The sequence below is a fragment of the Fictibacillus iocasae genome, from assembly GCF_042665465.1.
Lineage (GTDB): Bacteria > Bacillota > Bacilli > Bacillales > Fictibacillaceae > Fictibacillus > Fictibacillus iocasae.
Genome location: NZ_JBHTCP010000010.1, coordinates 1 through 55,878, shown reverse-complemented (window position 1 = coordinate 55,878; position 55,878 = coordinate 1). Strand labels below are relative to the sequence as shown.

Genomic DNA, 55,878 nt, shown 5'->3' with positions numbered 1-55,878 from the left:
TTCTTTCGTTCTGGTTGTTCTCTTTTATTCGTTTATGAAGCTTCAACGTAATGTCCATGTCCTCGCCGATCGTTTTCCGAAAGCCGCCGATCTGAAACAGGACCTCACGGCGGAAAGCGCCAAACGCACCGGCAATCACGGTAATCGCTCCAAGTGCCGCTTGCGCACGCTTATGCAGGTAAAAGGCGGTTAAATATTGAAGAAACTGAAACCGAATCACTCCGTTAATGTTAAAGGTTGGCCGCAGTTCACGCAGACTGCCGCCGCTGAAGCCTTGGGTAATCAGGACATTACCGCCGCAGGCAATCACCTTCTCATCCTGAAAGTTTTCGTTCATCTCCATTAACGAATCGGGTGCTAAAATGCTGTCCGCATCGAGTGTGACGACGAGATCATGCTGGCTGAAATTGATGCCGGCGTTTAACGAGTCTGCTTTCCCGCCATTATATTTATCGATCACGTATACGTTTGAAAATTTGGAGGACCTGTAATAGCCGCGGATGATTTCATGAGGAAGCTTCTGGCTGAAAGGCTGCGACACAGCCTCAAGATCGAGCAAGACGCGTAAATAGTCCATCGTGTTGTCCGTAGACCCATCATTGATGATGATTAGCTCGGCATGTTCGTAATTCAGCTGCCGGAAGCCAAATACGCAATGACCGATGACTTTTTCCTCATTATAAGCGGGCACAAGCACGGAAAAGCGGTGCTTCACAGCGGACGGCAGTCTGTTCTTCTTCTCGTTCTTAAACAGAGGAATCAAGATATACAACGTCTGAAAACCGACAAACGCGAGAAAGATGAATAAGCTGATATATAGGAATAACATCGTCCACTCCCCTTGCTGTTATTTTTGGTAGATTCTCACGTAATCGATCAGCATCTCTTTTGGATACGCATCTTTCGGATTGGGATCTCCGGGCCAATTGCCGCCGATGGCTGTGTTCATGTATAAAAACAGTGGCTGTGATGGACTGAACTTGGTCGTTTCAAACACCTTCTGGTCGTCCACCGTCCACGTGATTTTGTCCTTTTCCCAGATGAGGCCAAACCTGTGGAAGTCTTCGGAATAGTCGGTTTCGCTTGTATACTTCGAATAATCCCTTTGCTGCCGGCCATTCTTGTCGATCCAATGGACGACCTGATGCACGACGTTCGGCTCGTGGCCGAGGTTTTCCATCATATCGATCTCGGGCAACCACTTCTTTTTCTGTTCGGTGACCAGCCAGAACGCCGGAAACACCCCCTGCCCTTTTGGCAGCTTGGCACGGATCTCCACTTTTCCGTACTGAAAGGAGAATATATGCTGTGTAGTAACCGCACCGGATGTGTACGTTCTGCCTTTAAGCCGTTCTCGTTTGCTGGTGATCTTCAGGAATCCATCACTGACCGTCACATTCTCAGGTGAATAATACTGCCATTCATTGTTCTTATCAGATGCCCAATCCTGGATGTTCCAATTGTTTAACGAACCCGACTGCCTGAACTCATCGTTCCAGACAAGGTGATACCCATCACTCGTTTTCGTGTGGACCGCCACAGGAGTGCTGTAGCCCATTGCCGGAATGATGGAATGCAAACCAAGAACAATCCAGAGCCACCGCATCTGTTGTCTCCTCCTTTCATCTGGCTTGTTCTTTCGTTCTTTAAAAAGAACGCACAGGCGCAAAAAAACCAAACGCAGAAATCGTTCTTTAATAAGAACATACCCGTTTGAACCGTATTGTAACACGTTTGATATATATATTGTAATAAAATGTAGAAATGTATTTATTTACAACTATATTCTCGTTATAATTTAGAAGAAGTTGGAAAAAGGAGGAATATAATGGTAAAGTTTTTGAAGTTCCCTTTCGCGTTGGTGATACTTTTCGCTCTCTGCTTCTCGTTGGTAACTGGGCAGTCTGAAGTGATCGCAGCTGCTGCCTCAAAACCTGCGGTAACATTAGAAAAAATTAATGTCCGCAGCGGTCCGGGAACGAATTACAAGATTATCGGCAGCATGGCTAAGGGACAAAAGGTCACGGTGTACAGCCAAACGAAAAGCGGCTGGTCAGAGATTCTGTACAACAAGAAAAAAGCCTATCTGTCTACGAAGTACCTCAAGTTCACGCCTGTTGGTGTTCAGGTGAAAAAGCATTATTACAATAACATCAAGGAGCTTTCGTACCCTCAGGTAAAAGGGTTGGCGAACAAAGAAGCGGAAAAGAAAATCAACGCCAGTCTGCTGACTGAAGCGGTATTGTCCTATAAAGCGTACGTTCAGACAATGGAAAATGAAAAGGACATGCAAGATGATGAGCTATGCACAGATTTAGGATTTGCGTGCGATTTTGACTATGAAGCGCACTACACCATTAATTACAACGACGGCAAAACGCTTAGTTTGTTGATCTATAACTATATGTATGAAGGCGGTGCGCATGGCATGGGCGGCGTCACTGGCAAGAACTTCAGAGTCGCGACGGGCCAGGAAATCAAGCTCACTCATATTCTGAACACATCTGCCAAAATCAGCAAAGTTCAGCAATACGCCTTCAACTATATGAAGAAGCACCCTGAAACCTTTTATGTGACAAAGGCATCTCATGTTCCTATTAACAAGAACACGACCTTTTACTACGGCCATGACGGGATTTATTTAAAGTTTCAATCCTATGAAGTCGGTCCTTACTCATCCGGCTATCCGGTTGTCAAAATACCGAGTTCGGTTTATCGATAAATGGGAGGTTTTATGGAACCAGTCATTGGATGGCTTGACCCAGAAGGGACTTTTTATGAGTGTAAATATGGGGATCATAAAATTTTGGCGCAAGAATTAACAACTAACAAAGTTGCGTCTTCTCCACAAGATGATTTGTGGGAAAGGTCGTTTATCAATATTACCACTGATGTAATTGGTTGGAACTGCCAGAATAAACCAACAGACCAACAAATAGCTTGGCTATTATCACATGAGCAAAACTTTGATTCCGGACAGCTCGAAGATCTTGCAGAATGTCGAGATTTCTACAAGTTTTAAGTTATTTAAAAACCCGCAAGATGTCCATCTGGAATGGACTTCTTGCGGGTTTTGTCTTTTTGGCGTACCGGACCCCGAACGTACCGGACCCCGAACTTAATGAAAGTTACTCTGCCCAGTTGCCGTCTACGAATAGCGGGATGCGGCGGCCGTCTGCGTACTCGGCTTCGATCTGCAAATCGGCTGATCCAATCATGAAGTCGGTATGGCCGCGGCTTTGGTTGACTTCTTTCGCCTCAAGCTCATCCTTGCTGAGCGAGCCGGCGCCTTCTACTGTCATCGTGATGGCCATTCCGATCGCGAGGTGGCATGATGCGTTTTCGTCATACAGCGTGTTGTTGAACACGATGCCTGAGTTTGAAATCGGTGAGTCATGTGGAACGAGCGCCACTTCACCAAGATACAGCATGCCTTCATCGATGCTGAGCAGCTGCTTGAGTGTGTCCTCGCCTTTTTCCGCTTTGTATTCGACGACTTTTCCGTCTTTAAACGTTAAGCTGAAGTTCTCGATCATGTTCCCCATCGCCGATAATGGCTTTGTGCTGGAAACTGTTCCGTTCACGCCCGTCTTGAGCGGAGTCGTGAATACTTCCTCTGTCGGAAGGTTCGGGATGTAGTACGTGCCAAACGTCGAGTGATGGCCTCCCCCTACCCAAACGTGATCCGGGTGAAGGTCGATGCTTAGCTCTGTCCCTTCTGATTTATAATGAAGCGTTTTGAACTTTTGCTCATTCAAATAATTCATTTTCTCAGTCAGGTTGCCAACATGCTCTTCCCAAGCGGCAACTGGATTTTCCGTGTCGATGCGCACTGTTTTGAAAATTGCTTCCCAAAGAGCATCCAGTGCTTCTTTTTCATTTTTATCCGGAAAAACAGACTGTGCCCATTCCTTCGTCGCCGCACCTGCGATCGCCCAATGAATATCGCCGCGAAGCTGTGAGGCTGAGAAATCATGCAGCTTCTCGCCGCGGTTTTTCTGAGCAAGCATCATGCGCTGCGGCGGAATGCCTTTAAAACCGTTCGGGTCAGATCCTGTTACCATCAGCAACGCATCATGGTTTTCAGCCAAGCTGTTGTATTTATCGATCTCCCACTGCGGCAGATCATCGGCGAGGACATCCTCTGATGCTCCGAGCAAATGATAACGCTTCGTTTCAATGTCTCCCCAGTCCACGAACACCTGCTTGCAGCCTGCTTCATACGCATGCTTCACCACAAGGCGAGTGAATTCAACCGTATCAATGGATGTATTAATCTGTAAGCGCTGTCCTTTTTGAATATTAAGACCGACCTTGACCACAAGCTCAGCATACTGATCCAGCTTTTCCTCAAACGTCTTCATGTGCTTAGCCCCCCTTTAATATGTATCTAAATACAGTATACAATCACTTCCCATAAAAAAGAAATAATAAATAGACTGATTAGTTTTTTTTTTCTTTATTTTTTTAGTGGGTTTTGTATGAAACTCATTTTTGGGGTCCGGTAACGCCCTTTAAGATTTGCTTTGTGGCGCAGTCTCCCCCTCTTGGGGGTACGGTACCCGCCTCCCATACTATGGAACGTTAATTCACGGAGTGCAGGCTCTCCAAATCATACACGATTGTTGTTTTGCCGTTTTTGAACGTTAGCTCCCGCACGACAGCCGTACCGGCTTCGCCGCTTTTTTCATTTTTGCGCACATTGACCGGCACATCGAGCAGGAACAGCTGATAGCCTTCGAGATTTAGTTCAAACAAATTTCCTCCGAGACGCTTCTCTTTTCCGTTCGTCACAATCGTCCCTTGCAGTGTTAATGGCATAGGCATTAATCAACACTCCTTCGCTTATATAGATTACTAGTAGAATACCATCTCACGCACGAAGAATACACATTTACCGCCCGTTGCGGTGCGTAATCCGCACGCATAGCTGTTGTGACTAACTAGCAAACTCGTTTATTACCAAACTCTTAAAGTGGCTTTCATTCTTTATTTTAAGAACACGGCAGAACTCGTGAAGGATTTCATGCTGTGCTTCTTCGGTAAAGAGATTGTATCTGCTGCAATACGAAACGATCGTTTTCGTATCAGGGTAGCCTTTTTTAAAGGTTTATTCGTTGTCATCGTTCCCGTTGTTTCCTTCTGCATACATCAGGGTTAAACTGTTTTCCACCTCGTCAGGAGTCAGATTTGCCAATTTTCGGCCTTCGATGTTCGCTCTTAGCTCGGACAAGAGAATCAGGGCGGATGCTTTTTTATTGCCGCAGAAGCTTAATAGATTCTGCTTCGCCCGATTCCATCCGGTTTCCCGATAATGGATATGAATCAGCTCATGCGCGATTACGAAGGTGATCGCTGCCGGTGGAAGTGTCTCGTTCTGTAGCAAGCCGCTTCGTAAATAGATCGTATTCCCCGACGCACGAGCGCCTGGAACACGGTTTTTTTCTGTTTTGAGCTTCACCTGCTGCGTCATTTGAAGCTTTTCTGCCATATGACACATTTGGTTTATATACTGTGGATTTATTCTCAAGCTGCTGCCCCCCTCACTAACGCACACTATTAGGGGTCCGGTACACCATGTCATACAATGCTGATGTATTCACGTTGTTATCTCTTTCGTACCGGACCCCAGACGGTGTTGGACCCTCAACGTCCCCGGCCCCAGACGGTGTTCAAAGGCTATCCGTTTCCACCAGTTCAATTAGGGTTCTTTCTTTTTCGCCTTTTGCCTGGCTTGTCGTTTTGATCATGCCAACCTCTTTGGCATAGTAGGTCTTCTTCTTTAACCCCGTTTTTTTATCCACCGAAACCACGAGAACACACTCTTCAAATGTGCCTGCTTTTACTTTTACTGTCTCGTTTGTGCTGACCACATAATGGCTCCAGCCCTTTGATTTCCACTTTGTTTTGTTCATGAGCAGAATCTCGCCATCTTCTGTTTCCAGCGATGTTTTGGTTACCGTGTATTTGACAATTTGCCGCTTCACGTCATTACTGTTGGAGGCTTTGTCAACATTCATTTTCTGCACGAGGCGTTCCGTGGGAGAGGTGCTCTTCGCAGCTGATGTGGTCATTAACGTCGTCTTGTTCATGCCCTCCTCAAACGGCGAAACGTATTCATTAACACTTTCAGTCTTCTGAAAAAATGCAGTGACGTCCATATCCACTTTTGACGCCTTGGACGACTCTAACGACTTGATATCCGTTTTGTTGTCATCTGAGCATCCCGCGAGCAGGACAGCCACCACGAGCAATCCTAGTAAAATTCGTCGTTTCAACATGATAGATCTCCTTATCGTGTATTGTTAAACCTTAACAAAAGCAGCGAATGTCCACCTTGGATGGAATTTCGCTGCTTTTTGTCTTTTTGGCGTACCGGACCCCTTTACTTCCCTGCCAGCACGTCCACGAAAGCTCTCATGTAGTCGGGGAGATCGGGTGGGCGGCGGCTTGATACGAGGTGTCCGTCAACGACGACGGCCTCGTCCAGCCACTCGGCTCCGGCGTTCTCCATGTCATCGCGGATGCCTGGTGTGCTTGTCACTTTCTTTCCTTCCAGCACTTTAGCCGAAATGAGCACCCAGCCGGCATGGCAGATCTGCCCGATCGGCTTCTTCTCTGCTTCCATATGACGCACCATCTCCAGCACCTCAGGGAAACGGCGCAGCTTGTCCGGTGCCCAGCCGCCAGGTACCAGAATAGCATCGTAATCCTCTGCTTTCACGTCGCCGAACGCGTAGTCGCTCTCCGCTGGCACGCCGTACTTGCCGATGTACGTCTCTCCTGCCTTCTCACCGACTAGATCGACCACCGCACCTTCTTCACGCAGTCTCAGAACCGGATACCAAAGCTCCAGATCCTCGCAATCGTGATGCACTAGGCTTAAGACTTTCTTGCCTTTCAATAACATATACACCAGCCTCCATTATTATGGTTTCCTCCCTATCGTACCATGTGTTCTGCTCAAAATAATAGAATAAGCAGCAAATGTCCATATGTGATGGACGTTTGCTGCTTATTGTCTTTTTGGAGTACCGGACCCCGACTACTTGGGGTCCGGTACTATTTATCTAACGGAGTGAACTTAACCTTTAAATTATTGTTCAGTTCGATGACGTCGCCTTCTTCTAGGTGTAGGTTTTTAAACGCTGGGTTGTAGAAGCCTCCGCTCGTTCCAAACATTTCGTTCACTTTTAGATCGTAATCACTTGTGACAATAAAGTTTCCGTCACCGCTTACGGCTAAGGTGTCGTACATGCCCGGCTCAATGTCACGTCCGACAACATACTGTCCGGCTGAGAACGTTTTGGTTCGCGCGGCAAGAGCTGCTTTTGCTTTTTCCTCTTCCGCTTTCTTTTCAACCGCTGCTTTTTCTGCGGCTTCCTTCGCTTTAGCTTCTTCTTGCTTCTTTTCTTTTTCCGCTAATTCGGCTTCCTTTAAATCGGCTTCTTTTTGTCGGCTCGCTTGCTCAGCTGCCGTCAGCTCGAACCAAGGCTTGGCTTCCTCTACTTTTGCGGAGAGCTCTTTCACCTTTGTTTCTAATGCCTCAACTGTTTCTGTCGCTGTTTCTTTTTCTTTCTTCCACGCGCTCTGCTTTTCTTTTAGTTCCTCTTTTAACTCGGCTTTTTCAGATACTGCCTGATCCAACGACTCTTGTGAAGGGCCAACTGATAACCCGATCACTAATGCTGCTGCACCAGCCAATACGTAACCACCGAATTTCTTCCCCATCATCATCCAACGTTCCATCTGATCATCCCTTTTTTCTGTTCTTAAAAAATTATATGGAAAAGGACGGACTAATAGACTATTCCTTCTGACAGATGACAAGCCGCGCCTGAATACACTTGAACGGAAAGGGAGGGAATGTATGAAAAAGCTAGGTATTTTGCTGTTATCGGCAGTGCTCATCTTATTCGTGTCTGGCTGCAGCGACCCGGTCGCGGATGAGCTGTTATCGTATGTGAACGATACAATGCCGAGCTTGAGCGAGAAGGAAACCGAAGTGATCGAGCTCTATGCAAGTGTGACAGGTCCAAATTACAGTGATGACGAAACGATGTATGTCACGCTGACAGAGGAAGTGATCCCGCAGTATAGCGAGTTTCTAGCAGATCTGGAAAAGGTTCAGCTTGAAAATGAGGAGATTCAAAAACTGCATGAAGACTACATTGAAGGCGTTCAGCTGCAGCACAGCGGCATGCTGCTCGCAGTCGCCGCACTCGAAGAACAAAGCTTTGAAAAGATGGACGAAGCGAATCAGAAGCTGAGCGAGGGGCGAAAAAAAATCCGCGACTACCAGCAAGCGATGAAAAAACTCGCGAAAGAGCATAATGTGAAGCTGGAGACGAAGGAATAATCTATTCGGGGTCCGGTACGCCACCACTAAAGTTGCTGTTTTGTCAGCAACTTTTCGTGGTTGTACCGGACCCCGGTTGTTGGTTCCGGTTGTTGGTTCCAGTTGTTGGTTCCGGTTTACTTTTCCCCTAGCTCCCATTCATGAGGATTCAGCTGGTCAAGAAAGAAAAACATGGGCGTACCATCATTCATAAACTCAATAATCAACAGCTTTCCTCTTGCGTCTTCAGGACAAGCTGAAGCTGGTTCATAGGTGGACTCCGCGCTCACAACTGTATACGTTCCATCATCAAACTTAAAAGAGCTGCCTGTATAGCGAATGCTGTCCCCGGCAGAAACCGTTGAAAGATCCATGCTTGAAACCTCCTCATTATTAGGTTCGGGGTCCGGTACTCCCTATTAAAATAGGCTGATTTATTAAGGATTATCTTAAATAGTACCGGACCCCGAACTTTCCCAAACTTTCACTTTCTATTCAGCCATCATCGATCGCACGAGCGACGCGCATGTTTCCAAGCGCTCTTGCCCGATGCCGCCTGCTTCTACATACGTGTATTGAAACTCTTCCAGCGTCTGCTTGAACAGCTCATACATCTCATCCCGCCTGTCGCGGTAGGTGCGCTGCTCTTCCTCTTCCCACGGTATGTCTGGCTTGAGCAGGATCACGAAATCGTACCGGCCGTTGTCCAAATAGTCCTTTGCCCTCACTCGCCCGGCTTCCTCCGCATCCAGCATGGTACGCGAGTAGATGTATGTTTCGAGTGCTGATGTATCGCTGAACGTGACTTTGTTCGCGTTGCGCCACGCGTAGTTTTCCTGCTCATAATGTCGCTCGCAGAACACGTTCATATGATGCGCGTTCAAGTTGGCCATATCATTGTTCATCTCGTCTTCAATGTACTCTCGGGCGTATTCGGGCGTCCAATTCGTGTGAAACATCGCGGCAAGTTCTCGTGATATCGTCGTTTTACCGCACGACTCTGGACCAGTGATCAGCACTCGTTTTGTGTAATAAGGCTTCACCACGTCCGGAATGAAGTCCCAATTCTCGTACGGCTTACTTCTAACGGCCGTACCTGAAACCCTCACATTTTCTCGCGCTTTGTCTACGATCCATGGCTCAGCGTTGCCCGCTTCTTTTGCCAGCCGCACGACATAGTCCTCGGACCCAAACACCCGATGAACACGCTCTGGGTGATATTTTTTAACAATACCTCGCCAAATTCTCCAGAACTCTTCATCATGCTCATCCCGCGGCTCCTGCGGCAGCTCTTCGTTGCACCAAATCACACGCGCATGCGGATATTCGTGCTTCACCCACTCGTACCGCAGCTTGCCGGGAATCGGCTCTGACTGAATCGAGCATACGAGAATCGTCAGCATATCGCAGTTTGCGCTCGCCACGTCCAGCATATGCTTATGGCCGTTATGCAGCGGCATAAATTTTCCTAGCACAAACCCTCGAATCACGAGACCGCCTCCTCTCTTATGCCGCTTCCGTCTGCTCGGCTTTCTCTTTTTTCATCACATGGCGCCAAGCGAGATACCCGTAAACGGCGTTCGCTAGGAAAAAAATGTATAGAACCGCGGTAATGGTCAGTCCTCGTGAAAAATAAAGCGGCACGGCCACCAGGTCTACGGCAATCCACAGAAACCACGTCTGAATCACTTTTTTTGATAAAAACCACTGTGCGAGAATGCTGGCAACGAGAATGAACGAGTCGACAAACGGCAGCACCGCATCGCTTCCGAACACGGCGGCAGAGTATTCATGATACAGCCAGCCTGCCGCAGGCGTAAGTAGGACCAAAACGAGAGCACTTACGACGATTTCACGCGTTGTCATACTGCGCGTTTTCCTGACAGCCTTCACATTTTTCGATCCTGTCAGCCAGACGTACCAGCCGTAAACGGTCAACACAAGAAAGATCACCTGAAGCGTCACATCGGGAAACAGCTGCACTTGGTAGAACATCACCATGAACAGCACGACATTAATGATGCCGACCGGATAGCTCCAAATGTTTTCCCGCGCCGCCAAAAAGACGCACGCGAGTCCTGTGACGGCGGCCCAAAGCTCAATATTGCTCAATACATTCATCTAACTTCCCCTTTTCCATCCTGCTTTTCTTCACGTTTCCATCATACTCAAATGAAGTAGCGCTTACTAGAACAACTTATTTTTACAAATTTTGATATAAACGTACAAAAATAGGGTATTGGTTGCTGAATGACTAACTAAAAAGGGAGAGTTGAGATGAAATGAAAAAGGTTTGGTTAGGGATGATGGCAGCTGGACTGCTCGTGTTAGCAGGTTGCTTGAGCGACCCGGTCGCAGAGGAAATGGTCACGTACGTCAATAAGACGATGAAGCCGCTCAGCGAACAAGAAGAGGAAGTGAAGGAACTGTATGAAGGTGTGACAGGCAACAACTATACAGATGATCAAACACTGTACACGGCGTTAACCGAGGAGATCATCCCAAAGTACAACGAATTTCTAAAAGATGTGGAAAGTATTGAGCTGGAAACGGAGGAAATGCAGGAGCTTCATGAAAAATACATTGAGGCCGTTCAAATCCAGCAAAACGGCATGCTGTCGCTCGTGACGGCGTTGGAGGAACAAAGCTTTGAGAAGGTGAATGAGGCGAACGGAAAGCTGAACGAAGCGAGAAAGATGATGCGCGACTACCAAAAGGACATCAAAAAGCTGGCTGACGAGCATGAAGTCACGTTCGAAAAGGAAAAGTAAAACCGCGAGTAAATCTCTGTAAAAATACTTTATGATTATTGTAAAACTGCTATAAATGACAACCTTTTTTAGTATGATGAATCATTATGTCACTAAAAGAGGTCATAATCATGAAATCATTCAAAAAACACAGTATAGAAATCGGCATTTTCCTAAGCTTTATCCTTCCTCCAGCGGGCATCGCGCTCTTGCTTTTGTGCGGCATCCAGACATTGAACAGTCTATGGAAACGCGGAGAAAAGATAAAGTTTTCGCCAGGATTGTTCCTTTTATCCTGTCTGTTTCTTTCTAGCATCGGATCGGCGTTCGCCATGCATGATTTCTCTTATTTCTTAGTGTCAGCGCTGATTCTTGCGTATATCGGGCTTTATGTCAAAATCATTTCACAAGGCGCACAGCGGACCTTTACCGCTTTAAAATGGATGACCGTTTGCGCTGGACTTTACTTTTATATGCTGTATCCATTTCAGGAAAAACTGCTCGGCAAATCCGTAACGAGTGTCCTGACCGGCACCGCCCTGTTCGGACCGGGCACGCCTGTCCACTATGAACGGCTTATTGGAGCGGCGTACAATCCTAACTTTTCGGCTGCCATCCTGCTGCTCGGCTTTTCCTTTTTGCTTGCCGAGTGTCTCGCTTGCGTTCGAAGCAGCAAATGGCCGCTGACCGCGTTCTGGTCCGCCATCGCGTGCCTGTTTGCACACGCCATTATCCTGACCGGCTCTAAGTCCGGTTTTGCCGTCATGCTTATTTTGCTTGCACTCTTTGCCTTCCGACTGAACAAAATGATGGCCATCCTGCTCGTCGGTATTCTAGCGTTGAACACACAGGTGATTCTGAGCTGGATGCCGAGAAGTGCGGACCTTACAGCTTCCGCTCAAGTGAGAAAAGAAATATGGAGAAATGCCCTCACACTCTGGCAGGAGCATTCTCTATTCGGATTAACGCCGATCGGCTTTCACAAGGAATACGTTCTTCAATTCCACGAAGCCGTTCCGCACGCCCATAACTTAGTGATCGGCATGTTCACCGAATACGGCGCACTCGGCGGCACGGCCTTCTTGCTTGTTGTGTTGATCAATTTATGCAAGCTGTTCATGCTGAACTTCGCGAGCCTGCAAAACAAAAAGCAGCTCGACGTCTTCTTAATCGGCCTTCCCGTCATCCTTCTGACTGGAATGTTCGATTATGTGATCTACTCCCCGCAGGTTGCGGTCGTATCCATTATTCTGCTTGCTTTGTGGGATAAATACACATCCAAGATCACCTGGCTGAGCCCGCGCGTGCGAGAACACGCCCGCTCCATCTGGTGGAGCCTCGGCTTCAAAACCGCCGCCAAGAGTAAGAACACCCACTCTTAAATCCGGGGTAAATTCGGGGTCCGGTACTTTTTTAAATTAAAACCGGGGTCCGGTACGCGGCAAGCAAAAGCGGCGATAACGCCGCTTTACTTGCATGGCGTACCGGACCCCCACATATAATCGCCTGTTAAAGGAGCAATGGCATGTTAATCATTTTCACCTCCATCATTATAGCGGTCTATCTCGTTGTTAGCGCTCCAAAATATAACAAGAATCCTTGGCTTTGGGGCATACTCGGCTTATTCTTCAACTGCCTGGCGCTTGGCATCTTTCTATTGAAAACAAATCGCAACATTCTTGGCTGGATCTTCGTAGTGATCGCCGCTCTCTTTATCACGTTAATGATCGTCGGCGTCTTCAGTTATGCGTCTAGCACAAAATAGGGAAGTCTATTTGCAACAATTAAGGGGTCCGGTACGTGGCAAGAAAAGCGGCGATATAGCCGCTTTTCTTGCCATTAGTACCGGACCCTCAACGTACCGGACCCCTACTAACTACTAAGTTCTCTTCACCCGGTTTCTACGCCGCTCCGCGACCAGATTTCCCACTAGAATGACAACTCCCAGCACGGCGTAAATCGCGATAAGCCACTCGTTCAGTCCCACAGTAAACGCAAGCGCCATTAAAATAAAGGCGAACAGAAACCAAAATCGGCCTGCCCACTTCATTCTTTTCACCGGACTCTCGCTGCGTTTCAGCTGCTCTAAATAAGCCACCTGAATGCCGATCTGCTCAGGGTAACCCATCTGCAGGAACACGGCTTCTGCCTCGAAAATTCGGCAATACTCAGCAATCGTATGCCAGTTCATCGGCACACAGCGGTATTCGGTATGTATGCCATTCCCTTCTCTCTCATCGAGATAAGCTGGAAGAAACACACCGCCGTCCGGCACAGGAATAAAGAGCGGTTCTCCTTGTGGCCTCATAGGAACATACGCGCCTCCCCGCCGCTTTAAGACGTTCATCGCATACTCACGCATCAATAGCTTCATGTCATTCTTGTGCAGCACTAGCATAGACTCATGATTCGGGTTGAACAAGATCATCTCATGATGATCGCGAAGCGCTTGCTGCACAAACGCTAACGCATCCTTCTCTTTGACCTTCACTTCTTTTTCAAACAAAACAGCCGTTTCCAAGCTCGTGAACACGACAAGCCCTTCGCCGGATTCTGTTCGAATTCGAAGCTCCTGCTCAGGAACGAACAACACAGAAACATGCTCGGCCAGCTGCGGAAAAGCTTCCCTCGGCATGATCCTACCTTCCTTCAGCTCGCGTAACAGACTCGCTGCTTCCATCGACATCACCTCTTTTTCCTTTCATTTTAAACAGTTGTTTAAAAGAACCCAACCTTTTCCCCCTCACTTTTGGCAAAATTCCTCCGTCCCCCTCTTCATGAATGTCATCCTCATTCCGATAGTAAGGAGTAGACAGGTAAACGATGAGGTGAAGAAATATGAAAAAAGCGGTTCTTCCAGCTTTGCTGGTTATGACTGTTCTGCTGTTTGGCGTTGTGCTGGCGTATGTGCTGTATCAAGTGATGCCGCCGAAACAAGCCAAGCCTGCGGAAACAAAGGTCAAGACCGAGATCGTGACAAAAGAAGTCAAGGTTCCCACAGCAGCTTCAGCTGATACAGAGCATGATTTAAAGGACATTATAAAAGCGACACAAAGCAAGGTCGTGCAGATTGAAACGTCCAGTGCGCAAGGGTCGGGTTTTCTCTACAACGAGAAAGGTGATGTGATTACGAACGCACACGTTGTCGGCTATGAACGGAACGTAGTGGTGCGAACGAGCAGTGACCAGACGTTTGAAGGGACCGTGATTGGACGGAGTGAGACGAGAGATATCGCCCTGATTCGAGTGCCTGGTTTGGCCGGTACCGCTCCTTTAAAAATGAAAGAAAAACCGAGCGAGCTTGGCGATGATGTGGTCGCGCTCGGCAGTCCGCTTGGCTTGCAAAACACGGTCACGGTCGGCATTATCAGCGGGTTGGACCGGTCATTTTCTCTAGATCCATTTATGTACGAAAACATGTATCAAATTACCGCCCCGATCTCTCCAGGCAACAGCGGAGGCCCGATTGTCAGTGCAAAAGACGGCGCTGTGCTGGGAATCAACTCGGTCAAGCACACAACCGAGCACATCGGATTCAGCATCCCGATCTACACCGTTCTTGCAGAAATTAAGGGCTGGTCGAGTCATCCGATGACGTTCGCACATTTTGAAGAAGAGTACGAGTTTGAAGTACCCGAGTATGATGGCGATATAACAGAAGATTATCGAGGCGACGATTATGGCGAGGAATATTCTGAAGAGTATTCAGATGAATATACCGATGATTACGGAGATGAGGGGTATCCGGAAGAGACAGATGGAGATGACCACTATCTCACTTCCTATGATGCGGAAAATGCGGTGTATGCCTTTTATGACGCTGTGAACAGAGGAAGTTATCCGGAGGCCTACGAGATAATCGGCGGCGGCTGGAAAGCGACGTCCCCTTCTCTTGAGGATTTTGCAGCCGGCTATGAAAATACGTTAAGCACCCAGATCACCTCTTCCTCCGTTTCTGACAATGGCGACGGCACATTCACCGTATCTATTTCATTAACAGCGGAAGAATATGTGGACGATACCGATAAAACCTCTTATTATGAGATGACGTATCTTGTCGGACTTGAAGACGGGTATGTGAAACTGCTTGGCGGAGAGATGATTTCGAAAGAGTAAGCAAAATTAAACTAGTTGCAGAGCTAACAATATTCCACTAAAAAAGCTTGGAAGCCTTCCAAGCTTTTTTCAGATCCCCCCAAAAACCGAACAAAAAAAAACTTATACTATAATTCGGGGTTCAATCTCTGTATCATGATTGGCTATAACCTGGATACAATCTTCTCTATTGGAAAATTCTTTTATCCATTTTAAAGATTCTTTTGCATAGACTTTATTAGTCGTAACACCAGGCAAAATCATATCCTCCCATGATTTCTTGGAATAACCAACATCGCTTGCTAATAGCAACCATCCCTCGCTCATCTTTACTAATATAGAAAACATGCCATCACTATGGCCTGGAGTATGAACCAAAAATAACGTACCATCACCAAATAAATCCAAACCTCTCTTATAAGGCCCATATGGAATTTCACTAAATTCAAACGTTTCTATTGGAACTCCATCCCACATTGATTTTATGTAACCGATTTTTTTATTTGCTGCTTTCCATTCTAGCTCACTTGTAAGAATTTTTTTCGCATCTTTAACGTGTTTTAACCCACTTACGTGATCAGAATGCAGATGTGTTAATAAGACGTAATCTATGTCATGACTTTTGATACCGTAGTTCGTTAACTTTTCTAAAACTGACTCACCTTTATTCAGTTTTCCTTGAAACATTGAGTAAGCCAACCGCCCCAAATGTTTCTTTTGATTCGTTCTGATTTCTTCATGCCACCCTGTATCTACCAGAATTCTACCTTTAGGATGTTCGATAAAGTATGAAGATACCGGAACCCAGCGTTTTTTACTTTTCCCCCTTAACCAACCTGAATAAGGAAGCGGATGTAATGAGTTTTCTTGAAAAGCTAATGCTTGGTCAATATAAACACTTCCTGTATGCCATACATGAACTTTCATATTAGTCTCCTCCAACATTATAATCCATATAATCCTATTAAAAAGTTTACGATGGAAGCATTAAAACGTTTCAATGCACTTTCAGTAATCCTCATTCACTGGATGATAACGTGGATTTTCAAGAGGGTAAGATAGTATGTTCCTCTTTAAAAACGAATTACTATTATCTTAAGAATACTTGATTAGATTTCAATAACCCCGCCGCCCTCCAGCAACCCAGAAAGCTGTTTGAAGTCGGCGAACGGGCTGGTGGATACGATGGTGCTGAGGCTGTTCAGTCCCATGCTGACGAGTTCTTTGTTTCCGTCGGCGAGTCCTTTATCGATGATGGCGAATGTTTTCCCGACCGCAATCCGTCTCTCCTCAAAGATCTGGTCAAAGACTTTGTGATACAGCTCGTATTTCTTCGCCATTTCGGTCATGAGGATATCTCTTGTTGCTTCGATTCTTGCCAGTTCCCGTTCGGTCATTTTGTGTTCTTTATATGCTTCTGCTAGTTTTTCGACGAACGAAAGCACATCGGCTGCTGGAATAATGGCAGAAACTTTGTTTAATTTCGAGATGGCACCCGCTTTTTTCGTATCCAATAGCTCAAACATGAAAAGCCCCCCTTATTCCTCGAACACTTTTGTATCAATTAACGTTGCAAGGCTGCCCGCCAAGCCGCCAATATAGGCGATGGCTTTGAGATCTTGCTCGGAAAAGTAGTTCTTCCTGAAAATATTTTTGCGAATCCATTTTACGGTTTTTGAATAATACGCAACAGGATAGATCTCCAGATAGGTTTTGGCAAATTCCTGATCGTACGCCGATATAGCCTTTTCCAAACTCACGGCCAGTTCTCCGGATCTCTCCTCTATCAGTTCCAGTTTTAATAGATTTCCCTTCACCTGGTCCATGGCCTTCACGATTTTCGTCATCTGCTTTTCTATTTCACCGATCTTCTTATTCGCCTGAATGTGGCTGAACACGCCAGCCAGTGCGAGTGCAGGAAGGGCGATGACTCCGCCGAGCATGGCGGTTCCAGCGGCCATTCCTCCGCCGCCAGCTGCAAGCGCGCCCCCTCCGAACCAAGCCAGTGTCGCGTTCGTTGCGGCAGCCCCGGTCAAGCCGGCGATCGCCGTTCCGGTCGACGCTGCACCATAGGTAGACACGAGTGCCCAAGCGCCAAGTGCGGTGCCGACACCAGCTGACATGCCTTTTGAAGCGTTAATGGCAAGCTCTCCGGCTGAGATCGTCGTCTCAATCGCAGAAAAGTTAACCTCGCCTTGGCTGAAGCTGACTTGCTGACGCATCATCTCTCGGTCCTTGGCCTTAAGATTCACTGAAATACTGCTAATCTTTTTGAGTGACGCCACACCCTGCACCTTCACTTCAATGACCCGCTCCAATGCATCGTTAACCTCTGCGCGCTTGAATTCCATGCGCTCATGCAGCCTCTGATAGTCATATTGCAGATCTTCCAGTTCCTCTATTTTGCTTTCAATCCGTCCGGAAGCGCCGAACGATAGAACATTCTTCATAAATCCCATATTCAGCTGTCCCTCCGCCATTATGTATTCTTATGAATAATATCGGCATTGAAAGGTTTTATTTTAATAGAATTCTCTTGCTTTTCTTACTGAATTTAAGAAAAAAGCTGTCACAGAAGGGAGTTTCCACAGCCTTCGAGACAGCTTTCATTTGTTCTCTTGTTAAGCTCTTAATGCTCTTTCTCTCATAACTTCTTCCTCGTAGCTAGTACGAATCATCGATTTCAAGCGGAACAGGTCAATCCAGCAGATGATAGATAGTGTAAAAATAGCTGCCAGCCAGTACCAAAGGATGACCGATGCTTTTTCCTGAACGTATATACGGTGTCCGCCAAAGCCTCCAAAGAAAAACCAAATAATTAATGCCAACCCAAAACTTTTTCTTTCTGTCATGCCTTCTTCCCCCTAATAAGAAATAAATACCATTCTTTTATATCGGCACAAATACTTATTAATGAAGATAAATCCCCAAATACTGGGTTATTCCTTTCTTCATAACTAGTCCTTTTTTCACAAAAGCATGTCAAATCGTGTCTACCATCCCCTGCTTTACGGGTATATATTACGTGGCAGGAAAAAGAGAAGCACAGTAAACTAGTAGAAGCGGTTATTCAATACTTTGTGTAAGGAGAAAAAACATGGAAATAACGTTTGGATTTGTGGTCAATGCCATTATAGCGGCCTACTTGTTTGTGAGCGCGCCTAAATACGGGAAAAACAAGTGGCTGTGGGCCGTGCTAGGCTTTCTGTTCAGCTATATCACGCTTGCTATCTTTCTTATTACTACCGGCAGAAAAGGGCTTGGCTGGACACTTCTCATCCTCGGTATCATCGCCACCATCTTTCTTGTCCTCCTTGTCCTCGCGATGTTCGCGATCCTTTTCAGAGGGCTGCCTTATTAAACATGAAAGTTCGGGGTCCGGTACCTAGGTACCGGACCCCGAACTTTCATGTAATCTTCATCAGCCGAATTTCCCCATCACGTAATCCTCGGTTGTCTGGTTCTTTGGTGCTGAGAACAGTGCTCCGGTCGGTGCGAGCTCGACTAGTTCGCCGTTGAGCATGAACGCTGTATCGTCGGAGGCTCGTGCGGCTTGCTGCATGTTATGCGTCACAATGACGATCGAATACTTCTTTTTCAACTCCTGCAGCAGCTCTTCAATCTTTAATGTGGCGATCGGATCCAACGCGGATGTTGGCTCGTCCATCAATAAAATGTTCGGCTCCACAGCGAGACAGCGCGCGATGCAGAGTCGCTGCTGCTGTCCGCCAGACAGGCCGATTGCTGATTTATCGAGCCTGTCCTTTACCTCATCCCATAGCGCGACCTGCTTCAAGCATCGTTCCACCCGTTCGTCGAGGTCACTTTTCTTGTTTTCCCCATGAATGCGCGCTCCGAACGCTACATTTTCGTAGATAGACTTCAAGAATGGTGCCGGTTTTTGAAAGACCATGCCAATCTTCGTTCGCAGCTCTTCTAAATCTACTGTTTCTCCGTAGATGTTTTTATCCTCATAGATCACCTCACCGCTCACCTTCGTATGAGGTATGAGGCTTACCATGTGGTTCAATGTTTTTAGCAAAGTGGATTTTCCGCAGCCGGATGGGCCGATGATGGCGGTGACCCGGTTTTTTCTCATGTTCATGGATAAATTTTTGACCGTCTGGTTGTCTCCATACCACACATTTAAGTTCTTGATCTGAAAAGCGTATTCTTGATCGACAGCTATCACGGTTTGTACCACCCTTTATCTTCTATTTAACTTTCGATGATGCAGCCAGGCAGGAACTCGGATGATTAAATTGATGAGCAGCACCATGAGCAACAGAACAGCCGCCGACTTTTCTGCAATCGCACTCGCATCCTCCACTATGGCTTCTGATTGGACGTACCATAAGTGAACAGCGAGCGTCTCCCCTGGTGCGAACAGGCTGAAATCCCACATGACGCCTGACGTGCTTGTGCCTGCCGCCAAAATGATGACCGCTGATTCGCCATACGCTCTGCCCGCGACAAGACTGATGCCCGTCATGATGCCGGTCAATGCGCTCGGAATGACGACGCGCATGATCGTCTGAAACTTCGTCGCTCCAAGCGCGATCGCCGAGCTTCTCACGTCCTCCGGTACCGCGCGAACCGCCTCTTCTGTCACTCGGGTGAGGACGGGAAGGTTTAATAGTCCGAGGCTGACTGCTCCCCCAAGGATCGTTAGGCCGATCTCAAAGTACTCGACAAAAATAGCGAGACCGAACAAGCCGAATACAATAGAAGGAACTGATGCCAGGCCTTCCACACAAACGCGGATCATTGCGGTTAATTTATTGTCTGGCGCGTATTCGGCAAGGTAGATGCCCGATCCAATTCCGATCGGTATCGAAAAGATGAGCGAGAGAATGAGCATATAAAAGGAGTTAAAAAGCACCGTAGAAATTCCGCCGCCTTTATCGAGCTCTTCCGGCATTTTATAGAAAAAGTCGAGCGACAGCTGACTGAGGCCTTTTCCGACAACCATAAATAATAAAGAAATAATAAGCAGAATGGCGCTTAGGCAAAGAGCCCACAGAAAGCCTGTCTGAATTTTATCCGATATCTTAGAGATCTTAAGCTGCTTTCGGTACACACTCATTTAACAAAACTCCTTTTCGCCTGAAGCACACGAATGCCGATGATCATCACTAATGAAATGAACAGTAAGATGAATGCCATCATATAAAGAGCGTTGCTCCATGCTGATCCAAATTCGACGTTCGTGATCTGCATGACGATATTGCTCGTCAGCACCGAAGTTGGCGTGAACAGATCCTTCGCCAGCTCTGCTGTGTTGCCGATGACCATGACGACCGCCATCGTTTCACCAATCGCACGTGCCATACCTAGTATCACAGCGGAAACGATTCCTTGCTTTGCTGCGGGAAGGATGATGCGCGTGATCATCTGGCTTCTTGTTGAGCCCATCGCATACGCGGCCTCACGGAATTGCTGCGGAACGAACGTGATGGCATCATCACTGACTCGCGTGATCGTAGGCAGCACCATAAGCGTCAGCACAAGAGCGGCTGCAAGCAGTCCATCACCGACCTGAACACCCGCTGCGTCTCGCAAAAACGGGATCAAGATGGTCATTCCTAAATAGCCGTAGACAATGGAAGGAATTCCGACAAGCAGATCAAGCATCGGCCTGATGATTCTTTTCAGCCATTCTGGTGCGACTTCTGATATGAAAATAGCCATTCCGATGGATAGGGGAACTGCAATGACTAGAGTTAGCGCGGTTAGTGAAAAGGTTCCGAGAATAAATAAGGCTGCTCCATACTTCCCTTCTTCCGGTAGCCAGGAAAGGGAGAGAAAATATTCTGAGACCGAGACTTCCTTAAAGGTCATCAAGCCTGTTTTGCCCATAAAGCCAATAATTGAGAGCAAGGTCATGCAAAGTAAAATAACACTAATCCAGCAAAAATATCGAAACGCAACATCGGACATTTTTCTTCTATTGAATTGAAAGGTCTTTCGAGGTACTGCCGCCTGCTGAACCGGAGCCGTTTGCTGCGCCGCTTTTTCCAAAGCTCGTTCCATTCCTATTCCTCCATTATGTGCAATATAAAAACCAGCCCCTTTTGGGGGAAGGGGCTGGTCTCAGCTTGCATGTTATCTCATTGCTGAAATCGGGATAAACTTCATTTTCTTCAATGTACCGTTTTGAAACTTAGCGCTTTGTACATATTTGATAAATTCTTTTGTCGCACCAGTTGGCTGGCCTTTTGTCATGTAGTAGCCTGTACCGTAAACCGGGTATTTACCGCTGATCACGTTAGACGTTGTGGGAGAAACTCCATTGAACTTCAATGCCTTCAATCCAGACTTTACGTATACAAGGTCGATATAGCCGATTGAACCTGGTGTTGATTTAACCTTTGTTGCCATGTCTCCACTGCTTTTTACTTCTACGTAGTTTTTCGTTTTCTTAAAAGAAGCGTTGCCTAGCGCTTTTTCCTGGTAGTTCACGCGAGTTCCTGAACCGAATGCACGGTTAACAACAGTGATTTCAAGGTCTTTTCCGCCCACTTGCTTCCAGTTCGTGTATTTTCCAGAGAAAATCCCTTGAAGCTGAGACTTCGTCAGGCTGTCGACACTCACGCCAGGGTGTACGATCGTGGCAAACGGAATGATCGCTACTTTATGAGCAACAAGTCCGCTAAAGCCAGAGAATCCGCCCTTAGATTTCGTTGCATCCCAGTCACAAGCACCGATCTGAGCGATTCCTTTACGAACCGATTGAGGCCCAGCGATAGAGCTTGATCCTGAAGCCGTGATTGAAACCTTTGGATTCTTCTTTTTGAACTCGATCGCCGCTTGCTTGGATAAAGGAAGCAAAGCAGATGAACCCATGATTGAAATTTTCCCAGAAACCGCTGCTTCTGCTTTTTGAGCAGGTGCAAATGAAACCGAACCTAATACCATTGCTGAAGTAAGGGTAACGAGTGATAGCTTTTTAAACCAATTCATGATAATCTCTCCTGTTCATTTTTTATTTTGTAAGGAATGTCCACTTCTTTTTGTACGCTACAACGACTTTTTCACCGTGTGCTGTGCTGATTGTTAAGGAAACGTTGTCTCCATATGGGCCGTAGTACATGCTTTCTGTTGCACGGTCGACGTATGAGATTTTTTTCGTTTCTGCTTTCTTACCTGTGATACTCACTTGGTAGATGGCTTTATTGCCTTTTTCATCTTCTGCCAGAACGCGGATCAAGCCGTTATCACGGATGGCCATTTGAATAATAGAAAGCTGGTTGACCGCCGTGAAGCTTGTCTTTCCTTCTGGATCAAGCACTTTTAGCTCAGGGTTTTTCTGCGTGTTTTCCATATCGACACTCATGTAAGCGATTCTGCCATCCTTCAGGAAAACAGCATTTTCTTTTTCTTCTGTCCCTGTTGTCAATTGCGTTGGTTTGCCCTCTGAAAACAAGAAGAGCTGTGGCTCTGTACCTGTAAGATCCACCTCAACGACGTCACCATCTGTGTTCGGATTGTCTTCTGTCGGAGGCTGGCCTTCTGTTACTTTCCCTGTGTTTCGAACCGAATACAGATACTTCTTTCCGTCTGCTGAAATCTGAAGCTCTGATTTGTAGCTCACTTTGTCGTCTAGGATCGTTGTGATGACACCATCTGCCACGTTCATCGCGGCGATCACACCTGATTTCTCACCAGCCACGTAGAACAATTTTGTTCCATCGTGTGAAAACTGCAGCTCCGTCTTGATCTCAGCATCTTCGCTGATTTTTTTAGACGTTTTCGTTTTCAGGTTCATGATGTAAACGTGCCCTTCCTCATTAAGGAAAGCGGCGTGTTTTCCGTCATGGCTGACGACCATCTCAGACGCATCCGCTGGTTTGCCTTTAATCAGCTCGTATTTCTTTGTCGGAACATTGAGGATGTACTCTTGCATGCCATTGTCTGTAACTTTGGTTACCATGACGTGCGACTCATCGATCCATCTCGGAGACGTTACGTTTCCTTCTAACAGCTTAACAACCGGTGGGGCTGGCTTCTTTGGTGCCGGTTTTTTAGGTGCAGCCTTCATGATGCTGTGTGAGACTTCTTTTTGTGTGTTGGTCGTAGAGGCATGAACACTTTCAGATGGTCCCGCTGCTATAGCAGCAGCCATCGTTGATGCAGTAAGCAAACTAGCAATCATCTTTTTCAATTTTCGCTCCTCCATTTGTTTACAATCTTTTGACATCCTTCACCACAAATTTTTGCTTTTCACCATCACCTCAACAACTGAATTCCTAACACTTCCAAAGTATATTTGAACGATGTTAAGGAAATATTTTCAAATTATTTAGAAATTATTAAGAAAAAAGTAACATTTTATTAGAATTATTTGATAATTTAATAGAACTATTTTCCTATAAAAATAACCGGAAACAATTCACTGTTTAATAAGGGGAATGTACTAGAATGCATAAATTTCAGAATAAAGTTTCAAACACACCTCTACTAAACTAAAATAATGACAAGAGAGGCTGTTTTTCATGAAAATAGGTTAGGGGGTCCGGTACTCTCGGTACCTGACCCCCTAACCTTGGTTTTCAATCTCTCTGGAAAAGCTTATTGGTAAACGTAGAATAATAGAGTCCATTTAAATTTTGAAAAGTTTATTCTGAGTTCTTTAAAACGAAATGAGGTGACATCATGCCAGACTTTCCAAATGAAATCGATCTTCTCTCTTTATTCCAATGCGAACCAACACTGTTAGAGGAAGCAAAGGACTATCCCTTTTATTATAACGAAGCAACATACCGATTTTCTAACGGTGAAGAAGACTTTATTGTTCACCTTTCTCCCTCCTATGGAGAAGTGAAAATTCAAGTGATGAAACGGGATTCCAACCGGCTAGTGTCATTGTTAGATTTAAAACGCGTTGAAAAAATGGAAATCACAGCAGATAAGAAGGACCACTCCAGCATCCTGCTAACCGTCATAAATGAAGACACACAACAGATGATCGAAATGGATTTCAAGCCTTATTTTAAACAACTGTTTAACGAGCATTTGACGAGATAAGGGCATAGAGCTCAATGAGGAGGATGTTCCCTTACTTACGGGACATCTTTTTTAATTAGGTTCATCAAGCACAACTATATTGGGTTATACATAGTAAAAAAAGGAATGTTAGCCGAATAGAGGCGTTAGTCGCCCACGAATATAATTCTGCAGCCGCGCGACGTTAAATTTCGCCCGTTCTTCACCAAAAGTTAGCCGTACTTTTGTCGAATGCGCCCGTGGAACCTCCTAAATACAATAAAGCCGTCTTTACTACCTTTTGAAAGGTTGAAAGGGGTCCGGTACTCTCGGTACCGGACCCCGAAATGGACCCGAAATGGCATTAGATATAGTAAAAAGCTCACAGCAGCGTGCTTCAGGCACGTTGTTTTTTTACTTTTTATGGGTATATATTAGGTGGCATACAAGAAAATGTAACTTTACAATAATATAGGACGTAATACAGTGATAGTGACAATGATAGTGATAGGAAACGATCAAGGAGGGTTCATACATATGCTTAACAAAAAACACTTAGGAATGATGGCAGGTACTCTTCTTGGCATGATGCTGCTCGGAGGCTGTATGAAGGGAGAAACGGAGAACGTGGAAAAGGAGTCAAACGCATATGTAAGTGTGCAGGATTACACGGGGCAAGGCTACAGGCTGCCGAATGGTGATAAGAATGACAAGATTGCTGAAGCCAACAAGGATGAAGTGGTTCAGTCAATGGAAGAGTTCTTTCTTAATAACTATCAAACGAAAGTGAAAGTACATAACATTATCGGCAACAAAGACGGTGCTACCGTTTATGTGGAATCGTTAGGCGCCGTTAAATTCTCTACATTTGCGATCATTCCTATCGATAATCAAGGAAAGCTGCGGCCTGAAGGCATTTGGACCGAGCCTGGCCAGGTTGAATACGCCATCCAAAGCGGGATCTACGCAATGGTGTACGAAGATCAGTTAGCCACTCTGGATGCCTACCTCACAAAGTTCGCGGGAGAACATCCAGTGGTCGGTTTAACAGATGAGGCTCTTAAGAAGACCTTTGCTGGTGGCTTTTCAACACCTTATTACTACATTACGATGCCTGGTGAAAGCTTTGATGCGCTATCTAAACAATATTTAGAGAAACCGGAAACGACAAAAGAAGAGTATCAAGCGGCCGTGAAATCATTGAAACGTGATCCTGAGGAATACAACGTGGTGATCCGTTTATTTATGAAGGAAAAGAACCAGAAACCAGACAAACAAATTTTTGACCAACTCGTTTCTGATATCGAAGCGATGGAAAATCTTCCATTAGGTGCGTACAGCATCTTTCTTCATGACAATGAAATTTTAAAAGGTGATGGACAAAATTCTAAAGATAACACGTTAGCCCAGGACTTTCCAAATGAAATTTATAAAAAATAAGTGGGAGGGCAATCCATGACTACGTTAAAACAAGGGACTTTAACGAAACGTTCTGGTACAGTTCCTGATACTGATTTAGTTGAAATTTCTGGTTATCACGCTTATAAAAACTACAGTCCCAAAGAAAAAGTAAATGTTAATGGAAATATATATAGGGTGTTAGAAAAACATACGGATACGGCCAACGGATTAAACGCCATTACCTTTCAATCCGTTGAAACAAAAGAAATTCTCATTGCCTATACAGGTACCGACACGAAAGACAAAAAGGATCTCCTTACAGATGCACAATTGTTAAGTGATATGGTGCCCGAACAAGTTCAGGCTGCGCAAGATTATTTTGATGAAACGGAGAAAAAATTCGGAACCGTTTCCTACGTCTGCGGCAACTCACTCGGCGGCGGGAACGCGAACGCGGTCGGCGTGGCAAACCCGCACGTAAAAACGGTCACCCTTAACCCTGCCCTATTGCCTGATGGTGTGGTCGATTCTAACAAAGAGTATAAGAATATCACCAACTATTTTGGCCGTTATGATGTGCTGACGAGTACGATAACCGGCTTGTTCCTCGGACACCGCATTCCGGGCGAACAGGTTGAGATCAATCACGGCATTCCCTCTTTTGAGTATTTATCAACGAATCATACTGGCTATATCGGCAAAAATGAAGCAGGACAGCAGATGTATGTCATTGGAGAACTGGGGCAGCCTGGCTATGGTGCGATTTATATTGATGCGGACGCTGGAGTCGTCTCCAGCATTTGGACTGGACAGTCTCTTCATTCCGGCAGTTCCGAACGAATTGACCTGAATACTGATCATTTATTTGACCTCTCAAAATCAATGGAGTCACACGTCAGCAGCCGGATGGCTCTTGTATATGCGTATTTGCAAAACTCAGCTGATATCGTTGAACACGAAGGCAGCCGCTATTACGAGCGTCTTCACACGCTGCAGGAATCGTTCCGTGAAATGTTTGAGGATGCGGCGCAAAATCCGCTCTTTAACGGAATTACGAGTACGGGCAATATTATTAAAACGGAAATCTATCATTTGATTTCTTTGCTGGACAGCGCTGAATCGAAGGCGCAGTCACTGAACTATTTTCTGAATTCCCCGCCGGCTGAGCTGATGGAATTTGTGATGAACAAAGACATCAACGTAGAGTCTTTGTTTGCAGACGCACGAAATTTTCTTTACAATCTTCGTTCAAGTGTAGAAGAACTGACTGATTTTCTGCCAAATCTCGTAAATAACAAAATACCAGAGCTGTTCGAAGGCGGTACCGATCGCTTTACGGACGCTGTAGTTGGCGAGTTCATGGCCCACTTTAAGATCCTTGCAAAAAACAACGTGACAGTGAAAGAGCATATGAAATCTTACGGCCAGGATGTCTCGGCAACCGCTGAACATTTCAAAGAAAGAGACAGTCTCCTCGCTGGCGGCATTTCCACCGGGATCCCGCCATCTCTTGCTTTGCCAGACATCAGTGCACCAGGAGATCACACGTTACTGGATTCACCTTACTTAAAGATGGGCATGAAGCTGCTGGACATCCAGCTTGAAATGGCCATTCTAGCGTTTACAGATGTTACCCATAAGCTGCTGCTGCCCCTTTTAGTTGGTCTTGAATCGATTGCGGTTTTATTAGAAGGCGTGCTGGAAGGCATTTCAGATGCGATTAATGGTGCCGTCTATGTCATTTTGAACGGCAGCCTTCCGGTCAAGCTTGCCGGCATGTTCACCGACTTTGATGACAAGATTCGGGCAATGGTCCAGGACGCCCTTGAGCCGATCGATGAGCTTGCGGACACCGTTGAAGGCGTCAGGAAAGGCCTTGGCAATCTTATCGTGTTTTACCCTGTGCTTGTCCAAAAGTTCAAGCCGTATCTCGAATCCGCTCTGTTCAGCCAGACGAGCTATTACAACATCCACCTTTACAACAGTGCCGCCACAGGCATTTTGGAGGAGATGGATCTGCTGTTCAAGGACATCGTTTTCCAGATGTCCCACAATAAAGGACTCGCCATCGACGCACTGTGCGACGTTTCGGAAAAAGTGAAATATAATCTCGTCATGATGCACGAACAGGTCGATCGAGGAACGATTGGATAAGACATCACACCCTTGTATGAGGGTGTTTTTTAGTAGGTGTATTTAAACAATTGTTTAAAATGTGATGGACGAAACACAGAGAATACTAGCTTAATGCCGCATGCCAGCTTTCCACGTCTCTCCTTTTAAGGCTTCTTCAATACCAAACGCTGCAATGCTTCTACCACGGGAAGAAAATAGCGCTCACTGTTGCGCATCGAGAATCCCGGGTGATACGTGCGATAGGTGTGAAGCGGCAAATCTTCGTGAACCAGTCTGGAGACATGGCGCTTCTTAAACTCCTCCACCCGATCAAACTCTATTTCGTTGAACGTTTGCTGAATCCTTTTATCGTAATGTGGTCCTGTAAAGAACACCACCACGTCTGGCTTTAGAAGGGCAATCTCCTCTTTCAGCACCGAAAAATGCTTGCAGATGAGCTCTTCCATTTGTGCCACTGGCCTCCTGTTTCTGGAAGGCTTTTTGTCTTGATCCATTTTAATGAGGTTCGTTGTTATAAAGGAAGAATCCGTACAGTCAGGATTTAAAGCGCGATGGATGGAAGCAGCACCCTTCCAAAAGGGTGTGTGCGCCATCTTTTGTTCTTGGCGGAACGATCGATATTTTTGCTGAAGCGATTCAATCGCCTCATCACGGTCGATTTCCAGCAAATCAGCATACCTTCCCCATCCGTTCGCTTCCTTCCCCACAATCAGTACCTTGACAGACGATGCCTCGTACCCCGGAACGAGATCAACCAGCCATGGCTTGGAAAGCTTAGTTAAATCGGTTCCACTGTTCAGCAACTCTTCGCGTAAAGCTTGCCAATGCTTGCTGTAAAGCTCGGAAAGTCCTGTTATCTGTTTCGTAGACATGCGTCTCCTCCTATATGTTACTCTTCTTCTGCCTGAACACGTACAGCATATCCACAGTGATTGGAGCATGCTTGCACCATAAACGCATCAATGACTACACTTTCGTCAGGCTCGAACGTGATCATTTCCGCTCCGTCCTCTACCAAACTAGCTCCGCATTCGGGACACTCTTTCATAAAATCACCCAGCCTTCAATAAAATACGGATGGAACCGTGGATTAATCGTCCAGTCCCATCCGTCCGATTTAAAAGTAGATTACAGCTTAAACTGCTCTGTCTGCTCCTGCAGTCGATGAACCGATTCCGCGATCTCTTCAATCTCGCCTGAGAACTGGCTCATGTTGCCGTCAACCTGCTGAATTGTCGCCGTGACCTGTTCGGTTGCCGCAGCAGTTTCCTCGCACACCGCCGTCACCGACATCATATCGTCCTGAATCGACGCCTGCTTTTCCGTCATGCTGCTAAACATTGTGTGAATCTGCTCGATCGATTGGTTCGTTTTCGACAATAGATCAGACAAATCCAGTACATTATGCTTCACCGTATCCAGCTCGCCGCTTTGCTCGACGAACGTTTGCAGCGTGTGGTCCGTCTTATCCTTCGTTTCGCTGATCTGTGACTGAATGTGCTGAATCGTCTCCTGAATCATTTTCGTCGCCTCGCCGCTCTGGTTCGCGAGCTTTCCTACCTCATTCGCCACGACCGCAAACCCTTTGCCGTGCTCACCTGCTCTTGCCGCCTCGATCGATGCGTTCAACGACAGCAGGTTCGTCTGATCGGAAATGCCTTTGATTTCTTTTACGATTTTTTCAATTTGCCCTGAGAACTCGTGAAGCTGGCTGATCGAGCTCGACACTTCGTTAAACGTCGCCTGCGTCGCTTCATGAACAGTAACGAGCGCCTGCAGCGACTGCAAGCTTTTTTCCTGTGAGCTCGCGACTTCCTCATTCATGCTCTGCACCACAGCGACCTCATCATACACCCTCACAAGCGTGTGCTGGAATTGATGGTTCAGTTCTGCCGTGTTCTCCATCGACGTTGAAACCGTTTCGTTCCCCGCCGCAATCTCCTCGCTCGCGATCACGATCGACGACGTCTGCTCTTTAATGCTCTTCATTTCTTCGTTGACGTTATAAAATTTTGATATCGTGTCATCCGCTGTTTCCTTCACACTGGAAATCAGCTCGTGCAAATTCTCTCTCATGTGCGAGAACGATTGGAAGATTCGTCCGATCTCATCATTTTTGCTGTATAAAATAGTCGTGCTGCTCAGGTTTCCTTTTGCCACCTCATCCGCCAGCTGCTCAAGCTGCTTCAGCGGCAAAAGCGTTTTTCTCGTATAGATGGCGATTCCAAATAACGCCACGAGGAGAACGGCCATGTTAATTGCGAACAGCAGGAAGCCCTGCTCTTCCACGATCGTTCCGCTGATCGACGCCGCCGTTTCGGCATTAATATCGATGCCCAGTACGCCAATGATCTCGCCCTGACTGTTCTTGATCGGTGCGAACGCAGATAAATAGTCACCATATTCCGGATCATGCACGATCGGCGTGCTCGACACCTCGCCTTTTGTCAGCACATTTTCTACATCCTCATATTTCGTAGACGATGTTTCCTGACCAATCGATGACGCATTCTTGTCGCCCTTAGGCATCCCATCCACAAGAATGCGAAGCTTCTTATCGCTCGTCGCCTCCATCGTATACACGTAAAAAGAACCCGTTTCTTTTCGGTATTGATTCAGATCCTTCCTAAGCTCCCAATACGTTTTCGACTCGCTCTTATCCTGCAAAAACGTTTCGTATTGTGTCGCATCCATTTCCTTTGCGAAATTGGATGCCAAAATCGTCCCAAACTCTCTCAGCGTATGGTCCGTTGAATTGGAAATGGACTTGTACAAGATAATCCCGTTCACCAAAATCAGCACCAGCATCATAACCGCCGTAAACACAATAATCGGCCGCCGAACCGAAGACTCCCTTTTCCCGTTGCCCCAAATGCCCCATTTACCCTTCATCTGCAAAGTCTCCCTTTTTCGTGAATTATCATTAATATCGGCAGACAGCGAATAATTTTAAAAAGAAAGTATTTCCAAATATGATGGCGTGACGACATAGGAAAATTGTGGTTGATTTGACCAGGCCCGCGCACATTTTCAGCGATCCTTACCGTAAAATTAGCTCTTTCAGCTAATTTCTGCATTCTAGAACGGCAAATGACCTGGTTTATGGGTTGTGAATTTACCTTGTCACAACAACTTCTCAATAAGTTAAAACAAATTATGAAAAAGTCACAGCAATTCCCGGAAAAGTCGCATCAAGTTAAAGAAAAGTTAACGCATTTCAGCTAATTGTTACGACATTTGCATGTTTGCAGCGATTAAGGTACCGGACCCCGCCCACAGTTTTCAGGATCTTCACCAATAAAGCGGCTCTTCCAGCTAAATTCCGCATCATAGAGGAGCTGAATGAAGATATTTTATGCGGACTAATGGTATTTTAGGTTATTCACTTATCAGATGACCTGGTTAATGGGGTGTGAATTTGCGACATCACAACAACTTCTCAATAAGTTAAAACAAATTATGAAAAAGTCACAGCAATTCCTGGAAAAGTCGAATCAAGTCAAAGAAAAGTTAAAGCATTTCAGCTAATTGTTACGACAATGGCCTTCATCCATCCTGGGCAAAAGGTACCGGACCCCGACTGGGAACTTACGGCCTACGCTTTCGACAAACTCCTTACCGAGGCGGCCGCCCTTTTTCCTAATCCTTCGACATTCGCGCACAAAAAATTTCAATATACTTTTTAATATGCTAATTTGGTGAATAATACCATACATACACTCAGGAGGAAGTATATGAAAAAAGTATTTCGTTCCACTTCTGTCGCCTTAACTCTTGCACTTTCTGCCGGCCTTTTTGCACCAGGGGCTGCTATTAGCGAGAAGACGGCTCATGCGGCTGAGCAGGAATTTGTTCCTTATTACGGCACAGGGCCAAGCTACATACAGCCTGAAAATATTGCGCATCTTTTTCCGAAACCTCATGTAACGTTTGACACGCCGGCCTTTCAGCAAGGGCGCCTCGCCTTTACGAGCCAGGAAGAGATGATGGATGTGCTGAAACAGATCGACCGCAAAAACCGCTATGCGACGCTTCAAATTCTTGGCCAGTCAGCGGAAGGACGCGACATTCCTCTTCTGATGTTCAGCAAGGACGCTTCTCATAAAAAAGGGTACGCACATAAGAAAAAACCGCTGATTTGGGTGCAAAGCCAGATTCATGGCAACGAGCCGGCAGCAGGTGAGTCAGCGCTCGTGCTTGCGAAAATGCTCGCTGAAGGCAAGCTCGGTCCAGTGCTCGATAAGGTCGACATTGCCATCATTCCGCGGGTTAACCCGGACGGTTCCTACTATTTTAAAAGGACGGTCGCAAACAACAATGATGCGAACCGTGATTATATGAAGGCCGAATATGTGGAGGTTCAAACGGTCCACAAGGCGGTCAACGCGTATCAGCCCGATGTGGTGCTGGATGCGCATGAATACACGGTCAACTCTTCACAGCTCAAGAATGTGGGTGAAAAAGGGGCTCTTCCGTCTTATGACTTGCTCATCTCATCCGCTAAAAACTTGAACATTCCGGCAGAGCTGCGCAAAACGTCTGACAGCCTGCTGCTTGAAAAAGTGAATAAAACGCTCGATAAAGCGAAGCTCAGCCACAATGATTATTACACGCTTGATGTGGAGGACGGCCAGCTTGTAGCGACAGAGGGCAGCACCGAAACGAGAATCGGACGGAACGCGCTCGGTTTGAAGAACACCCTCACGTACTTGATTGAAACGCGCGGCATTAACATCGGACGAGCTGACTTTGAACGCAGAGTGTATGCCCAGGTCGTCGCGCAGGCATCGTTTATCCAAAACACAGCGGCACATGCCGAAAAGGTGAAATCTGTGGTGGAAAAAGCGCGCAAAGAAGTAATCGTAAAAGGATCAAAGGCGAATGACAACGACAAGGTTGTTGTCACGAGCGAGAACAAGCGTATGTTAAACCGAACACTCGAGGTTGTTGATCTCGCGAAGGCGGAAAAAGTGAAGACCCCGATTATTTGGGAAGACTCGACGGAAGCGTATCCTACACTCGTGCGTGACCGTCCAACGGCGTATATCCTGCCGCCTGGAGCGGGAAGCGATGTCGCCGCGAAAAAGCTGCAAATTCTCGGTGTGAAGGTTGCGAAATTGAGTACTGCTGCCACCCTTCCTGTGGAAACCTATAATGTGACGAGCAGCACAATTTCGACCACACCGGAAAGTGGGCATTATACGAATAAAGTCACGACCGATGTGGTGAAAAAGAAGCACGCCTTCCCTGCCGGAAGCTATGTACTAGAGATGAGCCAGAGCAACGCCAACTTTATCGCCCTCGCCCTTGAGCCTGAATCCATCGACAGCTATGTTACCTTTAACTTTATTACAGCGAAAAAAGGGGAAGAGATTCCGGTTTATCGGTATATGAAGAGCAAGAAGCTAAAAACAAAATAAAAACACATCACAAGTTCGGGGTCCGGTACATATGTACCGGACCCCGAACTTGAACTTGGTTACACTGCCTTCTTCACGCCAGCGACGGCATTCCCGTCTGTTTTTTTGCTAGAACTGAGGAAGAACCCTGTGTATATGAGCACGGCGCCTGTGAACACGGTGATTCCTACGTACACGCTCATCATGGTTGGGATGAGGAACGCGCCGATGATGATGCTGGAGCGGGCGATGAGGTCGGCTCCGCTAAAGGATAGGTTGCTGAAAGCGGAATAGGAACCGCGTTTGTCGTCTGGAATCATGTTCGCTTTGGCGGTTTCCTTAATCGGCGAATAGATCAGCTCGCCGAGTGTTGCAATCACATTAAATAGTATGAGGACATACCAGATGTTAGCGGATGTGACGACTGCATATCCTGAGCCGTACATGATCAGCCCGACAATCAGCATTTTTCTTTTATCAAAGCGGTCGGTGATTCGGTTCACGAGAAACGTGAAGCACACGACAAACAGCATGTTCTGTACTTTGATCAAACTGAGCATGTGAACGCCGGTGAACTCGAACCCGTTAACATCTAGCGTCTCGAACGATTCGGCGAGACGGATGCCGATGTAGCTGCTTAATGTAAATTCTGCCGAGAAGATGAGCCCCGAGCCAATGACGACCTTTACGAAGGCACTGTCCCGAAACGCGATGCGATAATTCTGCACCATGTCCATCACCACATTTTGATACTTCTTTTTCAGCACGTGATGGTTCTCGTCTTTCAGCCAAAGGTAGTACGCCACACATATCAATGATGACGTGATGGTGAGCATCATGAATAGCTCCACCTTGTGACTGATGTAGAGCAGGCCGCCAAGTGTCGTACCAATAGCGAGTGACAGGTTGATCAGCCAATAATCGAGCGTATAGACAGCCTTTCTGTTCTCAGGCGTTGTCGAGTCGATGATAAGAGCGTGCATGGCTGGACGGCCAAGACTTCCAGTTATCGTGAATAAGATGTACGCGAGTGCGAACAGCCCAATCATTTTATCCTCTGGCAGCAAGCTGATGGTCATCATTAAGAACATGAGCGATGTCAGGACCGAAGTGATCATGAGCACCTTTTTCCGCGGAAAGCGGTCGGAAATATAGCCGCCGATCAGGTTTACGATAAATCCGACAACGACTGTCGAGATTAGGAATATTCCGGCCCATATTTTACTCATTTCCTCTGCGAAAAATAGTGCCATGAACGGCATGACAGCAGAAGCGACGGCTCGGTTAAAGAACGATGTGATAAGGCGAACTTTAATGTTTTGCGGGTATTCTTTCCATGTCATTTACACCACTCCCTTTTTCTTCCTCTTATGTTAAACTAGACGAAGATACGTAAAAATAGACAATTCTAATTAATATGTCCACTTATTAGGAGAGATGGAAGCATGGAGAAAAACTTACTGATGCTATGGCGCCATTTTCCGTCTGGCAATTTAAAAATTCAGGATGCGGCAGACCGGCTTGAGTTGAGCACAAAACAGACGACACGCCATTTGCAGCGCTGGGCAGAGGAAGGGTGGCTGACGTTCACGAGCGGCCGCGGCCGCGGAAACGCGTCGTCTCTCGAATGGCAGACGAATGTAGAGGAACGTTATGAAGAAACGATGCTGAAAATGCTGGATGAGGAGCCGGTTGAACACGCGAGCAAATACTTGATCTATGACTGGTCAGACGCGTGCCGGCTTCGGCTCATGAACACATTTCATACAAAGTTTGGGTACATACAGCAATCCGATGACCGGCTGATCGTGCCGCGCCGCTATCCTTTTTTGACCACTCATCCGCTCGAGGCGGCTGACGCACACAGTGCACGCCTTGTGGCGAACGTCTATAACCGGATCGTCACGCTCACCGAAAAGGATAGCGTCGAGCCTGAACTCGCGCACAGCTGGGAGTTCACCCCTTCACGATTGCGACTTTATTTGAAAAAAGGCATCACGTTCCACGATGGCTCACTTCTTACTGCGCAAGATGTGGCAGAGTGTTTGGATAAACTGCGCCAGCACGAGTTTTATCAGCACATCTGGTCACGTGTTGAGAGCATTTCAGCACCAGCACCACTTGTTGTGGATCTCCATTTTCCGCTCGGGTGCAGCTACGCTTTGCACATGCTCGGCTCGTTAAACTGCAGCATATATAAAGAAAGCAACGGTCAGCTGCTCGGGACAGGTGCCTTTTACATCAGTGAAAACAACGATAAAAAGACGACCCTCTCCGCGTTCAGCGACTATTTTCAGGAACGCCCTCTGCTGGATGCGGTTGAATTCGTGCAGGTGCCTGCTGATTTTGACAACAGCTATCACTCCGCACTTGAACAAGAGCAGCACACAACCTATCAGGTGGAAAGCAGCTCCGGCTTTGGTGTGGTGATCATGAACAAGTACCGCGATTCAGATATTCAGCGCAAGGAGGTGCGGGATTACCTGCATTGGATTATTGCAAGTAACCGGCACTCGATCAGCTCGTTCAATTCCCGTGCACAGTCAAGCGACTATGTTTGCCAGTCTAGCCTGCCGTTCCAAATCGCTGAGGTGTCTCGTCCCGTTTTTACGAAACCGCTCGTTATTCGGACAACCGAGCATACGCTGAACACGACCAACTGGCTGCTGAGCTGTCTTGAAAAAGGAGGGGTGCCTGTGGAAACGATGCATCTTCCGTTTCGGGATACGTGGACACGCCGTGAAATGAGCCAGCAGGTCGATTTGTTCGTGCATGGCGAGATCTTTGAATTGAACGAAGAGTTTTCTTTCTATAACTTTATGAAAAACGGCTACTCCCCGCTCGAGATGATTGTACAAACGGAATACGAGATTGAACGTCGATTAAACCGCTATCACACTACACCATTTAAGGAGTGGCCGCTATTGAATGCAGAACTCGAAAGCTATTTGGCGAAGGAATCGATCATGATACCCATCTATTCAGAAAAACGGAATATCCCTTTCTCATCAGAGCTGATGAACGTCCAGATCAAGCACTTCGGATATGTGGACTTCTCGAAGCTTTGGGTGCGACCGGTGATGAACTAAAATAAGGGTCCGGTACTTTTCCAAACCGCCCGGGTGTTCACACCGGAAGGACGGAAAAGTACCGGACCCCCTATTAAATTCCCATCGTAATCATTAATCGATCATTCACAATCTGGACATCTCGGATTTGACCGACAGGTACTTTTCTAACCGCGTCTATCGCATTAAGGTCCACAGATAGTACATTTTTGGAGTACGTCATGTATTTATTGTTCATTACATAATCGTTAATGATATCCAGGTTAAACGGCTTTATGGAATCAATATCAAATAAAACCATTCTTCCTTCGCTGGACTTCGGCTTCAGCCTGATCTGAAAAGAAATATCCTTCTTAATAAAAAGTTTCTCTACCGTATACGTGCCTGTGAGAATCAACACTTGATCAATGCTTACCTTTGCGTTGGAGATTCCTTCAACTTTAGGCTTTATGAACGAAAGCATTTCATTCGAGACAGGAATCGTAACCTCTTTTGTTAACAGTGCATTTTTCCATTTGTTCAGCATGGTTTATCCTCCCGATAACGTATTTCAAAGCATACCGACAAAAGCACCCACCCATTCCCGTTCCATTATATACCTATTGGTGAGGATAAGTTATCTCTCCAAATACCCATGCGAACACCCGGACGGTTTGGAAAAGTACCGGACCCCTAAAACACCGGAAGGACGGAAAAGCACAGAGCTCAAGTGCTTATAAAAAAACAGCCTTGCCACTCTCTAGGCAAGGCTTAAGATTTATTAGATTTATTTTATGGATTCAGCAACGTTTAATAACGTTTTCACATCACTCTTTTGTCCTTCTAGCTTAATGAATACTTCTACTTCGGTGTCTTCTTCAATCCATGCAAGCTGAGTAGAATTGTAATAGTAATTTGTTCCTGGCACACGATTCTTCCGCTGCCAAATCGCATCTGAAGACCAGCTTGCTTTATCGGTTGCAAGGACGGAGAGATGCTTGTCATCATTTTTATAGTGGTAATGGACCTGGCTGCAATTACGTCCACACGTAACGATTGTGGCATATTGGTCGGTGACTTTAAATGGAATGTACGTTGCGTGATAATCCTTATACTCAAATTTTTTCGGCACCCATACCGGATAGTGAATTAGCGGAACATTGAGCACTAAAATGCTTAAAATAGCAAATAAAATAAAACCGATACTCCATTTTCTTTTTTTCATCTGAACAATCCTTTTCACATGAATATGAGTGAATACGCGAGTCCGAGTAGACCTGAGTCATGCATACTTGACTATAAATCGAGCGGTTCCATGAAAAAGGCAGCTGTCATCCAAGTTTTTCTTTCATGCTCCCGGCTCTATACAGCTGTCTAAAGAAAACACCTAACGACACACTAATTAGTCCTACGCTTACGATAATGACAAGTTGTCTCATGATTCACCTCTCACATTACTTTATTATACAAATAAAATGTATAGTAAAATAGAAACATTCTAGTAACTTTTGGAAGGGATACAAATCAATGAGACACACACAGATGAAACATATGTGGAAAGCCAAAAATGCTTTGCTCAAATCTCCGGAATGGTATGTTGTTTTTAGTTATGAATACGTCCTTCGCGTTGTCAAAACAGAGAAACAGGTTCACTTGCTGAAGCTGCTCCTGGACCATCGCGAACACTTTTTTGGCGACGAAGAGGTCTACGAGTATTTGGAGAACGAAGACCTCGAGAACGATATTGCGGGTGATTGGGAGAGCTATACATCTCGAGTTTATGCCATTCTTACGAGGGCAGTGACGAACCGGACGCCTAGACCGAACGATTTGCAGTGGCTGAAAACATCCTTTGCCGAACAGTATTCAAACGATCCATTTTTAAACACTTGTTTAAAAGAGGACAACCCGTTCTCGCGTCATCTGCACTTGATCGAGTCGATCAAAAAGGCGACATTCTATTACATATATGGCGATGAAGAAAGGTAAACGAAGAAAACCAGCCTCGCGTTTCCGAGGCTGGTCAGCTATGACTCTATTAAAGGAGCTCTTCATCAAACCAGACATCCACATAATCTTCAGCAAGTAAAAACCTCCACCCTGGAGCAAGGCCTAAATAAACCTGTACACAATCCACCCACTCGTTTACATGATGAGCATGAATCGGAACAAAGAAATCAGGGTCTTCGCTAAATTCTTCGCCTGTTCAAATGAACCAGCCTGTTGTCCCCTCTTCAGGAGGCAGCCGCAATCCAAGAACTGGCTGCAAGCCCTCTTTCACTTGTCTGGATATTCCGAGCTTCAGATGGTCTTCGGCTGGATAAAAATGCGCATTAAACCTTTGGCATAACTGCTTCTGCTGCTCGATGATTTTTGACATCTCATACCTCATCTTCCCACTTAAAAAAAAATGCAGCGGGTGCCATTCACCACCCGCTGTTAGAAGGACGCATTTACTCTGAGGCCGTCCCTTTTGCTTGTTCGTACACAATTCGCGTATCCTTTGCACTAATGGCGATTTCGCTTACATGTTCTTTTCCTTCAACGGTTGTCGTTGCCTGAAGCACATAAATTTTCCCACCGTATTTTGGCGATTCCATTTCCTTTACGAATTCCACCTTCGTGCTTTCGTCCGCTGTCAGAAGAACCGCTTCTTCACCTGTAAGCTGGAGATCCTGACCCTTCAAGCTGATCTCGTTCCATCTATTTAACTTCCACGTATTGTTTTTTTTAATTAGAGTAAATTCCCACTTAGATGCCATATTGTAGATCTGATTGGCTGGTTCGATAGCCGTTATATTTATCTCGTTTTCTTTCGTTTGAGTGAATGCAAACCGAACATTGTAGCTGATCATAGGCTCTATGATGTTATCACATTCGCAATAATAATCTCCCGCGGCTTTCTTCAGCTCGCTGTCTGTAAAGGAAACCGTCGCATATGGCAGTAATTGATCACGCAGCAAGCTGAAATCTGCCTTCTTAGAAGCATTCCAGCCATGCTTTTTTCCAGCATCATCGAACGTTTTGAAAATAGAATCCAGATTATTCTTTAGAATGCCGCGCGCTTCTTCGGCACTTACCTTTTTCGGCTCTTCTTTTTTCTCTGCTTGTACTGGTGTTACTGGTGTTTCTTCTTTTTCTTGTACTTCTTCATTATCCTTTTTTTCCTGCTGTTCTTGTTTGTCTGTTTTCTCTTTTTCCTGTTTTTCTTGTTTCTCTTCTTTTTTCGGCTTCACGGCTTCCTCTGAATCCGAACAAGCGGTTAACAGCACCAAGCTTAAGAATAATGCCCCCAAATATTTCATAAGATCCTCCCTTTAAATAAAAACTGAATAGGTGAAACACGAAACAAAGGATATTATATCAAGATGAGGTTATTTTTTCCACATAGTTAATTTGTTGTTGTTTATCAACACTTGGGCATATAGACTCATCATAAAATGCATTTCTAGTAAAATATTATTTCCGTCATGAAAGGTATTGCGCAACAACAAAGCCTAAAATCCGCATGCTTACAGGAGGCATTATAAGCTTGCCATTTTGGATGCACTTTCGTTTAATTGTCTCCCTCGCTCAATACACGAGATTATCCCTTAAAAAATGACCATATTTTACTACATCAAAAAAGGACCTGCCCCTGTCTTTCCAGGCTGGTCCTTCCTTCGTGTATTAGTCCTGCTTTTTCGTGTAAAAAGGATTGCCGCTCATAGTCTTTCTTGCTTCTTCGGTTAGGACAGGATTTCTCTCATTGTGGCTGTTAGCAATGGCCGGCTGCTGGCTGCCATCGTAGTACACCGGTTTTATTGTATTCATAACATGCTCCCCCTAAAAAAATGTTATATATTAGTAATTCTCTGCAGCTTTCGTAATCCTTCTCGCCTTATGCAGTTTTTTAAAATATTCCGATGTACCGGACCCCCATTATGTTAAGTGCCGCAGCTTCTTCACGACACGCTTTCTCCAGCTCTTCACGGCTCCGACCGTCACTCCATACTCACTCGCGATCTCTGCTTCACGCTTTTGGTTGCAAATCTTCTCGATCACCCACCGCTGTTCGAGCGTACTCAGCTTCGACAGATAAAACGCGATGGCTTCTTTTTCAAAGATTGGCACCTCATCATACACCTTCAACGGAATGATGCTGTCATAGTCCTGGGGCTCCATCAGCTGCTCGCGTTTCTTGTTGCGTATCATCTTACGCATTTCATCCATCATCCCGCCTGTGATCTTCTGCTGCGCATAAGCGGGAAAGCTGCCTCTCGTTTCATCGAAATCGCGCCATGCTTTCCATAAGCCAATTAAACCTGCCTGATAGTATTGGTCATACAGCTCGCCTGTCACCCGCAGTCCTCTCAGCTTGCTCTTGATTAACGGATTAAACAGCTTCGCTACTTCCTCAAACGGCAAATGCTTCATATTAAACGTCCTTGTAAAAGTGCACACTTTCCTTTATTCCGCCGGTGAGATAAATGTAAGGCATTTTGATTTTCGTTTCAGATGGTGTTTGCCATCAAACTCACCTCTAAAACGACGAACCACCCCCCAACACCCCTCGTTCACCGCTTCTTCTCAGCCGTTCAAAGCGATAAACGAGAAATCGAGGTGTTTTCAACCCCGGGGTCCGGTACTCTCGGGGTCCGGTACGCCTCTCCCTTAAAGTCTTTAATAAAGCCTTATCCAGCGGATGAGTACCGGACCCCAGATCTTACATCCTTTTATATCCAAATATGAAACTTTGTGTAATAGTTGGTGTATACATGAAGATAAGAAGGTTAAGAGGGGGCTCTTTGATGATGAACAACACGAAGAGGATGCTGGGCGGGCTGCTTTCGGCGGCTGTTGTGCTGAGTGGGTGCGGAACATCGTACTACGAGGGCACGATTGAAGAAGACGCTATTTATGAGGAAGAGATTTATGATGAGCCAATGGATACAGGAAGCTCGACCAATACAGATTATGAACCTGAGGAAGAGTACGTAGCGGAAGGTGAACTACAGCTGGACCATCTTCAGCCGTATTACCCTGATCTTGATCTGGAAGCGATGGAAACGTATATAGAGGAAAATGGTCTTGAGTTTAATGAAGAAGAACTGATTGCTTTTCTTGACGATCTGCAAAATAACGGAGAAACGACGGTATTTGAAAATTATTATGCGGATGAAAACGTGTTTCCTTGGTGGCTTTTTTTAGCAGCGAGCGTGACGAAAACAAAGCCCACAGGAAAGATCACGTTTAACAAACCGTCCACGAAAACGACGACAACGAAAGCAAGCTCTGGATTTGGCTCGGGCAGCAGCAGCTCCGGTTCATGAGCGGTCAGGCAAGGCAAGCATTTGTGCTTGTCTTTTTTCATGCACCTTATTAACCTTGGTAGTAGCGGAGGGGATTTTATGAAGAACACAAAAGTAATGGCGTATTTCAGCGCGATTGGCGAGGTGTTTCCAATCGAAGAGCTGACGAACATATTAGGTTTCCAGCCCACGGAAACGTATAAAAAGGGAGATGAAATCGATAGGCCAGGAGCACCGATGTTCCGAAAAGAAACCGACTGGACGTTCAGTACAGGCTATCAGGAATCGTTCGACATCCACAATCAACTAGCTGTCATACTGCGCCAATTGGCCAGTAAGACAGCTGTACTTAAGGATTTTAAAGAAGAACACACTATCGACTATTTGCTCATGGTCGTCATCTCTGTTGAGGATAACCAATTTCCAGCAATGTACCTGCCGTCTGATGTTATCTCATTTACCCATTCTATCGGTGCGGAAATTCACTTTGATCTGTATCATGCTTAAAGCTTAATCACCGACTGCCATCATCATCAGGTTTTCAGCTATTGCCTTCTGACAAAGCTCTTTTAACCGATCAGCAAAGTATCTTACTTTTCGATCATTCAGCTCGTCTGATGAATAGTTTGCTGTAATCGTGTCACAGATCACCATTAATTGCTGCATGTCCTGTTGGCTCAGCTTTTTTCTACCGTATGGATCCAAGTTAAATAGCAAATCAAAGCCTTTCTTAGGCTGTTTATTTGTATGACGCCTTCTGTACTGCTCATACTCGTCTCCCTGTGCCAGGTGTTCGAATACCGCTTCGTCAAACTTCACACTATCGTCTGTGGCATACAGCTCTTCTTTATTTTTGCCGACCATAAAATCAATGCCTGAGCCGGAGCAGCACAATCCAGCATTAATCGCGAGGTCCAACAGATCCACATCACGGTGATGTTCGTCTTACACCTTAAGGCTTTCTGTTTCAATGAGGATCTCACCCAGCTCATCATCATCCAGACAGCAGTTCACTCTTAGTTCAAAATATTCATATTCCGTATCACGCAGCTCGATCGTATGGCCGGCGATATCCTGCCAATCAAAGCGTTTAGAACGAAACGACATCTCAAACAGGCGGCATTGCTGCAGTTCAATATAAAACGTGGACGAGTGATAATGCGCTGCAAACTCCGACATATCAATCGTCATCATCACACCGTTCTCGGTTTGGCGGACGTCCGTCAGCTTGCCTTGATAAAAGTCACTCAGTACATCTCGTTGTATTTTCTTGTCCATTTTCATCATCCTAGTCAATAGTTGTCTATGTTATTTCATTTACCAGCATTTCTTGCCCTGCTCGCAATCGTGGCAATACAAGCGGAAATCTTTTTCATGCTTATCCCAAAATGCAAGAAGGTCTGTGAGGGTTTGTCCGTTGTTCTTTACTTGAATAATAGACTTGTTCGGGATGTGTATACTGAGATAAGCGGCGTGAGGATTTAATTTCTCCTTGTAAACATTATTAATCTTCTCTATCGCCTCAATGATAGTGTTTTGCTGTTCTTGATCGGTGATATAAAATGATAGATTGAACGTCACCTCACTGTAGCCGTTTTCTCTCAATGTTTCCTCAACAAGATCCGGCGAGCCGCCTGAATCATACGAATAATAGACATCCATTGATTTTAGCGGCTTTAATTCCTTGTACACCACATGAGCGAGCTCATAGTCATCATAATAGGTCTTCATGCTTCTGTCATAATGAATGGTGAAACGCTCATCTGCATTGTCCTTTGGGTGTGCTTCCATATAATAGGTTCCGGTTCCGGTTCCGGACTGAAACGTGATGCTGTCAATCACAAAAGATTTATCGTATTTTTGCTGAAGATGGTTGACTGTTTCTTTCTTCGTCTCCCATTTGTTTCCGTAAAGTCCTTCGTATACCGGAATTCCTGCGGCTAGTATGAGAACAATCGCGATCAGCAGGAATACAGCATTCCGCTTTTTCAATTGGGTCCCTCCAGTCTATTTTTACACTACAAGAAAGAAGTGATTGATCATGAGTAAAGCGTTCGGTACGTTTGTTACGAGTTCTATTATATCTTACGTCGTGTTGCTTGGCGGTCTTATTCTTTGGACGCAGGCGGTTGAAGTCACTCGTCCATCTGATGCGGACGGGCTCGGATTCGCGATTGCGTATGGAGTCGTGTGGCTTGTTCCGGCCGCTCTTATCGTCGGTTTTTTCATCAGCCTCATCCGATGGTTGAACGAGGATCCGGATTCTGCGGACAAGAATTTCGAAGAGTAAAACCTGCAACTTACTGCTTAAATGGGTTTCTTTTACGAAATGTGAACGATATGATTATGATATAAAAAAACGAGTAATGAACAAAGGGGACGATTGCATGACCACGATAGGAATTGATCTTGGAACATCCAACAGCCTTGCTGCGTTTTGGGGAGAAGACGGACCGGTCATCATCCCCAATGTGCTAGGCCAAAACCTGACGCCTTCTATTGTCAGCGTCGATGACAACGGGGAGATTTTAGTCGGAGAAATCGCGAAGGAGCGGCTTATCACCCATCCGCATCATACCGCTTCTGCCTTCAAACGCCATATGGGTACGAAAAAGACGTACCGACTCGGTCGTTTGGAGTTCACACCAGAAGAATTGTCTTCGTTTGTTCTGCAATCGTTAAAGCGTGATGCCGAAGCCTTTTTACATACGACGATTACCCATGCGGTGATTAGCGTTCCTGCTTATTTTAACGATCAGCAGCGGAAAGCGACGAAATATGCAGCAGAGCTTGCCGGCCTTACCGTCGAACGGCTGATCAGTGAACCGACTGCCGCTGCCATCGCATACGGCCTGCATCAAAAAGAGGATGACACCAAATTTCTTGTGTTTGACTTAGGCGGCGGAACGTTTGACGTGTCCATCCTAGAGCTGTTTGAAGGGGTGATGGAGGTCAAATCCATTGCTGGAGACAATTTTCTTGGCGGCGAAGATTTCACACAATCCTTGATGAACTTCTTTTTAACAGAGAAAAATTTGTCAGGTGATACGCTTGATGCGCATGCCACTTCTGCACTATTCAAACAAGCGGAGCAATGCAAAAAAGAGCTTGGCGGAAGCCGTCAGAGCGCACTTATGACCCTTACTTTGGATGGAACGACTCACAGTCTAGAGATCACTCGGCTTTCGTTCGAAAAGCTCATACAGCCTCTTATTCTGCGATTGCGCAATCCTGTCGAGCGTGCCTTACGAGATGCTGAGCTGCGGCCGGATGATGTGGATACCGTGATCTTGATCGGCGGTGCGACGCGGATGCCGGCTATCAAACAGACCATCGGAAAGCTGTTCGGCCGCCTGCCATTCACGTCGATACACCCGGACGAAGCGGTCGCCCTCGGCACAGCGGTTCAGGTCGCTCTTAAAGAGCGGAACGAAGCGGTAAGCGAGATGATTTTGACAGATGTGTGCCCGTATTCTCTTGGCATCAGCACAGCGAAAAAGCTTAGTGAGGGCCACTATTCCTCCGGCCATTATAGTCCGATCATTGAGCGCAACACACCCATCCCGGTCAGCCGTGTCGAACGCTATTGGGCCATTGAGGACAATCAGAAAAAAATCACGGTCGATATTTATCAAGGTGAAAGCAGGCTCGTTGAAAACAATCTGAAGCTGGGAGAGCTGACGGTCACGATCCCTCCTGCGCCTGCGGGCAAGGAGAGCATTGATGTGCGCTTTACCTATGATGTGAACGGGCTGCTTGAAGTCGAAGTGACAACACCGAGCACGGGACAGGTTAAAAAGATACTGATTGAGCAAAACGACGGTTCGATGACAGAATCGGAAATGCAGAAACGGATGGAAAAGCTGAAAGACATCAAAATCCACCCGCGTGACCGCACGGAAAACCGGCTGATCCTCGCTCGCGGCGAAAGACTGTACGAGGAGGCAATCGGGGAAAAACGCATGGTTGTGGAACAAATTTTAGAAGAGTTTGAACGCGCCATTTCCACCCAGCAGGAGCATATCATCAAACGTGCGGCTGCTAAATGTAAAGAAGAGCTCGATCGGTTAGAAAGCTGGCTGACCGTATGAACAGCTATTGGACCATTCTTGGCATCCAGCCGACCGATGACCTTAGCGCGATAAAAAAAGCGTATTCCAAACAGCTAAAGCTTCATCACCCAGAAGACGATCCCGAGGGCTATCAGCGGCTGCGCGAAGCATTTGATGCGGTAAAAAAGAATTTGAAGAAGAAAACACATTTATCAGCAGACGCAGAGGCCGCAGCAGGCTCTGCACATGCTGAACCCTTCCCTTCTTATTCTGATTTTGAAGAACGAATCCCGCTTTCGGTTGTTCTGCCTGAACTCAAAGCCTCACCGGAGCCGCCTCGCCATACGATTGCGCAGTTTATGGAAAAAGCGGAAAATATCTACCGCAGCATCACATGGCGGATAGAGGAAGAAAAATGGCTCGATCTTTTAAATGATGAACTGCTGTGGAGCATGGAACACAAGCAGCAGGTCAGCCAAACGCTTCTGTCTTTTATCGCTCAGCATCATCTGCTGCCCAAGAACATATGGCTGCTGCTCGAAAATCAGTTTCAATGGAGTGAGATGATCAAAGAAAGAAGGCATAGCCTCAACAGAGAGGATATGGATCATTTTCTTCACTATTACAAGAAAAGACTGAGCCAATCTCCTGATTTATCGTTTCATTATGCGGCGAGTGTTCCAGGAATCGATGCGGATTCATTTTTCAGAGCACGAGAAGCTGCCCTGGATGCGTATACAGCAGGTGATGAGGAACAGGCAGAAAAGGAAGCAGCCGCAGCCGGCCGGATCTTTTCCGATGATCCTGATCTTCAGCTTATTCACGGCTTACTCTGTCAGCGTACGAATCGATTAAACGAAGCCGAAGTTCGTTTAAAGAAGGCACATTCCCTTCGTCCAGGACACGCGTTAACCGTCCTTACTCTTGGAAAAGTCCTATCTCATGCTAAACGCTATACCGAGGCGGCTGAGCTTCTTTCCGGTCTCCAAGACCATAAGGAGGCTAAGCTTCTCCTCGCCCGCGTGTACATAGAGAGCGGACAGTATATGGAAGCGGAGGTTCTGCTTTCTCCCATGCTTACGGTGCGGCCGGATGATATTGACATCATCAGCCTGCTTGGACGGTCACTTTATAAGCAGGAAAGGCTGTTGGAGGCACGGCAGCAGTTCAAGCGAATTCGCGAGCTGGAGCCTTATGATGCAGAAGCGATTACCGCTCTTGCCGACATTAACACCCTGCTGAAAACGAGGTCATTCCGCAAAAAGGTGAAAAATCCGCCATCAAGGCGCGAGTTAAAATCAGAGTTGAAGCAGTATTCGTTTCTGAAAAAAGGCGGCGTTTTCCTGTTAAGCCACTTGAGGTGGAGAATGCTCATCCCGCTCTTTCTCGCCTATTTCGGCTATCAGGCTGTTGCCGATACAGATGAATTCAGCCATCCTGTCTGGCTTATGGTCGTTTATTTGATTAACTTGTTTTTCTTGCCTGAGGACGTGTCGTTCAGCTTCATCATCATGCCCGCTCTCTGGACGATTGTATTTCTCGTCTCGATGTTTCTGATACTGCGGGAATGGAAACGAATCTATCGAGGTCTTCGATAAGAGAGGAAGGTTGGTTTGTTCAAGAAACGTAAACAACATCAAAAAAAGGCGCTGTTCATCAACGCGCTCAGCAGCCTATGCTTTCAAGGAATGGGCTCTTATTATTGGGCCGTCAATTATCCGAAATACGGAGTCAGCCGGATTAAAGCCATTTTTCTAAACAGCCAAACACATCAGAATTTGCCGCCTGACAAACTGGCTTGGTTTCTTTCGGAAGGCCATCAGCACGAGTTTGCCACGATTAAAGAGGAGCTTATGAGGCTGTCTGAAAGCGAGCAAGAGGCACTCATTCAATCACTTGATCCTTCTGCGGCGCACAAGTACCGCATCGTCCGCCGCTATATGAACCGGTTAACAGAGCATGGAATCAAGGCATACGATCTGTCTTGCTGTATTTTCAACAGCCAAATGCTGACCCGGTCGGCCTCCCTTTTGTGGAGCAACCGAAAAGCGATGCCTTTATTGAGGAAGGAAAGAGATCGATTGTGTGAAAATGCCGCGTCTCTCGCTCAATCTCTGTTCTCCAACTGGACCGATTATATGACCTCGTACATTGCCGGCGCGCAGTTTCACCAGCAAACATCAGAGCTCGCAGAAGAGTATACGAAGAAACAAGAACCTCGGATCATCAAGCTGTTAACATCCAAACACAGCCCGCTGCAAAAAGCCGATTGGCATACAGCGTTGAAGGTGGATTGAGAGATTCCTTTGGGCTGCATCAGCTTGCGCGCCGTTTTCATGTTTTTTTGAATGATTGCGCGCGAAACCGAGTGGGATGCGAGCGGGTTTCCTGTGCATTCGCGCCGAGCGAAATTGTGGGCAGGCTTGAAACAAGCTAATCTAGCCCTTCCGTAAGCGTAAAATAAAACACACCTTATAAATGCAAAAGCCCCGTAGGATAATGAGTTCATCTTATCTTGAGAGGGGCTTTTTTAATTGGAAGAACAAAATCTATTGGAAAATGACCATAACTGGATGGAGATTATCAGCGACTGGCGCGAGAGCGGACTGACCGTAAAGGAGTGGATTCAAGACCGGGATGACATTAGTTATTCTCAGTTCATTCGAAATCGAATTCGGTTGTTTCCAACTGAAAAAGAGCCAAAAGAGACAACCTGGTCAGCCATCACGATGGACATTCCATTTTCAAAGTTGGATGTCTTAATAAATGATTGTCGCATTGAGGTTCGGACAGGTTTTGACGAAGAGCTCCTTCGAGAAATTGTGGAGGTGCTCAAACGTGCGGATTAATTTAGACGGCATTAAAGGCATCTACCTCGCGCATGGCGTGACGGACATGAGATTATCAATCGATGGTCTCGCTGCTTTGGTCCAAGAAACGTTTCAATTAGAGCCTTGTTCTCCTAATCTCTTTCTGTTCTGTAATCGATCACGAGACCGGTTGAAAATTCTCCACTGGGATTATAATGGTTTTTGGTTGTATTATCGGCGTCTAGAGAACGGGAGCTTTCAATGGCCCGTAGGGCCTCAAAATCAACCGGCATCCATTCATCCCCGGCAGTTGCGTTGGATGTTGGAAGGACTGACACTTGAGGAAGGAAAGGTCTTTCCAAGGATAACGGCAACGAAAGTTATTTAAATGATGAAATATAGAAACTAGTGTTGTATTCTTAAACCATGAGACATTCGACGACACCTTCTACTACAACTGAAGAACAAAAACGGATTCGAGACCTTGAGCAGCAGAACGAGGGATTAAAGGCCCTCGTTGCCTGGTACGAAGAACAATTCCGTTTGAAAAATCGCCAACACTTTGGTGCTTCTAGCGAGAAGACTCCTGATGACCAGCTTGAACTTCCTCTATTTAACGAAGCTGAAATAACAGCTGCACCAGTAGAAGAAGAGTTGGGGGAAGAGTCTTCTTCAGAGAAGAAAGAGAAAAAAAGTGCACGGAAGTCGCTTATGGACACGTTACCTGTGACTACCGTCGTTCACAGCCTGCCCAAAGAGGAGCAGGCTTGTTCGAGTTGCGGAAATGACATTCATGTCATGAAAAAAGAAATACGCCGAGAGCTTCTCATCATTCCAGCACGAGTTGAGATCGTCCAACATGAACGCGACGTGTATTCTTGCCGCACCTGCGAACAAGAAAATATTACAACACCGATTGTGAAAGCTCCGATGCCCAACCCCGTGTTTCCCAAAAGCATGGCTTCTCCATCTGCCATCGCACATGTGATTATCCAAAAATATATGGCGAGCGTTCCGCTCTATCGTCAAGAAAAACAGCTGGAACAGTTAGGGGTATCACTTTCTCGCCAAACGTTATCCAATTGGATTTTGTATGCGGCAGACACGTGGATTGATCCGTTGGTAGAGTACATGAAGGAGACACTCAAAAAACAAGGTGTCCTTCACGCCGATGAAACGACCGTTCAAGTCCTTCACGAAAAAGATCGGGCGCCGAGCTCCCAATCTTATATGTGGCTCNTATCCGAAACGATTCCTCGAAGGATTCAGAGGAACGCTACATGTGGATGGCTATAAAGGTTATGAGGGTTTGCCTGGAGTCACCCTTTCGGGCTGCTGGGCTCATGCCCGAAGAAAATTCGATGAAGCGCAAAAAGCTGCACCTCCTCGTAAAAGTGGGGAGCCGACCATTGCCGAACAAGCTCTTCAAAAAATTGGGGTTCTCTACCGAATTGAAAAGAAAATAAGCGCCGCTACTTTCGTGGAGCGACTTCAGGTACGTCAAGAGCAAAGTAAACCTTTGGTGGAGGCTTTTTTCACATGGTTAAAAACCACCAAGCCGAAGGTATTGCCCAAAAGCAAACTCGGTGAAGCGATTCAATACACGTTAAATCAACAGAAAAAACTTGAGGTCCCGTTTCAAGATGGCCGTCTGGATCTTGATAATAACTTGGCGGAAAGAAGCATCAAGCCATTTGTGATTGGACGTAAAAACTGGCTGTTTTCTAACTCGTCAAAAGGCGCTAAGTCCAGTGCGCTTATCTACAGCTTGTTGGAAACAGCGAAAGAAAATAACCTGAACATCTTTCAATACTTCATTTACTTATTTGAAACATTACCAAATATCGAGGTGACATCCAATCAATTAGAGAAACTTGTGCCCTGGTCAACGGAGTTGCCAACATCATGTTATTTATCTAAACAACCAGAATAGGCACAGTATACAAGAACCGCACCCTCAACAGAAGGTGCGGTTCTTTTGACGCTTACGCCCTTCCCACTGCTTGCGCGCCAATTTTTTGATTTGCATGCCATATGTCGAGTTTGCGCGCGGCTCCTACTATTTTGCGCTCCGGTCCAGGCTGCATTCGCGCCATTCAGCTGTTGCAATCCAATCTATTCCACTTGCGAGCGGGAATTAATAACTTCCCTTAATTGGCGCGCCGCTATTCCCACCATTCGCGCCATTCTCAACTACGAAGAAAAATCACTGCATACCGGCAGTGATTTTTTCATTAGACGTCTTTATTAATCCGCCCGTGCTGCCTACCGCGCAGCAGCGACACGACCCACACCACGGCGGGAAGTCCGAGGCACCAGAAGACGGTGTACAGGTTATAAACGGGTGTGAATTCGAGCAGGTACGATGTGCTCGGGAAAATGGAAAGCGACAGCACATACAGCAGCAAGCCCACAGGCAGTATGAGGATGCGGTATTCTTGTAATTGAAACACCTGCGCGATGGCCAGACAGCTGGCGTAAAGCAGCAGGACGAGCTTCACGAAAACGGTGATGAACCAGATAAGCGCCATCAACGCCTCGACGCGCTGGAAAAACTCGCGGATGTTAATCGTTTTCGTTAAATCATAGGTTGGGTAGATCGATCGTGCTGTTTCAATGGAACCGAGCACCAGGATCGACAGCGCCGAAAGCAGGACCAATAAACCGCCGCCAATCGCCGTTCCGAGCAAAAACGCCTTTTTCGTCTTTTCCGGAGTGTTCACGCTCGGGATAATCATGAGAAACACGATCATCTCTAAAAAAGGAAACACGACAAACGAAAACGATGAGCTGAGCACAGGTCTGATGCCGTTCTCGAGCACCGGCAATATGTTCGCAAATTCGATTTGCGGCAGCAGCGTGATAAACAGCGTAATCAAAAGCAACACAATAAACGGCAGAAACAGCTCCATCGTGCGCGTGAACACTTCCAAGCCGAGCCAGACGCCGTAAAGGACGATCGTTAAAAAGATGATATGAATCGCCTCAATCGGCGTTTCGACCATCATGACCGTCAGCATAAAGTCGCCGATGTCTCGCAGCACGAACGTGGAAAGCAGCAGCACGTAACAGATAAAGAACAAAAACGCGGCGGTCCTGCCAATCACTTTTCCGAAACAAAGCTCGAGAATCTCCACAAAATTTCTATACTGAAAGCGCTCTGATAGTTTCCAATAAAAATAAATCATCAAAAGACCGCACGCAAGACCCAATATGCCTGACAGCCACGCATCCTGATGAGCCTTGGCAGCCAATATGGAAGGGATGATGAGGATGGCGGTGCCGATTGTATAAAGAGCAACCAATATCGTAAACTGCCGTATGCTGATTCTACCTTTTTCAAGCACCACCCATCACCTCTCCTTCTCTTTTCACATGAAACCTGTCAGCGGCTTTAACACGTAGGAAATCCAGTTCAGCGGTGTGGGGATGGGAGCGCCCATCCCTTTCATTACCAGCAAAACGACGCCAACTGTAAAAAATCCAAAGTACACCACATTTTCCCGCTTGCTTTTATACTGTTTTAGCTTGCGGCGGTCAATCAGCAGGATGGCACACACAATGAGCAACGAAAGCAGCGTGTACACCATCACTCGTGTTCTCCTATCTCATTGATATAAGAGTTCGTCCGTTTGCCCAGCCGCTGAATGTCCACGGTTACCTTGCTCTTGATCGTAATATCGACAAACTCCCGGTCCCAATGATTCTGAACCTTCTTCCAATACACAGGCTCAGAACGGTGCATCAGCTCGCCGAAGCCTAAGAAATCAATTTTGTACTCGTCTTGTGCCGCCGTGATGGCCGCCCGGATCTTGGAATTGATGTCCTTTTCGACGAGCGCTTCCACTTGATCGACCGTGGATTGCTTCATCAGATCCAGCGAACAGCCGACCTCGCCAATGTTGCCTTCCGCTTTTACCGAAACACTGACGACAGGCTTCGGATTCATGCGGTTCACCTTCAGCTTGGTGTCGGAATCAATCAGCTCAACAGATAAAAAGCGCTTTTTATCATCCAGGCACGGAACGGCGACGATCGTACTTTTGACGTTGTTTTCAATATAGTTATAGCCCTTGCTTTCGGTTTCGTTCAGCCAGCCGCGCAAACGATCATCATGAAGGACGGATATGCCCGTGTATTTCAGCCGCACCTTCGGGTTGGACGTCTGCAGGTTCTCCATCTTCTCTCCCGCTTTCGCCTCTCCCGTCAGCATAATCCCCGTTATAACCGGATGCTTGCCTCGGCTCGTCATGTCTTTGATCAAATCGCCGAACGTGAGCGCGAGTGTGGGCGCGAACACCTCTGACGACGTTTGCAGCTTCGTGAACATGTTTTGGGCGGCGATTTTCTCGACCGGCACGAGCACGTTCAGCACATCGTCTGCCGAATGATCCTTCGCCACCACCACATAAAAGTCGTTCCGAAACTCTGGGTCGCGTGACAGCATATCAAGCGCTTCGGCAAAGCCGTCACGCGCCAGCTCCTCGCCGATCACCAAAATCTTCAGATGCGGATAAAAGGTCTTGCGCGGCGCGGTTTTTGTCAACCGGCGTATCGCTTCAAAAACGGTCTTCCCTTTTTCCTGATACGTGACGATCGGCGCGCGCGATGAATCGCCGATACGGTTGGAAACGGACGACGGGTTCACGAGCTGTACGGTCACGATGTATTTTCCGTCTTCTTTATCGATCCCCATCGCGACCGCAATCCCCAGCGTTTCCAGCTCACGGTTGTTCCAGCAGCCGGCTAGAAACACGGTGAGCGCGCACATCACGATTACCATCAATCGTTTCATTTTGCCGGCTCCTTTCTACTTGTTTTTATACGTGCGATCCTGCCTTTTCAAATCACGGTTCATTAGTCTTGGACGACTGATCATCTTCCACATCGGCTTTCTCCACAATGTGTCCTTCATCTCACTTTTCGTGTACGGCGCAATCGGATTCATGTACGGAATTCCGAACGAGCGCAGGCTGCATAAGTGGAGGGCCAGTGCGAACAGCCCTGCCGCAATTCCGAAAAGGCCAAACGTACCCGCGAGAAACATGAAACCGAAGCGCAAAATACGAATCGAAATCCCCATATTGTACGCTGGTAAAATAAAGTTCGAGATGGCGGTGATTGACACGACGATCACCATCGCGGCCGAGATGATGCCTGCTTCTACCGCCGCCTGGCCGATGACGAGCGCGCCGACAATTGACACCGTCTGGCCGATTGCCTTTGGCAGCCGCAATCCCGCTTCTCGTAAAATTTCCAGCGTGACCTCCATGATGAGCGCTTCGACAATGGCCGGAAAAGGCACCCCTTCCCGCTGAGCGGCGAGACTGATCAGCAGTGGAGTCGGCAGCATCTCCTGATGAAAGTTGATGATGGCGATATAGACCGCCGGACCGAGCATCGAGATAAAAAACGCCGAAACCCGGAGCAGGCGTAATAAAGTCGAGATGTCCCAGCGCTGATAATAATCCTCTGCTGCCTGAAAAAAGTGCGTGAAAAGCGCTGGTACGAGAAGCACGAACGGTGTCCCGTCGATGACGATTGCGATACGGCCCTCAAGCAGTCCAGCGGCGATAACATCCGGCCGCTCGGTGTTGAACACCGTCGGAAACGGCGTGTACACCTCGTCCTGAATGAATTCTTCGATATAATTGCTTTCTAAAATGCCGTCGATGTCGATCCGGTCGAGCCGCTCATGCACTTCCTGCACGATTTTCTCGTTCGCGATGCCGTTCAGATAAATGATGGAGACCGCCGTCTGTGTGACGGTTCCGATTTTCTTCTTCTCCACCCAAAGCCTCGGATCTTTGATTTTCCGGCGGATGAGCGACGTGTTGATCAGGATGCTCTCCGTGAACGCCTCTTTCGGTCCGCGCACCACATTTTCCGTGGAAGACTCGGTCACCGCCCGGCCTTTATAGCCTTTCGTGTTGATGACGAGCCCGCCTGGCGCACCGTCCACGAGCAGCACGCCGTTGCCGATGAGCACCGCGTCATACAGCTCTTTAAAGGTTGAGATATCCTCTGTTTGGCTGTTTGGTATGAACAGCTGGTTCAAGAGTGACGGCGCGGATGATTCAGCGTTTGAAACATGCTCCATCATTTTCGGCGAAGTGTTCAGGTTCTCGAAAAATTCGTTAATGATGTATTTGTCGGTAAGACCTTCAAGATACACTAACGCCGCTCCGTTCCCGTTAAGCTTGAAATCCGCTACTACCAGATCTGCGCTGTTACCGAGAGTTTGTTTGATGGTGGAGAGATTTTGCTGGAGATTTGGCGTGAGAGCGTCATTGCGCTGGTGTTGATTCTTTGGACTGTACCCTATTGTGGATGAAGTATGTTGAGATGAAGGCGATACTGGTTCTTTTTTTGGCTCTTTATTTGGTTCTTTATTTGGTTCTTTATTGGATTCTTTATTAGCTCGTTTTCTAAACATCAGATAACTCCTCACTTTTAAAACAAGCGTTTATTACGCATTATTTCTATAAGTGAGGTTGTTTAAACTAGCATATATTTGAGGCGCATACTTACTGGTGATAACAAAGTTTAATTTCTGAAGGAAAATGGAATCTATTAGTATATACAAGTAATTTGTTATATCCTTACATTATTAAAATAGATATATGGGAGGTATTTCAATGCCTATACGTCTATGAGAACCTCCTAAATTAAAAGGTCAAGATGAAAAAGATTTCTCGACAGGAAAATACGTGTTGAACATAAGTTTCACAATAATCCAATGAAGAGATTGCGAAGGGTGTTAGAAAATGGAGAAAGAGCTTCAATTTCATCCTTCAGAGATAAACCATAAAAGCATTAAATATATTGATGAATTTTATTATCAAATTCAAAATTTTTCTTGTGAAAACTCTTCTATGGAAAGATTTTTAAAAAAAGAAGCACATTATGCAGATATTACTCGAGAAGCTTGTACTACAGTCATATATGTTAATGAACTAGCCGCTTACTATACTTTGCTTAGAACACCTATTGAAGCGGAAACAGATGCTGATATGGCTCTACACATCGCTAGACTCGCTGTTGATAATAAATATAAAGGAAAAGGACTTGGCACCTTTCTCGTAAAACAAATTGTTGACAACGCCTATCAAGTAAATGAAAGTTTTATTACAACGGACGCTCTGTATGATAAATGGTAATGGTATAAAAATTTGCAACTTAGTTATCTTATTGAAGATGAAAAAAATTCTAATAAATCGGGACTGGTCTACATGAGCATAGATTTATTAGACCAGAATTTGATTGATTATTATTTCGAGGAGTAGACTGTATAAGCATTACATTTGCCGGCATATATTGTGATGAGATGATTTTAAATGCCAGCTAAAAAAAGGGAATTGCCCATACTTCAAGGTAAGGATGCAGAAAAATTCTTAAAGAAGAAACAAAAAAATGAAGAAATAGCAAAACGGAAAACAAAAATAAATCCTGATATGAAGTAGATGTTCTGTAAGCCCGAAATATAAAATAAAGCACACCCTTCGGTGCGCGTGACAAATAGCCGTAGAGGATAGATTTCTTATCCGATCTACGGCTATTTTATTTTCCGCATG

Annotated in this window: 61 protein-coding genes and 2 pseudogenes (1 of these 63 only partly in view); 25 read left to right on the top strand and 38 right to left on the bottom strand. The window is 46.2% G+C overall.

Annotated features, from left to right (window positions below):
* A protein-coding gene (locus ACFQPF_RS05515) for a glycosyltransferase family 2 protein (RefSeq protein WP_379747395.1) crosses the window boundary here: on the bottom strand, positions 1-829 show its 5' portion. It extends 512 nt beyond the left edge of the window; 829 of the gene's 1,341 nt are visible here — the first part of the coding sequence; it begins with the start codon at positions 827-829; its stop codon lies beyond the left edge, outside the window.
* Positions 830-847: 18 nt separating this feature from the next.
* The gene (locus ACFQPF_RS05510; protein ID WP_379747393.1) at positions 848-1,606 is read right to left on the bottom strand and encodes a glycoside hydrolase family 16 protein; all 759 of its coding nucleotides are present in this window, start codon (positions 1,604-1,606) and stop codon (positions 848-850) included.
* 222 nt (positions 1,607-1,828) lie between these two features.
* On the opposite strand from ACFQPF_RS05510, the gene ACFQPF_RS05505 reads away from it, so the two are divergent.
* Positions 1,829-2,722 carry a PdaC/SigV domain-containing protein gene (locus tag ACFQPF_RS05505; RefSeq protein ID WP_379747391.1) on the top strand — a complete coding sequence of 298 codons (894 nt, stop codon included), beginning with the start codon at positions 1,829-1,831 and terminating at the stop codon, positions 2,720-2,722.
* Positions 2,723-2,734: 12 nt separating this feature from the next.
* Complete coding sequence (locus tag ACFQPF_RS05500) at positions 2,735-3,022, top strand: hypothetical protein (RefSeq protein WP_379747389.1); 288 nt, start codon at positions 2,735-2,737, stop codon at positions 3,020-3,022.
* A gap of 106 nt (positions 3,023-3,128) precedes the next feature.
* Here the strand turns inward: ACFQPF_RS05500 and ACFQPF_RS05495 are convergent, their stop codons facing one another.
* The 6 genes from ACFQPF_RS05495 to ACFQPF_RS05470 form a co-directional block, all read right to left on the bottom strand.
* A complete protein-coding gene (locus ACFQPF_RS05495; RefSeq protein ID WP_379747387.1) occupies positions 3,129-4,364 on the bottom strand; it encodes an aminopeptidase in 1,236 nt (411 codons plus the stop codon).
* Between the two features lie 220 nt (positions 4,365-4,584).
* Positions 4,585-4,827 (bottom strand): DUF2584 family protein, encoded by a 243-nt coding sequence (locus tag ACFQPF_RS05490; RefSeq protein WP_379747385.1) that lies wholly within the window; start codon positions 4,825-4,827, stop codon positions 4,585-4,587.
* A 283-nt stretch (positions 4,828-5,110) separates the two neighbouring features.
* Positions 5,111-5,530, bottom strand: a complete 420-nt coding sequence (locus ACFQPF_RS05485) for a M48 family metalloprotease (RefSeq protein WP_379747383.1) — start codon at positions 5,528-5,530, stop codon at positions 5,111-5,113.
* Positions 5,531-5,672: 142 nt separating this feature from the next.
* A complete protein-coding gene (locus tag ACFQPF_RS05480; protein WP_379747381.1) occupies positions 5,673-6,281 on the bottom strand; it encodes a hypothetical protein in 609 nt (202 codons plus the stop codon).
* Between the two features lie 104 nt (positions 6,282-6,385).
* Positions 6,386-6,910, bottom strand: coding sequence for a type 1 glutamine amidotransferase domain-containing protein (locus tag ACFQPF_RS05475; RefSeq protein WP_379747379.1), 525 nt, complete (start codon positions 6,908-6,910; stop codon positions 6,386-6,388).
* 152 nt (positions 6,911-7,062) lie between these two features.
* Complete coding sequence (locus ACFQPF_RS05470; RefSeq protein ID WP_379747377.1) at positions 7,063-7,749, bottom strand: coiled-coil domain-containing protein; 687 nt, start codon at positions 7,747-7,749, stop codon at positions 7,063-7,065.
* A 121-nt stretch (positions 7,750-7,870) separates the two neighbouring features.
* Here ACFQPF_RS05470 and ACFQPF_RS05465 point away from each other — a divergent pair, with 121 nt between their 5' ends.
* Positions 7,871-8,359 (top strand): hypothetical protein, encoded by a 489-nt coding sequence (locus ACFQPF_RS05465; RefSeq protein WP_379747375.1) that lies wholly within the window; start codon positions 7,871-7,873, stop codon positions 8,357-8,359.
* Positions 8,360-8,475: 116 nt separating this feature from the next.
* Here ACFQPF_RS05465 and ACFQPF_RS05460 read toward each other — a convergent pair whose 3' ends face one another.
* From ACFQPF_RS05460 to pnuC, 3 genes are all read right to left on the bottom strand, one after another.
* On the bottom strand, positions 8,476-8,712 hold the full coding sequence (locus tag ACFQPF_RS05460) for a hypothetical protein (protein ID WP_379747373.1): 237 nt from the start codon (positions 8,710-8,712) through the stop codon (positions 8,476-8,478).
* Between the two features lie 117 nt (positions 8,713-8,829).
* Positions 8,830-9,828 carry an AAA family ATPase gene (locus ACFQPF_RS05455; protein ID WP_379747371.1) on the bottom strand — a complete coding sequence of 333 codons (999 nt, stop codon included), beginning with the start codon at positions 9,826-9,828 and terminating at the stop codon, positions 8,830-8,832.
* Positions 9,829-9,844: 16 nt separating this feature from the next.
* A complete protein-coding gene (pnuC, locus tag ACFQPF_RS05450; RefSeq protein WP_379747369.1) occupies positions 9,845-10,459 on the bottom strand; it encodes a nicotinamide riboside transporter PnuC in 615 nt (204 codons plus the stop codon).
* 161 nt (positions 10,460-10,620) lie between these two features.
* Between pnuC and ACFQPF_RS05445 the strand changes: the two genes are divergently transcribed.
* The 3 genes from ACFQPF_RS05445 to ACFQPF_RS05435 all read left to right on the top strand — a co-directional run bounded on the left by ACFQPF_RS05445 (position 10,621) and on the right by ACFQPF_RS05435 (position 12,853).
* Positions 10,621-11,109, top strand: a complete 489-nt coding sequence (locus ACFQPF_RS05445) for a hypothetical protein (protein WP_379747366.1) — start codon at positions 10,621-10,623, stop codon at positions 11,107-11,109.
* A gap of 110 nt (positions 11,110-11,219) precedes the next feature.
* Entirely contained in the window at positions 11,220-12,470 is a 1,251-nt protein-coding gene (locus tag ACFQPF_RS05440) for an O-antigen ligase family protein (protein WP_379747364.1), read from the top strand.
* A gap of 143 nt (positions 12,471-12,613) precedes the next feature.
* Positions 12,614-12,853, top strand: a complete 240-nt coding sequence (locus tag ACFQPF_RS05435) for a hypothetical protein (RefSeq protein ID WP_379747362.1) — start codon at positions 12,614-12,616, stop codon at positions 12,851-12,853.
* 114 nt (positions 12,854-12,967) lie between these two features.
* On the opposite strand, the gene ACFQPF_RS05430 is transcribed toward ACFQPF_RS05435, so the two are convergent.
* Entirely contained in the window at positions 12,968-13,768 is an 801-nt protein-coding gene (locus ACFQPF_RS05430; RefSeq protein ID WP_379747360.1) for a hypothetical protein, read from the bottom strand.
* A 158-nt stretch (positions 13,769-13,926) separates the two neighbouring features.
* Here ACFQPF_RS05430 and ACFQPF_RS05425 point away from each other — a divergent pair, with 158 nt between their 5' ends.
* The gene (locus ACFQPF_RS05425; RefSeq protein WP_379747358.1) at positions 13,927-15,204 is read left to right on the top strand and encodes a S1C family serine protease; all 1,278 of its coding nucleotides are present in this window, start codon (positions 13,927-13,929) and stop codon (positions 15,202-15,204) included.
* Between the two features lie 102 nt (positions 15,205-15,306).
* Here ACFQPF_RS05425 and ACFQPF_RS05420 read toward each other — a convergent pair whose 3' ends face one another.
* The 4 genes from ACFQPF_RS05420 to ACFQPF_RS05405 all read right to left on the bottom strand — a co-directional run bounded on the left by ACFQPF_RS05420 (position 15,307) and on the right by ACFQPF_RS05405 (position 18,035).
* Positions 15,307-16,110, bottom strand: coding sequence for an N-acyl homoserine lactonase family protein (locus ACFQPF_RS05420; protein ID WP_379747356.1), 804 nt, complete (start codon positions 16,108-16,110; stop codon positions 15,307-15,309).
* A gap of 182 nt (positions 16,111-16,292) precedes the next feature.
* Positions 16,293-16,709: a hypothetical protein gene (locus ACFQPF_RS05415; RefSeq protein WP_379747354.1), complete on the bottom strand. Its 417-nt coding sequence runs from the start codon at positions 16,707-16,709 to the stop codon at positions 16,293-16,295.
* Between the two features lie 12 nt (positions 16,710-16,721).
* Positions 16,722-17,642 carry a hypothetical protein gene (locus ACFQPF_RS05410; protein WP_379747352.1) on the bottom strand — a complete coding sequence of 307 codons (921 nt, stop codon included), beginning with the start codon at positions 17,640-17,642 and terminating at the stop codon, positions 16,722-16,724.
* A gap of 162 nt (positions 17,643-17,804) precedes the next feature.
* On the bottom strand, positions 17,805-18,035 hold the full coding sequence (locus tag ACFQPF_RS05405; RefSeq protein WP_379747350.1) for an NINE protein: 231 nt from the start codon (positions 18,033-18,035) through the stop codon (positions 17,805-17,807).
* Positions 18,036-18,280: 245 nt separating this feature from the next.
* Here ACFQPF_RS05405 and ACFQPF_RS05400 point away from each other — a divergent pair, with 245 nt between their 5' ends.
* Complete coding sequence (locus ACFQPF_RS05400) at positions 18,281-18,544, top strand: hypothetical protein (protein ID WP_379747348.1); 264 nt, start codon at positions 18,281-18,283, stop codon at positions 18,542-18,544.
* Between the two features lie 60 nt (positions 18,545-18,604).
* Here the strand turns inward: ACFQPF_RS05400 and pstB are convergent, their stop codons facing one another.
* The 5 genes from pstB to ACFQPF_RS05375 form a co-directional block, all read right to left on the bottom strand.
* The gene (pstB, locus tag ACFQPF_RS05395) at positions 18,605-19,375 is read right to left on the bottom strand and encodes a phosphate ABC transporter ATP-binding protein PstB (protein ID WP_379747346.1); all 771 of its coding nucleotides are present in this window, start codon (positions 19,373-19,375) and stop codon (positions 18,605-18,607) included.
* 15 nt (positions 19,376-19,390) lie between these two features.
* Positions 19,391-20,269 (bottom strand): phosphate ABC transporter permease PstA, encoded by an 879-nt coding sequence (gene pstA, locus ACFQPF_RS05390; protein WP_379747344.1) that lies wholly within the window; start codon positions 20,267-20,269, stop codon positions 19,391-19,393.
* Positions 20,266-21,216, bottom strand: coding sequence for a phosphate ABC transporter permease subunit PstC (pstC, locus tag ACFQPF_RS05385; protein WP_379747342.1), 951 nt, complete (start codon positions 21,214-21,216; stop codon positions 20,266-20,268). Before pstC ends, pstA begins: the two co-directional genes overlap by 4 nt.
* Positions 21,217-21,288: 72 nt before the next feature.
* A complete protein-coding gene (locus tag ACFQPF_RS05380) occupies positions 21,289-22,146 on the bottom strand; it encodes a phosphate ABC transporter substrate-binding protein (protein WP_379747340.1) in 858 nt (285 codons plus the stop codon).
* Between the two features lie 22 nt (positions 22,147-22,168).
* A complete protein-coding gene (locus ACFQPF_RS05375) occupies positions 22,169-23,347 on the bottom strand; it encodes a TolB family protein (RefSeq protein ID WP_379747338.1) in 1,179 nt (392 codons plus the stop codon).
* Positions 23,348-23,838: 491 nt separating this feature from the next.
* Here ACFQPF_RS05375 and ACFQPF_RS05370 point away from each other — a divergent pair, with 491 nt between their 5' ends.
* The 3 genes from ACFQPF_RS05370 to ACFQPF_RS05360 all read left to right on the top strand — a co-directional run bounded on the left by ACFQPF_RS05370 (position 23,839) and on the right by ACFQPF_RS05360 (position 27,723).
* On the top strand, positions 23,839-24,210 hold the full coding sequence (locus ACFQPF_RS05370) for a hypothetical protein (protein ID WP_379747336.1): 372 nt from the start codon (positions 23,839-23,841) through the stop codon (positions 24,208-24,210).
* Positions 24,211-24,705: 495 nt separating this feature from the next.
* Positions 24,706-25,608, top strand: a complete 903-nt coding sequence (locus tag ACFQPF_RS05365) for a DUF1672 family protein (RefSeq protein ID WP_379747334.1) — start codon at positions 24,706-24,708, stop codon at positions 25,606-25,608.
* Positions 25,609-25,623: 15 nt separating this feature from the next.
* Positions 25,624-27,723, top strand: coding sequence for an SA1320 family protein (locus ACFQPF_RS05360; RefSeq protein WP_379747332.1), 2,100 nt, complete (start codon positions 25,624-25,626; stop codon positions 27,721-27,723).
* A gap of 125 nt (positions 27,724-27,848) precedes the next feature.
* On the opposite strand, the gene ACFQPF_RS05355 is transcribed toward ACFQPF_RS05360, so the two are convergent.
* From ACFQPF_RS05355 to ACFQPF_RS05345, 3 genes are all read right to left on the bottom strand, one after another.
* Positions 27,849-28,577, bottom strand: coding sequence for a uracil-DNA glycosylase family protein (locus ACFQPF_RS05355; protein WP_379747330.1), 729 nt, complete (start codon positions 28,575-28,577; stop codon positions 27,849-27,851).
* Positions 28,578-28,594: 17 nt separating this feature from the next.
* Positions 28,595-28,753 (bottom strand): hypothetical protein, encoded by a 159-nt coding sequence (locus tag ACFQPF_RS05350; protein ID WP_379747328.1) that lies wholly within the window; start codon positions 28,751-28,753, stop codon positions 28,595-28,597.
* Between the two features lie 80 nt (positions 28,754-28,833).
* Complete coding sequence (locus tag ACFQPF_RS05345) at positions 28,834-30,597, bottom strand: methyl-accepting chemotaxis protein (protein ID WP_379747326.1); 1,764 nt, start codon at positions 30,595-30,597, stop codon at positions 28,834-28,836.
* 842 nt (positions 30,598-31,439) lie between these two features.
* Between ACFQPF_RS05345 and ACFQPF_RS05340 the strand changes: the two genes are divergently transcribed.
* Positions 31,440-33,125, top strand: a complete 1,686-nt coding sequence (locus ACFQPF_RS05340) for a M14 family metallopeptidase (RefSeq protein ID WP_379747324.1) — start codon at positions 31,440-31,442, stop codon at positions 33,123-33,125.
* A gap of 59 nt (positions 33,126-33,184) precedes the next feature.
* Here the strand turns inward: ACFQPF_RS05340 and ACFQPF_RS05335 are convergent, their stop codons facing one another.
* The gene (locus tag ACFQPF_RS05335; RefSeq protein WP_379747322.1) at positions 33,185-34,447 is read right to left on the bottom strand and encodes an MDR family MFS transporter; all 1,263 of its coding nucleotides are present in this window, start codon (positions 34,445-34,447) and stop codon (positions 33,185-33,187) included.
* A gap of 102 nt (positions 34,448-34,549) precedes the next feature.
* Here ACFQPF_RS05335 and ACFQPF_RS05330 point away from each other — a divergent pair, with 102 nt between their 5' ends.
* Entirely contained in the window at positions 34,550-36,193 is a 1,644-nt protein-coding gene (locus ACFQPF_RS05330; RefSeq protein WP_379747320.1) for an ABC transporter substrate-binding protein, read from the top strand.
* 73 nt (positions 36,194-36,266) lie between these two features.
* On the opposite strand, the gene ACFQPF_RS05325 is transcribed toward ACFQPF_RS05330, so the two are convergent.
* Both ACFQPF_RS05325 and ACFQPF_RS05320 read right to left on the bottom strand, forming a co-directional pair.
* Entirely contained in the window at positions 36,267-36,698 is a 432-nt protein-coding gene (locus ACFQPF_RS05325; protein WP_379747318.1) for a hypothetical protein, read from the bottom strand.
* A 240-nt stretch (positions 36,699-36,938) separates the two neighbouring features.
* Positions 36,939-37,376 (bottom strand): hypothetical protein, encoded by a 438-nt coding sequence (locus ACFQPF_RS05320; protein ID WP_379747316.1) that lies wholly within the window; start codon positions 37,374-37,376, stop codon positions 36,939-36,941.
* A gap of 317 nt (positions 37,377-37,693) precedes the next feature.
* On the opposite strand from ACFQPF_RS05320, the gene ACFQPF_RS05315 reads away from it, so the two are divergent.
* Positions 37,694-38,140, top strand: coding sequence for a hypothetical protein (locus ACFQPF_RS05315; RefSeq protein WP_379747314.1), 447 nt, complete (start codon positions 37,694-37,696; stop codon positions 38,138-38,140).
* Positions 38,141-38,189: 49 nt separating this feature from the next.
* On the opposite strand, the pseudogene ACFQPF_RS18510 reads toward ACFQPF_RS05315, so the two are convergent.
* From ACFQPF_RS18510 to ACFQPF_RS05295, 4 genes and pseudogenes are all read right to left on the bottom strand, one after another.
* A pseudogene (locus ACFQPF_RS18510) lies at positions 38,190-38,531 on the bottom strand (immunity protein Imm33 domain-containing protein).
* A 73-nt stretch (positions 38,532-38,604) separates the two neighbouring features.
* Entirely contained in the window at positions 38,605-39,456 is an 852-nt protein-coding gene (locus ACFQPF_RS05305; RefSeq protein WP_379747311.1) for a hypothetical protein, read from the bottom strand.
* A 364-nt stretch (positions 39,457-39,820) separates the two neighbouring features.
* Positions 39,821-39,964, bottom strand: a complete 144-nt coding sequence (locus ACFQPF_RS05300) for a hypothetical protein (protein ID WP_379747309.1) — start codon at positions 39,962-39,964, stop codon at positions 39,821-39,823.
* Between the two features lie 108 nt (positions 39,965-40,072).
* Positions 40,073-40,567, bottom strand: coding sequence for a sigma-70 family RNA polymerase sigma factor (locus tag ACFQPF_RS05295; protein ID WP_379747307.1), 495 nt, complete (start codon positions 40,565-40,567; stop codon positions 40,073-40,075).
* Positions 40,568-40,941: 374 nt separating this feature from the next.
* On the opposite strand from ACFQPF_RS05295, the gene ACFQPF_RS05290 reads away from it, so the two are divergent.
* Positions 40,942-41,463 (top strand): hypothetical protein, encoded by a 522-nt coding sequence (locus tag ACFQPF_RS05290; protein ID WP_379747305.1) that lies wholly within the window; start codon positions 40,942-40,944, stop codon positions 41,461-41,463.
* Positions 41,464-41,559: 96 nt separating this feature from the next.
* Complete coding sequence (locus ACFQPF_RS05285) at positions 41,560-41,949, top strand: DUF4279 domain-containing protein (RefSeq protein WP_379747416.1); 390 nt, start codon at positions 41,560-41,562, stop codon at positions 41,947-41,949.
* A gap of 3 nt (positions 41,950-41,952) precedes the next feature.
* On the opposite strand, the gene ACFQPF_RS05280 is transcribed toward ACFQPF_RS05285, so the two are convergent.
* Genes ACFQPF_RS05280 through ACFQPF_RS05270 form a run of 3 tightly spaced genes read right to left on the bottom strand, consistent with a single transcriptional unit; the run spans position 41,953 to position 43,434 of the window.
* Complete coding sequence (locus ACFQPF_RS05280; protein WP_379747303.1) at positions 41,953-42,360, bottom strand: hypothetical protein; 408 nt, start codon at positions 42,358-42,360, stop codon at positions 41,953-41,955.
* Positions 42,361-42,387: 27 nt separating this feature from the next.
* Positions 42,388-42,720 carry a hypothetical protein gene (locus ACFQPF_RS05275; RefSeq protein WP_379747301.1) on the bottom strand — a complete coding sequence of 111 codons (333 nt, stop codon included), beginning with the start codon at positions 42,718-42,720 and terminating at the stop codon, positions 42,388-42,390.
* Between the two features lie 39 nt (positions 42,721-42,759).
* On the bottom strand, positions 42,760-43,434 hold the full coding sequence (locus ACFQPF_RS05270; protein WP_379747299.1) for a hypothetical protein: 675 nt from the start codon (positions 43,432-43,434) through the stop codon (positions 42,760-42,762).
* Between the two features lie 49 nt (positions 43,435-43,483).
* Here ACFQPF_RS05270 and ACFQPF_RS05265 point away from each other — a divergent pair, with 49 nt between their 5' ends.
* The 7 genes and pseudogenes from ACFQPF_RS05265 (at position 43,484) to tnpC (ending at position 50,237) form a co-directional block, all read left to right on the top strand.
* Complete coding sequence (locus ACFQPF_RS05265) at positions 43,484-43,732, top strand: hypothetical protein (protein ID WP_379747297.1); 249 nt, start codon at positions 43,484-43,486, stop codon at positions 43,730-43,732.
* A gap of 97 nt (positions 43,733-43,829) precedes the next feature.
* Entirely contained in the window at positions 43,830-45,533 is a 1,704-nt protein-coding gene (locus ACFQPF_RS05260; protein WP_379747295.1) for a molecular chaperone HscC, read from the top strand.
* Positions 45,530-47,092, top strand: a complete 1,563-nt coding sequence (locus ACFQPF_RS05255) for a tetratricopeptide repeat protein (protein ID WP_379747293.1) — start codon at positions 45,530-45,532, stop codon at positions 47,090-47,092. Before ACFQPF_RS05260 ends, ACFQPF_RS05255 begins: the two co-directional genes overlap by 4 nt.
* A gap of 15 nt (positions 47,093-47,107) precedes the next feature.
* Positions 47,108-47,791 carry a DUF1266 domain-containing protein gene (locus tag ACFQPF_RS05250; RefSeq protein ID WP_379747291.1) on the top strand — a complete coding sequence of 228 codons (684 nt, stop codon included), beginning with the start codon at positions 47,108-47,110 and terminating at the stop codon, positions 47,789-47,791.
* A gap of 237 nt (positions 47,792-48,028) precedes the next feature.
* Positions 48,029-48,343 (top strand): IS66 family insertion sequence element accessory protein TnpA, encoded by a 315-nt coding sequence (gene tnpA / locus ACFQPF_RS05245; RefSeq protein WP_379747289.1) that lies wholly within the window; start codon positions 48,029-48,031, stop codon positions 48,341-48,343.
* Positions 48,261-48,692 carry an IS66 family insertion sequence element accessory protein TnpB gene (gene tnpB, locus ACFQPF_RS05240; protein WP_379747287.1) on the top strand — a complete coding sequence of 144 codons (432 nt, stop codon included), beginning with the start codon at positions 48,261-48,263 and terminating at the stop codon, positions 48,690-48,692. Before tnpA ends, tnpB begins: the two co-directional genes overlap by 83 nt.
* Before the next feature lie 38 nt (positions 48,693-48,730).
* Positions 48,731-50,237 (top strand): annotated as a pseudogene (gene tnpC / locus ACFQPF_RS05235) (IS66 family transposase).
* A gap of 301 nt (positions 50,238-50,538) precedes the next feature.
* On the opposite strand, the gene ACFQPF_RS05230 reads toward tnpC, so the two are convergent.
* Genes ACFQPF_RS05230 through ACFQPF_RS05215 form a run of 4 tightly spaced genes read right to left on the bottom strand, consistent with a single transcriptional unit; the run spans position 50,539 to position 54,740 of the window.
* Complete coding sequence (locus ACFQPF_RS05230; protein WP_379747285.1) at positions 50,539-51,654, bottom strand: GerAB/ArcD/ProY family transporter; 1,116 nt, start codon at positions 51,652-51,654, stop codon at positions 50,539-50,541.
* A 21-nt stretch (positions 51,655-51,675) separates the two neighbouring features.
* The gene (locus ACFQPF_RS05225) at positions 51,676-51,897 is read right to left on the bottom strand and encodes a hypothetical protein (protein WP_379747283.1); all 222 of its coding nucleotides are present in this window, start codon (positions 51,895-51,897) and stop codon (positions 51,676-51,678) included.
* Positions 51,894-53,099, bottom strand: coding sequence for a Ger(x)C family spore germination protein (locus tag ACFQPF_RS05220; RefSeq protein ID WP_379747281.1), 1,206 nt, complete (start codon positions 53,097-53,099; stop codon positions 51,894-51,896). Before ACFQPF_RS05220 ends, ACFQPF_RS05225 begins: the two co-directional genes overlap by 4 nt.
* Positions 53,100-53,114: 15 nt before the next feature.
* Positions 53,115-54,740 (bottom strand): spore germination protein, encoded by a 1,626-nt coding sequence (locus ACFQPF_RS05215; protein ID WP_379747279.1) that lies wholly within the window; start codon positions 54,738-54,740, stop codon positions 53,115-53,117.
* 331 nt (positions 54,741-55,071) lie between these two features.
* Here ACFQPF_RS05215 and ACFQPF_RS05210 point away from each other — a divergent pair, with 331 nt between their 5' ends.
* Both ACFQPF_RS05210 and ACFQPF_RS05205 read left to right on the top strand, forming a co-directional pair.
* Positions 55,072-55,464 carry a GNAT family N-acetyltransferase gene (locus ACFQPF_RS05210; RefSeq protein ID WP_379747277.1) on the top strand — a complete coding sequence of 131 codons (393 nt, stop codon included), beginning with the start codon at positions 55,072-55,074 and terminating at the stop codon, positions 55,462-55,464.
* Between the two features lie 177 nt (positions 55,465-55,641).
* Positions 55,642-55,767, top strand: coding sequence for a hypothetical protein (locus tag ACFQPF_RS05205; protein WP_379747275.1), 126 nt, complete (start codon positions 55,642-55,644; stop codon positions 55,765-55,767).
* The last annotated feature ends 111 nt before the right edge of the window (positions 55,768-55,878 follow it).

Excerpts from the sequence above, each read along its gene's own strand:
- ACFQPF_RS05510 (WP_379747393.1), bottom strand. The coding sequence starts at position 1,606 with ATGCGGTGGCTCTGGATTGTTCTTGGTTTGCATTCCATCATTCCGGCA.
- ACFQPF_RS05505 (WP_379747391.1), top strand. The coding sequence starts at position 1,829 with ATGGTAAAGTTTTTGAAGTTCCCTTTCGCGTTGGTGATACTTTTCGCT.
- ACFQPF_RS05500 (WP_379747389.1), top strand. The coding sequence starts at position 2,735 with ATGGAACCAGTCATTGGATGGCTTGACCCAGAAGGGACTTTTTATGAG.
- ACFQPF_RS05495 (WP_379747387.1), bottom strand. The coding sequence starts at position 4,364 with ATGAAGACGTTTGAGGAAAAGCTGGATCAGTATGCTGAGCTTGTGGTC.
- ACFQPF_RS05490 (WP_379747385.1), bottom strand. The coding sequence starts at position 4,827 with ATGCCTATGCCATTAACACTGCAAGGGACGATTGTGACGAACGGAAAA.
- ACFQPF_RS05480 (WP_379747381.1), bottom strand. The coding sequence starts at position 6,281 with ATGTTGAAACGACGAATTTTACTAGGATTGCTCGTGGTGGCTGTCCTG.
- ACFQPF_RS05475 (WP_379747379.1), bottom strand. The coding sequence starts at position 6,910 with ATGTTATTGAAAGGCAAGAAAGTCTTAAGCCTAGTGCATCACGATTGC.
- ACFQPF_RS05470 (WP_379747377.1), bottom strand. The coding sequence starts at position 7,749 with ATGGAACGTTGGATGATGATGGGGAAGAAATTCGGTGGTTACGTATTG.
- ACFQPF_RS05465 (WP_379747375.1), top strand. The coding sequence starts at position 7,871 with ATGAAAAAGCTAGGTATTTTGCTGTTATCGGCAGTGCTCATCTTATTC.
- ACFQPF_RS05460 (WP_379747373.1), bottom strand. The coding sequence starts at position 8,712 with ATGGATCTTTCAACGGTTTCTGCCGGGGACAGCATTCGCTATACAGGC.
- pnuC (WP_379747369.1), bottom strand. The coding sequence starts at position 10,459 with ATGAATGTATTGAGCAATATTGAGCTTTGGGCCGCCGTCACAGGACTC.
- ACFQPF_RS05445 (WP_379747366.1), top strand. The coding sequence starts at position 10,621 with ATGAAAAAGGTTTGGTTAGGGATGATGGCAGCTGGACTGCTCGTGTTA.
- ACFQPF_RS05440 (WP_379747364.1), top strand. The coding sequence starts at position 11,220 with ATGAAATCATTCAAAAAACACAGTATAGAAATCGGCATTTTCCTAAGC.
- ACFQPF_RS05435 (WP_379747362.1), top strand. The coding sequence starts at position 12,614 with ATGTTAATCATTTTCACCTCCATCATTATAGCGGTCTATCTCGTTGTT.
- ACFQPF_RS05430 (WP_379747360.1), bottom strand. The coding sequence starts at position 13,768 with ATGGAAGCAGCGAGTCTGTTACGCGAGCTGAAGGAAGGTAGGATCATG.
- ACFQPF_RS05425 (WP_379747358.1), top strand. The coding sequence starts at position 13,927 with ATGAAAAAAGCGGTTCTTCCAGCTTTGCTGGTTATGACTGTTCTGCTG.
- ACFQPF_RS05420 (WP_379747356.1), bottom strand. The coding sequence starts at position 16,110 with ATGAAAGTTCATGTATGGCATACAGGAAGTGTTTATATTGACCAAGCA.
- ACFQPF_RS05415 (WP_379747354.1), bottom strand. The coding sequence starts at position 16,709 with ATGTTTGAGCTATTGGATACGAAAAAAGCGGGTGCCATCTCGAAATTA.
- ACFQPF_RS05410 (WP_379747352.1), bottom strand. The coding sequence starts at position 17,642 with ATGGGATTTATGAAGAATGTTCTATCGTTCGGCGCTTCCGGACGGATT.
- ACFQPF_RS05405 (WP_379747350.1), bottom strand. The coding sequence starts at position 18,035 with ATGACAGAAAGAAAAAGTTTTGGGTTGGCATTAATTATTTGGTTTTTC.
- ACFQPF_RS05400 (WP_379747348.1), top strand. The coding sequence starts at position 18,281 with ATGGAAATAACGTTTGGATTTGTGGTCAATGCCATTATAGCGGCCTAC.
- pstA (WP_379747344.1), bottom strand. The coding sequence starts at position 20,269 with ATGAGTGTGTACCGAAAGCAGCTTAAGATCTCTAAGATATCGGATAAA.
- pstC (WP_379747342.1), bottom strand. The coding sequence starts at position 21,216 with ATGGAACGAGCTTTGGAAAAAGCGGCGCAGCAAACGGCTCCGGTTCAG.
- ACFQPF_RS05380 (WP_379747340.1), bottom strand. The coding sequence starts at position 22,146 with ATGAATTGGTTTAAAAAGCTATCACTCGTTACCCTTACTTCAGCAATG.
- ACFQPF_RS05370 (WP_379747336.1), top strand. The coding sequence starts at position 23,839 with ATGCCAGACTTTCCAAATGAAATCGATCTTCTCTCTTTATTCCAATGC.
- ACFQPF_RS05365 (WP_379747334.1), top strand. The coding sequence starts at position 24,706 with ATGCTTAACAAAAAACACTTAGGAATGATGGCAGGTACTCTTCTTGGC.
- ACFQPF_RS05360 (WP_379747332.1), top strand. The coding sequence starts at position 25,624 with ATGACTACGTTAAAACAAGGGACTTTAACGAAACGTTCTGGTACAGTT.
- ACFQPF_RS05355 (WP_379747330.1), bottom strand. The coding sequence starts at position 28,577 with ATGTCTACGAAACAGATAACAGGACTTTCCGAGCTTTACAGCAAGCAT.
- ACFQPF_RS05350 (WP_379747328.1), bottom strand. The coding sequence starts at position 28,753 with ATGAAAGAGTGTCCCGAATGCGGAGCTAGTTTGGTAGAGGACGGAGCG.
- ACFQPF_RS05345 (WP_379747326.1), bottom strand. The coding sequence starts at position 30,597 with ATGAAGGGTAAATGGGGCATTTGGGGCAACGGGAAAAGGGAGTCTTCG.
- ACFQPF_RS05340 (WP_379747324.1), top strand. The coding sequence starts at position 31,440 with ATGAAAAAAGTATTTCGTTCCACTTCTGTCGCCTTAACTCTTGCACTT.
- ACFQPF_RS05335 (WP_379747322.1), bottom strand. The coding sequence starts at position 34,447 with ATGACATGGAAAGAATACCCGCAAAACATTAAAGTTCGCCTTATCACA.
- ACFQPF_RS05330 (WP_379747320.1), top strand. The coding sequence starts at position 34,550 with ATGGAGAAAAACTTACTGATGCTATGGCGCCATTTTCCGTCTGGCAAT.
- ACFQPF_RS05325 (WP_379747318.1), bottom strand. The coding sequence starts at position 36,698 with ATGCTGAACAAATGGAAAAATGCACTGTTAACAAAAGAGGTTACGATT.
- ACFQPF_RS05320 (WP_379747316.1), bottom strand. The coding sequence starts at position 37,376 with ATGAAAAAAAGAAAATGGAGTATCGGTTTTATTTTATTTGCTATTTTA.
- ACFQPF_RS05315 (WP_379747314.1), top strand. The coding sequence starts at position 37,694 with ATGAAACATATGTGGAAAGCCAAAAATGCTTTGCTCAAATCTCCGGAA.
- ACFQPF_RS05305 (WP_379747311.1), bottom strand. The coding sequence starts at position 39,456 with ATGAAATATTTGGGGGCATTATTCTTAAGCTTGGTGCTGTTAACCGCT.
- ACFQPF_RS05300 (WP_379747309.1), bottom strand. The coding sequence starts at position 39,964 with ATGAATACAATAAAACCGGTGTACTACGATGGCAGCCAGCAGCCGGCC.
- ACFQPF_RS05295 (WP_379747307.1), bottom strand. The coding sequence starts at position 40,567 with ATGAAGCATTTGCCGTTTGAGGAAGTAGCGAAGCTGTTTAATCCGTTA.
- ACFQPF_RS05290 (WP_379747305.1), top strand. The coding sequence starts at position 40,942 with ATGATGAACAACACGAAGAGGATGCTGGGCGGGCTGCTTTCGGCGGCT.
- ACFQPF_RS05285 (WP_379747416.1), top strand. The coding sequence starts at position 41,560 with ATGGCGTATTTCAGCGCGATTGGCGAGGTGTTTCCAATCGAAGAGCTG.
- ACFQPF_RS05275 (WP_379747301.1), bottom strand. The coding sequence starts at position 42,720 with ATGGACAAGAAAATACAACGAGATGTACTGAGTGACTTTTATCAAGGC.
- ACFQPF_RS05265 (WP_379747297.1), top strand. The coding sequence starts at position 43,484 with ATGAGTAAAGCGTTCGGTACGTTTGTTACGAGTTCTATTATATCTTAC.
- ACFQPF_RS05260 (WP_379747295.1), top strand. The coding sequence starts at position 43,830 with ATGACCACGATAGGAATTGATCTTGGAACATCCAACAGCCTTGCTGCG.
- ACFQPF_RS05255 (WP_379747293.1), top strand. The coding sequence starts at position 45,530 with ATGAACAGCTATTGGACCATTCTTGGCATCCAGCCGACCGATGACCTT.
- tnpB (WP_379747287.1), top strand. The coding sequence starts at position 48,261 with ATGATTGTCGCATTGAGGTTCGGACAGGTTTTGACGAAGAGCTCCTTC.
- ACFQPF_RS05220 (WP_379747281.1), bottom strand. The coding sequence starts at position 53,099 with ATGAAACGATTGATGGTAATCGTGATGTGCGCGCTCACCGTGTTTCTA.
- ACFQPF_RS05215 (WP_379747279.1), bottom strand. The coding sequence starts at position 54,740 with ATGTTTAGAAAACGAGCTAATAAAGAATCCAATAAAGAACCAAATAAA.
- ACFQPF_RS05210 (WP_379747277.1), top strand. The coding sequence starts at position 55,072 with ATGGAGAAAGAGCTTCAATTTCATCCTTCAGAGATAAACCATAAAAGC.
- ACFQPF_RS05205 (WP_379747275.1), top strand. The coding sequence starts at position 55,642 with ATGCCAGCTAAAAAAAGGGAATTGCCCATACTTCAAGGTAAGGATGCA.